At 49.5% G+C, this 51,378-nt stretch carries 47 protein-coding genes and 1 tRNA gene; 20 read left to right on the forward strand and 28 right to left on the reverse strand.

Features of this window, described 5'->3' with window-relative positions; all coding sequences use genetic code 11:
- Nucleotides 1–350: 350 nt before the first annotated feature.
- Nucleotides 351–435 (reverse strand) — tRNA-Ser (locus ACYVEA_RS32960).
- 177 nt (nt 436–612) lie between these two features.
- On the opposite strand from ACYVEA_RS32960, the gene purL reads away from it, so the two are divergent.
- The 3 genes from purL (at nt 613) to msrA (ending at nt 4,750) form a co-directional block, all read left to right on the forward strand.
- On the forward strand, nt 613–2,871 hold the full coding sequence (gene purL, locus ACYVEA_RS32965) for a phosphoribosylformylglycinamidine synthase subunit PurL (protein ID WP_461117633.1): 2,259 nt from the start codon (nt 613–615) through the stop codon (nt 2,869–2,871).
- Nucleotides 2,872–3,089: 218 nt separating this feature from the next.
- Nucleotides 3,090–4,133 (forward strand): Atu2307/SP_0267 family LLM class monooxygenase, encoded by a 1,044-nt coding sequence (locus ACYVEA_RS32970; protein WP_461117634.1) that lies wholly within the window; start codon nt 3,090–3,092, stop codon nt 4,131–4,133.
- 110 nt (nt 4,134–4,243) lie between these two features.
- Nucleotides 4,244–4,750 (forward strand): peptide-methionine (S)-S-oxide reductase MsrA, encoded by a 507-nt coding sequence (gene msrA / locus ACYVEA_RS32975; RefSeq protein ID WP_461117635.1) that lies wholly within the window; start codon nt 4,244–4,246, stop codon nt 4,748–4,750.
- Nucleotides 4,751–4,853: 103 nt separating this feature from the next.
- Here msrA and ACYVEA_RS32980 read toward each other — a convergent pair whose 3' ends face one another.
- Nucleotides 4,854–5,324, reverse strand: a complete 471-nt coding sequence (locus ACYVEA_RS32980; RefSeq protein ID WP_461117636.1) for an FKBP-type peptidyl-prolyl cis-trans isomerase — start codon at nt 5,322–5,324, stop codon at nt 4,854–4,856.
- 144 nt (nt 5,325–5,468) lie between these two features.
- On the opposite strand from ACYVEA_RS32980, the gene ACYVEA_RS32985 reads away from it, so the two are divergent.
- The 5 genes from ACYVEA_RS32985 (at nt 5,469) to ACYVEA_RS33005 (ending at nt 14,488) form a co-directional block, all read left to right on the forward strand.
- Nucleotides 5,469–6,200 carry a 3-keto-disaccharide hydrolase gene (locus tag ACYVEA_RS32985; protein ID WP_461117637.1) on the forward strand — a complete coding sequence of 244 codons (732 nt, stop codon included), beginning with the start codon at nt 5,469–5,471 and terminating at the stop codon, nt 6,198–6,200.
- 203 nt (nt 6,201–6,403) lie between these two features.
- Entirely contained in the window at nt 6,404–7,288 is an 885-nt protein-coding gene (locus ACYVEA_RS32990; RefSeq protein WP_461117638.1) for an ABC transporter ATP-binding protein, read from the forward strand.
- Nucleotides 7,289–7,332: 44 nt separating this feature from the next.
- Nucleotides 7,333–10,956: an ABC transporter permease/M1 family aminopeptidase gene (locus tag ACYVEA_RS32995; RefSeq protein ID WP_461117639.1), complete on the forward strand. Its 3,624-nt coding sequence runs from the start codon at nt 7,333–7,335 to the stop codon at nt 10,954–10,956.
- A gap of 106 nt (nt 10,957–11,062) precedes the next feature.
- A complete protein-coding gene (locus ACYVEA_RS33000; RefSeq protein WP_461117640.1) occupies nt 11,063–11,863 on the forward strand; it encodes an inositol monophosphatase family protein in 801 nt (266 codons plus the stop codon).
- Between the two features lie 282 nt (nt 11,864–12,145).
- A complete protein-coding gene (locus ACYVEA_RS33005) occupies nt 12,146–14,488 on the forward strand; it encodes a mechanosensitive ion channel family protein (protein ID WP_461117641.1) in 2,343 nt (780 codons plus the stop codon).
- A gap of 92 nt (nt 14,489–14,580) precedes the next feature.
- On the opposite strand, the gene ACYVEA_RS33010 is transcribed toward ACYVEA_RS33005, so the two are convergent.
- A complete protein-coding gene (locus ACYVEA_RS33010) occupies nt 14,581–16,746 on the reverse strand; it encodes a plastocyanin/azurin family copper-binding protein (protein ID WP_461117642.1) in 2,166 nt (721 codons plus the stop codon).
- A 25-nt stretch (nt 16,747–16,771) separates the two neighbouring features.
- A complete protein-coding gene (locus ACYVEA_RS33015; RefSeq protein WP_461117643.1) occupies nt 16,772–18,658 on the reverse strand; it encodes a family 16 glycoside hydrolase in 1,887 nt (628 codons plus the stop codon).
- Between the two features lie 147 nt (nt 18,659–18,805).
- Here ACYVEA_RS33015 and ACYVEA_RS33020 point away from each other — a divergent pair, with 147 nt between their 5' ends.
- Entirely contained in the window at nt 18,806–19,318 is a 513-nt protein-coding gene (locus ACYVEA_RS33020; protein WP_461117644.1) for a YybH family protein, read from the forward strand.
- 280 nt (nt 19,319–19,598) lie between these two features.
- On the opposite strand, the gene ACYVEA_RS33025 is transcribed toward ACYVEA_RS33020, so the two are convergent.
- The 4 genes from ACYVEA_RS33025 to ACYVEA_RS33040 all read right to left on the reverse strand — a co-directional run bounded on the left by ACYVEA_RS33025 (nt 19,599) and on the right by ACYVEA_RS33040 (nt 22,552).
- Nucleotides 19,599–20,009 (reverse strand): putative toxin-antitoxin system toxin component, PIN family, encoded by a 411-nt coding sequence (locus tag ACYVEA_RS33025; RefSeq protein WP_461117645.1) that lies wholly within the window; start codon nt 20,007–20,009, stop codon nt 19,599–19,601.
- Entirely contained in the window at nt 20,009–20,215 is a 207-nt protein-coding gene (locus tag ACYVEA_RS33030; RefSeq protein WP_461117646.1) for a hypothetical protein, read from the reverse strand. Before ACYVEA_RS33030 ends, ACYVEA_RS33025 begins: the two co-directional genes overlap by 1 nt.
- A gap of 316 nt (nt 20,216–20,531) precedes the next feature.
- Nucleotides 20,532–20,747: a DUF4926 domain-containing protein gene (locus ACYVEA_RS33035; protein WP_461117647.1), complete on the reverse strand. Its 216-nt coding sequence runs from the start codon at nt 20,745–20,747 to the stop codon at nt 20,532–20,534.
- Between the two features lie 92 nt (nt 20,748–20,839).
- Nucleotides 20,840–22,552 (reverse strand): glutamine--tRNA ligase/YqeY domain fusion protein, encoded by a 1,713-nt coding sequence (locus ACYVEA_RS33040; RefSeq protein WP_461117648.1) that lies wholly within the window; start codon nt 22,550–22,552, stop codon nt 20,840–20,842.
- A 390-nt stretch (nt 22,553–22,942) separates the two neighbouring features.
- On the opposite strand from ACYVEA_RS33040, the gene ACYVEA_RS33045 reads away from it, so the two are divergent.
- The 3 genes from ACYVEA_RS33045 to ACYVEA_RS33055 all read left to right on the forward strand — a co-directional run bounded on the left by ACYVEA_RS33045 (nt 22,943) and on the right by ACYVEA_RS33055 (nt 28,891).
- Nucleotides 22,943–24,283, forward strand: a complete 1,341-nt coding sequence (locus ACYVEA_RS33045; RefSeq protein ID WP_461117649.1) for a TolC family protein — start codon at nt 22,943–22,945, stop codon at nt 24,281–24,283.
- Nucleotides 24,284–24,370: 87 nt separating this feature from the next.
- A complete protein-coding gene (locus ACYVEA_RS33050; protein ID WP_461117650.1) occupies nt 24,371–25,534 on the forward strand; it encodes an efflux RND transporter periplasmic adaptor subunit in 1,164 nt (387 codons plus the stop codon).
- 108 nt (nt 25,535–25,642) lie between these two features.
- The gene (locus ACYVEA_RS33055; protein WP_461117651.1) at nt 25,643–28,891 is read left to right on the forward strand and encodes an efflux RND transporter permease subunit; all 3,249 of its coding nucleotides are present in this window, start codon (nt 25,643–25,645) and stop codon (nt 28,889–28,891) included.
- A 76-nt stretch (nt 28,892–28,967) separates the two neighbouring features.
- Here ACYVEA_RS33055 and ACYVEA_RS33060 read toward each other — a convergent pair whose 3' ends face one another.
- The 4 genes from ACYVEA_RS33060 to ACYVEA_RS33075 all read right to left on the reverse strand — a co-directional run bounded on the left by ACYVEA_RS33060 (nt 28,968) and on the right by ACYVEA_RS33075 (nt 35,038).
- On the reverse strand, nt 28,968–32,081 hold the full coding sequence (locus ACYVEA_RS33060; protein ID WP_461117652.1) for an efflux RND transporter permease subunit: 3,114 nt from the start codon (nt 32,079–32,081) through the stop codon (nt 28,968–28,970).
- Between the two features lie 9 nt (nt 32,082–32,090).
- Complete coding sequence (locus tag ACYVEA_RS33065; protein ID WP_461117653.1) at nt 32,091–33,176, reverse strand: efflux RND transporter periplasmic adaptor subunit; 1,086 nt, start codon at nt 33,174–33,176, stop codon at nt 32,091–32,093.
- An 8-nt stretch (nt 33,177–33,184) separates the two neighbouring features.
- Nucleotides 33,185–34,435, reverse strand: a complete 1,251-nt coding sequence (locus ACYVEA_RS33070; RefSeq protein ID WP_461117654.1) for a TolC family protein — start codon at nt 34,433–34,435, stop codon at nt 33,185–33,187.
- A 201-nt stretch (nt 34,436–34,636) separates the two neighbouring features.
- A complete protein-coding gene (locus ACYVEA_RS33075) occupies nt 34,637–35,038 on the reverse strand; it encodes a hypothetical protein (protein WP_461117655.1) in 402 nt (133 codons plus the stop codon).
- 252 nt (nt 35,039–35,290) lie between these two features.
- Between ACYVEA_RS33075 and ACYVEA_RS33080 the strand changes: the two genes are divergently transcribed.
- Nucleotides 35,291–36,322, forward strand: coding sequence for a cupin domain-containing protein (locus ACYVEA_RS33080; RefSeq protein WP_461117656.1), 1,032 nt, complete (start codon nt 35,291–35,293; stop codon nt 36,320–36,322).
- A gap of 137 nt (nt 36,323–36,459) precedes the next feature.
- Nucleotides 36,460–36,933 (forward strand): Dps family protein, encoded by a 474-nt coding sequence (locus tag ACYVEA_RS33085; protein ID WP_093829412.1) that lies wholly within the window; start codon nt 36,460–36,462, stop codon nt 36,931–36,933.
- A gap of 50 nt (nt 36,934–36,983) precedes the next feature.
- On the opposite strand, the gene ACYVEA_RS33090 is transcribed toward ACYVEA_RS33085, so the two are convergent.
- The 5 genes from ACYVEA_RS33090 to ACYVEA_RS33110 form a co-directional block, all read right to left on the reverse strand.
- On the reverse strand, nt 36,984–37,961 hold the full coding sequence (locus tag ACYVEA_RS33090) for a S41 family peptidase (protein WP_461117657.1): 978 nt from the start codon (nt 37,959–37,961) through the stop codon (nt 36,984–36,986).
- 408 nt (nt 37,962–38,369) lie between these two features.
- A complete protein-coding gene (locus ACYVEA_RS33095) occupies nt 38,370–39,302 on the reverse strand; it encodes a sugar phosphate isomerase/epimerase family protein (RefSeq protein ID WP_461117658.1) in 933 nt (310 codons plus the stop codon).
- Between the two features lie 69 nt (nt 39,303–39,371).
- On the reverse strand, nt 39,372–39,551 hold the full coding sequence (locus ACYVEA_RS33100) for an SDR family oxidoreductase (protein ID WP_461117659.1): 180 nt from the start codon (nt 39,549–39,551) through the stop codon (nt 39,372–39,374).
- A 101-nt stretch (nt 39,552–39,652) separates the two neighbouring features.
- Nucleotides 39,653–39,814 (reverse strand): hypothetical protein, encoded by a 162-nt coding sequence (locus ACYVEA_RS33105; protein WP_461117660.1) that lies wholly within the window; start codon nt 39,812–39,814, stop codon nt 39,653–39,655.
- A 2-nt stretch (nt 39,815–39,816) separates the two neighbouring features.
- Nucleotides 39,817–40,218, reverse strand: coding sequence for an NADPH-dependent FMN reductase (locus tag ACYVEA_RS33110; protein ID WP_461117661.1), 402 nt, complete (start codon nt 40,216–40,218; stop codon nt 39,817–39,819).
- A 200-nt stretch (nt 40,219–40,418) separates the two neighbouring features.
- Between ACYVEA_RS33110 and ACYVEA_RS33115 the strand changes: the two genes are divergently transcribed.
- Together ACYVEA_RS33115 and ACYVEA_RS33120 are read left to right on the forward strand one after the other, a co-directional pair.
- Nucleotides 40,419–40,622: a hypothetical protein gene (locus tag ACYVEA_RS33115; RefSeq protein WP_461117662.1), complete on the forward strand. Its 204-nt coding sequence runs from the start codon at nt 40,419–40,421 to the stop codon at nt 40,620–40,622.
- A gap of 394 nt (nt 40,623–41,016) precedes the next feature.
- A complete protein-coding gene (locus ACYVEA_RS33120) occupies nt 41,017–41,280 on the forward strand; it encodes a hypothetical protein (RefSeq protein ID WP_461117663.1) in 264 nt (87 codons plus the stop codon).
- Nucleotides 41,281–41,379: 99 nt separating this feature from the next.
- On the opposite strand, the gene ACYVEA_RS33125 is transcribed toward ACYVEA_RS33120, so the two are convergent.
- The 3 genes from ACYVEA_RS33125 to ACYVEA_RS33135 all read right to left on the reverse strand — a co-directional run bounded on the left by ACYVEA_RS33125 (nt 41,380) and on the right by ACYVEA_RS33135 (nt 43,324).
- On the reverse strand, nt 41,380–41,505 hold the full coding sequence (locus tag ACYVEA_RS33125) for a hypothetical protein (protein ID WP_461117664.1): 126 nt from the start codon (nt 41,503–41,505) through the stop codon (nt 41,380–41,382).
- Nucleotides 41,506–41,510: 5 nt separating this feature from the next.
- Nucleotides 41,511–41,681: a hypothetical protein gene (locus tag ACYVEA_RS33130; RefSeq protein WP_461117665.1), complete on the reverse strand. Its 171-nt coding sequence runs from the start codon at nt 41,679–41,681 to the stop codon at nt 41,511–41,513.
- A 383-nt stretch (nt 41,682–42,064) separates the two neighbouring features.
- Entirely contained in the window at nt 42,065–43,324 is a 1,260-nt protein-coding gene (locus ACYVEA_RS33135; RefSeq protein ID WP_461117666.1) for an ATP-binding protein, read from the reverse strand.
- A gap of 105 nt (nt 43,325–43,429) precedes the next feature.
- Between ACYVEA_RS33135 and ACYVEA_RS33140 the strand changes: the two genes are divergently transcribed.
- Nucleotides 43,430–43,777: a hypothetical protein gene (locus ACYVEA_RS33140; protein ID WP_461117667.1), complete on the forward strand. Its 348-nt coding sequence runs from the start codon at nt 43,430–43,432 to the stop codon at nt 43,775–43,777.
- Nucleotides 43,778–44,243: 466 nt separating this feature from the next.
- On the opposite strand, the gene ACYVEA_RS33145 is transcribed toward ACYVEA_RS33140, so the two are convergent.
- The 6 genes from ACYVEA_RS33145 to ACYVEA_RS33170 all read right to left on the reverse strand — a co-directional run bounded on the left by ACYVEA_RS33145 (nt 44,244) and on the right by ACYVEA_RS33170 (nt 46,752).
- A complete protein-coding gene (locus tag ACYVEA_RS33145) occupies nt 44,244–44,360 on the reverse strand; it encodes a hypothetical protein (protein WP_461117668.1) in 117 nt (38 codons plus the stop codon).
- Nucleotides 44,357–44,737 carry a DDE-type integrase/transposase/recombinase gene (locus ACYVEA_RS33150; protein WP_461117669.1) on the reverse strand — a complete coding sequence of 127 codons (381 nt, stop codon included), beginning with the start codon at nt 44,735–44,737 and terminating at the stop codon, nt 44,357–44,359. Before ACYVEA_RS33150 ends, ACYVEA_RS33145 begins: the two co-directional genes overlap by 4 nt.
- Nucleotides 44,738–44,787: 50 nt before the next feature.
- Nucleotides 44,788–45,126 (reverse strand): helix-turn-helix domain-containing protein, encoded by a 339-nt coding sequence (locus ACYVEA_RS33155; RefSeq protein WP_461117670.1) that lies wholly within the window; start codon nt 45,124–45,126, stop codon nt 44,788–44,790.
- A 72-nt stretch (nt 45,127–45,198) separates the two neighbouring features.
- Nucleotides 45,199–45,648 carry a hypothetical protein gene (locus ACYVEA_RS33160; protein WP_461117671.1) on the reverse strand — a complete coding sequence of 150 codons (450 nt, stop codon included), beginning with the start codon at nt 45,646–45,648 and terminating at the stop codon, nt 45,199–45,201.
- Between the two features lie 216 nt (nt 45,649–45,864).
- Nucleotides 45,865–46,317: an RES family NAD+ phosphorylase gene (locus ACYVEA_RS33165; RefSeq protein WP_461117672.1), complete on the reverse strand. Its 453-nt coding sequence runs from the start codon at nt 46,315–46,317 to the stop codon at nt 45,865–45,867.
- A 3-nt stretch (nt 46,318–46,320) separates the two neighbouring features.
- Nucleotides 46,321–46,752, reverse strand: coding sequence for an antitoxin Xre/MbcA/ParS toxin-binding domain-containing protein (locus tag ACYVEA_RS33170; protein ID WP_461117673.1), 432 nt, complete (start codon nt 46,750–46,752; stop codon nt 46,321–46,323).
- A 517-nt stretch (nt 46,753–47,269) separates the two neighbouring features.
- Here ACYVEA_RS33170 and ACYVEA_RS33175 point away from each other — a divergent pair.
- Complete coding sequence (locus ACYVEA_RS33175) at nt 47,270–48,991, forward strand: T9SS type A sorting domain-containing protein (protein WP_461117674.1); 1,722 nt, start codon at nt 47,270–47,272, stop codon at nt 48,989–48,991.
- Here the strand turns inward: ACYVEA_RS33175 and ACYVEA_RS33180 are convergent.
- Together ACYVEA_RS33180 and ACYVEA_RS33185 are read right to left on the reverse strand one after the other, a co-directional pair.
- The gene (locus ACYVEA_RS33180) at nt 48,955–49,302 is read right to left on the reverse strand and encodes a hypothetical protein (RefSeq protein ID WP_461117675.1); all 348 of its coding nucleotides are present in this window, start codon (nt 49,300–49,302) and stop codon (nt 48,955–48,957) included. The genes ACYVEA_RS33175 and ACYVEA_RS33180 overlap by 37 nt on opposite strands.
- A gap of 55 nt (nt 49,303–49,357) precedes the next feature.
- On the reverse strand, nt 49,358–50,134 hold the full coding sequence (locus ACYVEA_RS33185; protein ID WP_461117676.1) for a recombinase family protein: 777 nt from the start codon (nt 50,132–50,134) through the stop codon (nt 49,358–49,360).
- 103 nt (nt 50,135–50,237) lie between these two features.
- Here ACYVEA_RS33185 and ACYVEA_RS33190 point away from each other — a divergent pair, with 103 nt between their 5' ends.
- Complete coding sequence (locus ACYVEA_RS33190; RefSeq protein ID WP_100989569.1) at nt 50,238–50,648, forward strand: antitoxin Xre/MbcA/ParS toxin-binding domain-containing protein; 411 nt, start codon at nt 50,238–50,240, stop codon at nt 50,646–50,648.
- A 29-nt stretch (nt 50,649–50,677) separates the two neighbouring features.
- On the forward strand, nt 50,678–51,151 hold the full coding sequence (locus tag ACYVEA_RS33195) for an RES family NAD+ phosphorylase (protein ID WP_461117677.1): 474 nt from the start codon (nt 50,678–50,680) through the stop codon (nt 51,149–51,151).
- Nucleotides 51,152–51,378 lie beyond the last annotated feature (227 nt).

Consider the following 51,378-nt stretch of genomic DNA (forward strand, 5'->3'; position numbering starts at 1 on the left):
GTATCTTCTTCGGCCAGTTGGCTATATCTGGCTAATAGCCAGATTATGTTACAACGCATTGAGACTTATTACCAAATGTGATTTCCCAACATGCTCTAAAAGTATCTAGGGTATTTTCGACTATACTATGATATTGCGGATTTTGAATTAAAATCTTTTCTATTTTATGTGGTAATTGTATTATTCCCATAATTATTATATGATGCAATTAAATATTAACTTTTAAAATCTTATTTAACTGTCTGATAATTAAATGATTATGATAATGTTAGGAATCATAAATTTCATCAAAAGTTTAATATAAAAAAAGCACTCAAATCGCTGATTATGAGTGCTTTAATTTTTTGATGCAGAGAGAGAGGGATTCGAACCCCCGGACCTGTTACAGTCTTCGGTTTTCAAGACCGACGCAATCGACCACTCTGCCATCTCTCTTTCTGGGTGCAAATATACGAACGTTCGGAGATTTGTCAACCCATGACCGCCCTCTTTCCCGCAAAAAGCCTAATTTTGTCCTATTCAATGAGTAATGAGCAAAGCGCAAACGTAGTGCCTGAGACTAGTCTCAGCTAGTCACTGCGTCTGCCACTCGCTCATTCACAATTAGATAACATGGACGCTACCGAATCGCTACCCTCGCTTGAAACCGCCCAAAAGCTGGGCCTGTTACCCGAAGAATTTGACCGCATTGCCGAAATTTTAGGCCGTCGCCCGAATTTTACTGAACTCAGTATCTTCTCGGTGATGTGGTCGGAACACTGTTCCTATAAAAATTCCATCGTCTGGCTCAAAACCCTGCCCCGCGACTCCGATCGGATGCTGGCCAAAGCTGGGGAAGAAAACGCGGGCCTGGTTGACATTGGGGATGGGTTGGCCTGCTCATTCAAGATCGAGTCGCACAACCATCCCTCGGCATTGGAACCTTATCAGGGCGCGGCAACGGGCGTCGGAGGAATCAACCGCGATATTTTTACGATGGGCGCCCGGCCCATTGCACAACTGAACTCACTACGTTTCGGCAACCTCGAACTGGCGAAAACCAAGCGGTTGTTGCGGGGCGTCGTGAAAGGCATCGGCGATTATGGCAATGCGTTTGGCATCCCGACGGTGGGCGGTGAGCTGTTTTTCGATGAGAGTTACAACACCAATCCACTCGTCAACGCGTTCTCGGCGGGTATTGTTGAAGTAGGTAAATCAGCAAAAGCGACCAGTTTTGGCGTCGGGAACCCGGTGTTTATTGTTGGCTCGGCAACGGGGAAAGACGGTATCCACGGTGCTACGTTCGCGTCGGAAGATATATCGGCCGCTTCGACCGACAAGCTGCCCGCCGTGCAGGTGGGTGATCCATTCATGGAAAAACTCCTGCTCGAAGCGACGCTGGAAATCATTGAAACGGGCTATGTGATTGGTATTCAGGATATGGGTGCCGCCGGGATCATCTGTTCAACCTCCGAGATGAGCGCGAAAGGCGAGCACGGCATGATTATCGACCTCGACAAAGTACCCACGCGTCAGCCAAATATGGCCCCGTTCGAGATTCTTCTTTCTGAGTCGCAGGAGCGGATGCTGGTTGTCATTGAAAAAGGAAAAGAGCACATCATTCAGGGCATTTTCGATAAATGGGATTTGAACTGCGCCCAGATTGGCGAGGTGACAGCTCCCGGCGAAAACGACCTGGGCCGGATTCACTTCTACCGTTACGGGGAACTCGTGGCCGACGTACCGGCCTATGACCTGGTGCTGGGTGGCGGTGCACCCCAGTACAACCGCGATTACAAAGAACCTGCCTATATTAAGGAATACGCCAAATTCGATCCATCGGATGTGGACGATCTCGAAGCTGATGAGATTCGGGACGTAGCGGAACACCTGCTGGCGCACCCGAATATCTGTTCCCGCAAGTGGGTCTATGAACAATACGATTCGATGGTGGGCACGGCGAACCGGAGCACCAACGCGCCGTCGGACGCGGCTGTTGTACGGGTGAAAGGTCCCGGCTTACCCGCCACCGAAAAATCAATTGTGATCACGGTTGACTGCAACAGCCGCTATGTGAACGCGAACCCGCGTCAGGGTGCCATGATCGCCGTGGCCGAAGCCTGCCGCAACATTGTTTGCTCTGGTGGTGAACCCCTGGCCGTGACCAATAACCTGAACTTCGGAAATCCCTACGTACCGGAAGTTTACTGGCAGTTTGTGGAGGCCGTGCAGGGCATGGGCGAAGCCTGTCGTCGGTTTAGCACACCCGTGACGGGCGGGAATGTGAGTTTCTACAACCAGAGCTCCGACGATGGTCCGGTGTTCCCTACGCCCACTATCGGCATGCTGGGGTTAATGGAAAATCCGGCGCACCGCATGACGCTCAATTTCAAAAATGAAGGTGATTTGATCTTCCTGGTCGGTGCTTCCACGAATGATATTGCATCGTCGGAGTACCTGTATTCGTATCGGAAGGTGACGGCATCACCAGCCCCATTTTTCGATTTTGAGGATGAATGGCGGGTTCAGGAAGGTATTAAAACCCTGATTCGGAATGGCTGGATTCAGTCAGCACACGATGTGTCGGATGGGGGCTTGTTTACTACGTTAGCGGAATCGGCGATGGCGGGAAATGTTGGCTTTCAGGTTGTAACGGATGATCGGCATCGGCTCGATGCGTTCCTGTTTGGCGAAAGTCAGAGCCGGGTTGTCATTTCTGTGTCGCCCGATCAGCGCCAGCACGTAGAAGGTTATCTGGACGATACCGTTCTTCCGTTCAAGTATCTGGGCACCGTTACGACGGGCGACTTCGTCATCGATGGAGCCAAGATTCTAACCGTTGCCGGGGCAAAAGATCTGTACGACAACGCGTTGGGAAATATAATGAAGTAAAAAAACGCTCCATAAGTGACCCGGCCGATGGTCCGCCAAATGCAAATGCATTGGTGGATCATCGGCCGGGTTGTTTAGTTGTCCTTAGCAGGACAAAAATGACTCCGTTATAGTCTGAAATTCGAAATTGGACTTTACTACTGCATTTTCGACCTTTTCGAATTCTTCTTGTCCGGCTTGAGTTAATCAGGAAAGTCCCATCTTTTTTGCAGACGAACATGGAATTAGGTATCAGTAGCTTTGGCGAGATAAGCCCCGACAACGTAGCGGGAAAAGCGGTCAACGCGCATCGGCGGATGCAGCAATTGCTGGAAGAAATAAAATTGGCCGATGAAGTAGGATTAGACGTGTTTGCCCTGGGCGAACACCATCGACCCGATTTTGTGGTATCGGCACCCGAAGTGATTTTAGCCGCAGCCGCGACCATCACCAAAAATATAAAATTGTCCAGTTCCGTAACGGTGCTGAGTTCGGCCGATCCGGTACGGGTGTTTCAGAATTTCGCCACGCTGGATCTCATCTCGAATGGCCGGGCGGAGATTATGGCGGGCCGTGGGTCATTTATTGAATCGTTCCCCTTATTTGGTTACGACCTGTCCGACTACGACGACCTGTTTACGGAGAAGCTGGACTTGCTGGTGAAAATTAATCAACAGGAATTTGTCAGCTGGAAAGGAAAACACCGGGCGAGTATCAACAAGCTGGGTGTCTATCCCCGGCCATATCAGGAAGCTCTTCCCATCTGGCTGGCGGTTGGAGGAACACCGGCTTCGGCGGTTCGGGCGGGAAAAATGAACCTGCCGATGACACTCGCTATGCTGGGCGGTTCGCCCGACCGGTTTGTGCCATTTGTCAATCTGTTCCGGCAATCGGCCAAAGAAGCTGGTCACGATGTAAGTCAGTTACCGCTGGCCATCAATTCCCATTTCTACGCAGCTGACTCGGCGCAACAGGCGTCTGATGAGTTATTTCCAACGTATCAGGACATGATGAACCGGATCGGGCGGGAGCGGGGCTGGGCACCGCTGGGACGAGATCAGTTTGAGTCAATGCGAAACTACGGCCCGCTGGCGGTGGGTAGCCCGCAGCAGATCATCGACAAGATTTTGCATTTCCATGAGCTGTTCAAAAATACCCGTTATCTGGCTCAGCTGATTGGCGGCCAGCAGTTTCCGCACAAGCAGACGCTCCATGCCATTGAATTGTTTGGTACTAAAGTAGCGCCGGTAATTCGGAAAGAGCTGGCGCTTGTCACTAAGTAGCACGAAGAAAGAATGGCACGGGGTTTGTAGAAGGTTTAGCGAACTTCGGGGTGAACTGATTGTTCCGGTATTAGTTAATAATTCACTGGGTTTACTAAATAAAGAAGTATATGAATATTGAAACTGCAATTCTGGCTGGAGGTTGTTTTTGGGGAGTAGAAGAACTTTTCCGCAGTTATCCGGGTGTAACGTCGACACGGGTTGGTTATACAGGTGGCGATGTCCGCAATGCTACGTATCGTAATCACGGTAGCCATGCCGAAGGGATCAAAATCACGTTTGACGCCGACCAATTGTCGTACCGTAAGTTGCTGGAATTTTTCTTTCAGATCCATAATCCGACAACGCGCAACCGGCAGGGCAACGATATTGGTACGTCATACCGTTCCGCGATTTTTTATCTGGATGAAAACCAGAAAACAACCGCCGAAGAATTGATCTCGGAAATGGAAGCTTCGGGCATCTGGCCGGGGCCGATCGTAACCGAAGTTGTGCCCGCGTCGGATTTCTGGGATGCTGAGGAAGAACATCAGGATTATCTGCAGAAGCATCCGTATGGCTATACCTGCCACTACATCAGGCCAGAATGGCAACTGGCTGAACACGCCAATCAGTAGGCGCTACTTAGATTGCCAATTTACAGAAACTGATGCCCGTACGCCCAAACTTACTTAACCGTTCGTTTGGGCGTATGCTTTCCAGACCTATCAGCTCCTGGCGCTAGTTAATACCGACCAGGTCAATTGTGAAAATCAGTATGGAGTTGGCCGGAATTTCGTTCTGCTCCTGCGAACCGTAGGCCAGACTAGGCGGAAGGTATAGCGTAATGCTACCACCGGGTGCCACAAGCGGGATACCTTCCTGCCAGCCCACAATCAGTTGATTCAGGCCAAAGCTTATCCCCGAAGCACTATCAAAGACTTTTCCGTTGGTCAGTTTTCCGCTGTAGTTGACCGTTACGTTATCGCAGGCGGTTGGTTTCGCGCCTTTCCCCGGTGATTGGATAACGTAGTAAAACCCCCGTTTGTCGGCTTTAGCCGGAATGTGGTTTGCCTCAATATACTGTTTTAACGTAGTGACCTCACTTTCGGGCGCGGCCGTGGTGACGGTGGTCTGGGTGCAGGGGGCATCCTGCCCACAACCGCCCACTATCAGCGCACAGAACAGAAGCGCAAATGGAAATTTTTTCATCATCAGTAGCTTACCTGGCGAAGCTACTTATTTTTATTGAATACGACTTTGCTACGTTACAGATCGGCTTCAATCAGGCATCGTCACTGCCTTACAAGTTGACCGCCTGGAAAACGCTAATTGCCACTTCTTTAATCACTTACCATGAAACACCTACTCGCCAGAAACTGGCTGGCAATCCTCAGCTTCTTTTTTATCATTGGCAATGGTCAGGCCAGCCCCCTGGCCGCTTTGGCTGCATCTTCAGGTATAGCTCAGCAACCGAAAAGCAGCGATAACACAGGTTGGCGACAACTTTTTAATGGAAAGGATCTGAATGGCTGGAAGCATGTGGGTAAAGGAAGTATGTCGATAGAAAAGGGCCTGATTCGTGGGCACGGTGGTCTGGGGCTGCTGTACTGGACAAAGGAAAAGTTTGGCAACTGCACCATTCGGGTAGTGTATCGAATGCAGAAAGAAAATAGCAATTCAGGCGTCTTCATTCGGGTACCCATCGAGCCGTTTGAGCAGTGGATGCCGGTTTATTATGGCTATGAAGTGCAGATTGACAACCATCCCGAAACGTCCAAAGAGGATGACTATCACATAACGGGTACGCTGTATTCATTGACCAAACCGCTGGCAAAGCCCGGCAAGCCCGGTCCGCAATGGAACACGATGGAGATTACGCTGGATGGCCCCCGTACCATTGTTTACGTCAATGGGGTGAAAGTGACAGATTACACAGAAGGCGACCCGGTCGCTCCGCGTAAATTTGATTTTGAGCCTTATCACGGTCTACGACCTAATTCTGGCTATATTGGGCTACAAAATCACGGCGATCACGATGTGGTTTATTTTAAAGAAGTTGCTGTAAAGCCGCTTTCTAAAAAATAGATTTTAAACACAGAGCCACAGAGAACACAGAGTTTTAAAACCTAATAGTAGCAATTTAAAACTCTGTGTTCTCTGTGGCTCTGTGTTTAAAATTGTGTTTCCTAAAAGTTCTTAATGCCCTATTTCCTTACAACCAAAGACCCTGAGAAGTCATCGGTTAAGTAATCTGCCAAATTTATCTCCAACCACCTAATCAATTCACAATGCAACTGAGTATCCAGCACTTATCAAAAACGTATCCCAACGGCGTCAAAGCCCTAGATGACGTATCACTCACCATCCCAATGGGCATGTATGGGCTGTTAGGCCAGAATGGGGCGGGTAAATCGACGCTCATGCGCACACTCGCTACGTTACAGGACGCCGACCGGGGCCATGTGATGCTGGACGATCTCGACGTACTGAATCAGAAAGATGCCGTTCGGCGGGTGCTGGGTTACCTGCCGCAGGAATTTGGGGTCTATCCCAAGGTGTCGGCAACCGATCTGCTCGATCACTTTGCCATCCTGAAAGGCATAACAAATGGCCGCGAGCGTAAGGAATTAGTCGAAGCGCTGCTGCATCGGGTTAATCTCCACGATGTCCGCAAAAAAGCCGTCAGTAGTTATTCCGGTGGTATGAAACAGCGATTTGGCATTGCACAGGCCCTTATCGGCAACCCCAAACTTATTATTGTGGATGAGCCGACGGCGGGTCTCGATCCCGGCGAACGCAACCGATTTTATAACCTGTTGTCGGAAATTGGCGAGAATGTCATCGTCATTCTGTCTACGCACATTGTTCAGGACGTAATGGAGCTGTGCAACAACATGGCGATTATTCACAAAGGGCAGGTGCTGTATAGTGGCTCACCGCAGGCTTCTGTGACAAAACTCGAAGGTAAAATCTGGGAAAAATCGATTCCCAAAAGTGAACTGGCAACGTATCAGCAACGCTACAATGTGATTTCCAACAAACTTGTGGCGGGAAAACCACTCGTTCACATTCTGAGTGAACTCGATCCCGGAGAAGGGTTCCAGCCCGCGCGTGCTGACCTGGAGGACGTTTTCTTTTCCACGATTGAGGCCGGAACCGTGGTGAGTAAGTAACGGATAAGCGGCTCTAAAATCATTCACTCCTAGCCACAATCACTATGTTTCGACACATATTTACCTTTGAAATTCGCTATTGGTTACGGCAACCGATGGTGTACGTTTTTCTGCTGGTTAACGTCCTGCTGTTCACCTGGGCATCCGCATCCGACGACCTCACTATTGGCGGTACGTTCGGAAATATTTACAAGAATGCGCCCTATGTTATTCAGAATCAATACGCTATCTGGTGCGTTTTTGCGCTGCTGATGACCACCGCTTTTGTGCAAAGCGCGGCCATTCGCGACTTTACGTACAAGACGAACCAAATAGTTTTTGCCTCGCCGATCCGCAAAATTGACTACCTGGCCGGGCGATTTTTCGGCTCTTTTCTGGTGTCCCTTATTCCCTTTCTAGGTATTTCGATTGGCATCATTTTTGGCTCCTGGTTCGGGCAGATAACGGGCGCTACTGATGCCGATCGCTATGGCCCGATCGACTGGCTGGCACACCTGAACAGCTTTCTGATTTTCGCCATTCCAAATACGTTTCTTTCGGGCGCTTTCATTTTTATGCTGGCTGCTCTGACGCGTTCCTCTATCACGGCCTTTCTTGGGGCGATCGTCCTGCTGGTCGCGCAGCTCATTGCCGGAACGTTTCTGAGCGATGTTGAGAATGAACACCTTGCCGTCTACTTTGACGCCCTGGGTGTGGGGCCCTTTCAACTGATTACCAAATACTGGACGGTCAGTGAAAAAAATACCCGCTCGGTGAGCCTGGCTGATGGGCTGGAGCTGTTAAATCGGGCTATCTGGGTGGGAGTTGGGTTGCTGGTGCTGGTTGTTACGTATGTTCGGTTTTCGTTTGAAGAGAAGGTCAGAAAACTGCGAAAACGGCGGGATAACGCCGTCGATGATGCCGCCGGAAAAGCCGTATTTGTGCCGCTGCAAACGTTGCCCCGCGTACAGATAAACCACGGGTTGTCGGCACAGTGGACACAGATGTTCCGGGTTTTCAGGACCGATTTCTGGGGCACTGTCAAGGGGACGGCTTTCATTGTGATTCTGTTCGCGGGGTTGCTCAATATGGGTTTTTCGCTGCAATACGCCGGGAGGTTTTACGGACTAAGTTCGTATCCCGTTACGTATCAGGTTATTCAGCTCATTCACGGGACGATTTCGCTGTTTCTGTTCGCTATTATTATTTTCTACTCCGGTGCGCTGATCTGGAAAGAACGTGATGCCGACCTGGACCAGATTTACGATGCGATGCCGCACCGGAACTGGAGCGTTTTCGTCGGGAAGTTCATTGCCATGATGGGCATTGTGGCCATTATTCAGGTTATGTGTATGGTGGCAGGTTTGACAACGCAGGCGCTGATGGGCTTTACTGACGTTGGCATAGGGCAGTATGTGATGGAGTTTCTGGTGATCGACCTGCTACGTTACGCGCCCATTATTGTCCTGTCGATGCTGGTCCATACGCTGGTTAACAATAAGTACGTGGCGTTTTTCGCGGTCGTGGCCCTTCTGATTGCGAATGCCTACGTCTGGACGCCCCTGGATGTGCAGAGTAATCTGGTGCAATTCAACGCGTCGCCTAATTACCAATACTCCGATATGAATGAATGGGGACCGTATGTGGCCTCAATAACGTGGTTTCGCGTGTACTGGTCATTGTGGGCGATAACGCTGGGTCTGGTGGCAGTTTTGTTCTGGGTACGGGGAAAAGATACCGCATGGCCCAACCGGCTTCGGTCGGCGGGGCAGGCGCTGCAGGGACAGCGCCTGATGGTTGGGGGGCTGGCCGTGGCACTGGTGCTGGTGGGTGGATTTATTTTCTACAATACGAAAGTCCTCAATCACTACGAAACGACCAAGGTTAAGGAAAAGCAACAGGTAGCTTACGAACAGAAATACAAACGCTACCAACATCGGGAACAACCACGGGTCGCCAATGTAAAATACAACATTGAGGTCTATCCCGAAGAACGAAATCTGGTGGTGAATGGCGATTATGTATTGGTGAATAAGGCCACAAAACCAATTGATTCCGTGCATATTGTGCTGCCGAACCGTCTTGATTTTACACTTAAACTAGATCGGGCTACGTTGGCGACGAACGATTCGCTGCTGCAATACCGAATCTACAAAGTAAGCCCCGCGCTGGCTCCCGGCGATTCACTGCATCTGCATTTCACAACCAAAAAACAGACCCGCGGCTTTGAGAATGAGGTCCAGTATACCAAACAGGCCAATCAGAACGGCTCCTTCTTCGACAACTTCGACATCGCTCCACAAATTGGCTACCAGGAGCAGGGCGAACTCAGCGACAAGAACGACCGCAAGAAATATGGTTTGCCCGAAAAAGCCCGGATGCCAAAACTTGAACGCAACTGCACCGGCGACTGCATGGATACGTACCTCAGCAACAACTCCGACTGGGTGTCGGTCGAAACGATTATCAGCACTTCACCCGACCAGATTGCCGTGGCCCCGGGTTCGTTGCTGAAAGAGTGGCGGCAGGATGGACCGGACAAGCAGCCCCGGCGGTATTTTCATTACAAGCTTGATCATCAATCGCTTAACTTTTACTCATTTATTTCGGCGAAATATGAAGTGGCCCGCGAAAAGTGGAACGGCATTGATGTAGAGGTGTATTACGATAAAAAGCACCCTTACAACGTCCGCGATATGCTTGAGTCGGTCAAAGGATCATTGGCCTATTATACCGAGCACTTTGGGCCATACTACCACAAGCAGGCCCGAATTATTGAGTTTCCACGTTACGCCAGTTTTGCCCAGGCATTTCCGGGTACGATGCCCTATTCGGAGAGTATTGGGTTCATTTCCCGAATCGACCCCGAGGAAGATATCGACATGGTCAAGTACGTGGTCGCCCACGAGATGGGTCACCAGTGGTGGGCGCACCAGGTCGTTGGCGCGTATATGCAGGGAGCTACCATGTTGTCGGAAACGCAGGCGCAGTATTCAGCCCTGATGGTAATGGAAAAAGCGTATGACAAAAGCCGCATGAAGCGCTTCCTGAAGTTTGAAATGGATCGATACCTGTCGGCGCGGGGGACCGAGTCGCTCAAAGAAGTTCCGCTCGAACGGGTTGAGAATCAGGGCTATATCCACTACAACAAGGGAAGTGCGGTAATGTATTATTTGAAAGAACTGATTGGCGAAGCGGCTGTCAACAAGGCACTGCAAACAATGGTTAGCCAGTACGCCTACCAACAACCACCGTACCCGGTTTCCTACACTATGGTGGACTTGTTCCGTCAGCAGACACCCGATTCGTTGCAGTCGGTCATCACTGATCAATTTGAGCGGATCACGATCTTTAATAACCGTGCTACGTCGGCGTCGGCGAAAAAACGAGCCGATGGGCAATATGACGTAACGGTGGAGGTGCAGGCCGAGAAGTTCTATGCAGACTCGCTCGGCCGCGAAACGCCAACGAAACTCAACGATCTGATCGACGTAGGGGTATATGGCAAACCAGCGGAAGGCAAAAAGCAGGGTAAGCTTCTCGCGGTTCGGCGCGAGCGAATGCGGCAGAAGAACGGTAAATATACGTTTGTGGTGAAGCAGGAACCCTTTGAGGCCGGTATTGACCCTATCAATTTCCTTGTAGATCGGGTGCCGGATGATAACCTTAAGCGGATAAGTAATTTGTAATGTCTGGCGGGGGCGTCCAAGCGGTTCAAACCCCTGCCAGAAATTAAGTTTTTCGGAACAAAATGAGTCTTTACCCGATTGTTTAAGGGTAAACGAAACGAGCAGTATGACAAAGGATTTAGCCGCCCTCACGCGCGAGATTGCTACGATTGCCACCGATGCCGGGGCGTTTTTACTTCAGGAACGTAGCCGGTTTCAGCGCGATGCAATTGAATACAAGGGCCTCAATAATCTGGTGTCCTACGTAGATAAAGAAACGGAGAAGCAACTGGTGGAGAAGCTCAGCAAGCTGCTTACCGAAGCCGGTTTCATTACCGAAGAGGGGACAACCGGGCAGGAAGCTGACCAAAATGCCCTGAACTGGATCATTGATCCGCTCGATGGGACAACAAATTTCATTCACGGCTTACCGGTATTTTCAGTTAGTATTGGCCTGGTGGAGGGCAAAACGCCAATTGCTGGTGTGATTTACGACCCCAACCGAGACGAATGTTTTTCCGCCTGGCAGGGTGGGGGCGCCCATTGCAATGAGACGGCCATTCACGCATCGACCGCAACGCAGCTCGGTGAAAGCCTGATTTCTACGGGATTCCCGTATTATAGCTTTGACAAAATGCCATCCTACCTGCACATTCTGGAGTCCTTGATGAAGGAGACACACGGATTGCGCCGGATGGGGTCGGCCGCGATTGATCTGTCCTACGTAGCCTGCGGGCGATTTGAAGCTTTTTATGAATATAACCTCAACTCCTGGGACATGGCCGCAGGTGTATTGCTTGTTCGCGAAGCCGGAGGTATTGTAACCGACTTCGAAGGGGGCGATGAATTTCTCTTTCGGGGCGACGTAGTAGCCGCCTGCGGTATCCACCCCGAACTGATAAAAGTCATTCAGGAATATTGGAAATAGTTATAGCTCGGAGGATCAGGGAGTTAAAAGGAGATAGACGGAGAAATAATAAAAACTCTGTGTATCTCCTTTTTTTCTCCATGCATCCCTTTCGACGGCCTGGTCTGTGTTAAAAACAACTCCCGCTTGTCCAGTTTCTGGAGACGTAAACTAACAATCGCGCTACGTGGCGGTTGACCTATTATTCATTTGGTACGGATTGCCTTACTAAAAGGCACATGACTTTCGGGTATTTACACCTGAAAAGTCATGTTATGTGTGAATAAAATCGTTTACGTCTTCATGTTTGTTAAAGCCAGCGTTAATGCCCTACTGATTAGCTTTCTCTTTTTTACGGCTCTGTTGCCGTCAATGGCGCAGGATACCACCCGAACGACGGATAAGTCGGCAGCCCAGACCATTCCGGATACCTTATTATTCAAAATACAAAAAGCACAGTCGGTTATCACCCAGATCAAGTCGGATGATAAGAAAAGGTATGGTCTTGCCCGCATACGGGCTGGTTTGTCGGAGGTGAAAACCAACGTAGCACCCGTTTCCGCGGATTTGCGCGCACACGGAAAATCGGTTGAACCAAAGAGCTTATCCAACTATAACCTGATTCTGAATGATGCCCTGAAAAAACTGGCCGACTGGCGAACGATACTTTCCAGAACGAACAACGATCTGCAAACTAATCTGGATCAGGTACTTGCGCTAAGTACGGACTCATTACTGACCGTCGCGGGGAATGATACGACCGAAAAGAAACTCTACTCCGATCAGTTAGTTGGGCTGAAATTTCAACTACAGGATGCGGGTACCCGCACCAGTGCCCGGCTGGATACGGTAAGCCGATTGCTGGCCGATGTATCCGGTACGTATTTAACCGTCAGTAACCTGCAGACGACGCTTAATGAGCGGCTACAGAAGTCAACGGAAAATGCCCTGCAGAAAGAATCACCTTATTTATGGGAAGCGCCCATGGCGGTTTCGGCCGACAATCTGGGGCTACTTCTCAAATCGAGTTATCAGGGGCAGGATAAAATCCTTAAATACTTTTTTGCCTCTACCTGGGACAATCGGTTTCTGTTAGTCATGCTGGCGGTCCTCTATTTTGTCTGGGTATTTACTAACTACAAAAAAGCGCGAGACCCTGACCTACAGCAAAAAATAGCCCCGTTCCGGCTCGAAAACCTACGGCCCGTACCGATCGTGGCTACGCTGATTGTGCTGCTCAACCTGACACCCCTGTTTGAGCCCCAATCGCCCTCCATATACATCGAAATTACCCAGTCTTTGCTATTTCTGGTGCTCACCCTTCACCTGTGGCCGAAGTTCTCTACGCAGGACAGACGCATGTGGGTACTTACCGGAACGATGTACGTACTACTCATTTTAACCAACGCTATTGTTGGCGATTCTGCCCTTATGCGGCTGGGGCTAATCGCCTTGAATGCCGGCTTTTTGTACATCGGCCTTGTCTTTACTGACCGATTGCCACGGCAGCACATCAGCACGCGTATTGTTCGGGCAGTACGTGTGCTTTACCTTTTATTGATGGGGCTGGCCATTGTCTTAAATATTTTTGGGCGAATCAGCTTAGCCAAAACTGTGAGTATCACGGCCGTTATCGGATTGATTCAACTGACAGGCTTAAGCCTATTTATGGTGGTCGTGCTGGAAGCTTTGGAACTTCAGATAAAAATAAGCGCTGGCACAACCGGGTTCTTTTCCCGCCTGAATGTCAGTCATATACGGTCCTCCTTCAAAAAGGGGCTCAGCGTCGTCGCCGTTGGCTTATGGCTGCTGGTGTTTTTTATAAATGTGGGAATCGTCGATGTTGTCTTTAACATAGTGATTCATATCCTCACCAAGCCTCGTTCGTTCGGTAGTCTTGCTTTCACGCTGGGCAACGTAGTGTCGTTTTCGGTGATTATTTATCTGTCAAGCCTGTTGCAAAAAAACATAGGGCTATTCTTTGGCGAGAGCCAGCTTCCAACGGCGAGCGGATCGACTGAACAGGTAAGCTCAATCCTGGCGTTAGTACGACTGGTTATTGTTATCGCCGGGGTTCTGCTGGCCGTTGCCGCTTCGGGTATTTCCATCGATAAGTTTACGGTGGTACTGGGCGCGCTGAGCGTCGGTATAGGCTTAGGGATGCAGAACATTGTCAGCAATTTTGTATCGGGAATCATTCTGATTTTTGAACGACCGTTCCAGATTGGCGACTACGTGGAACTGGCCGACAAAAAAGGCCGTATCCGCGACATTGGTATTCGGGCCAGTCGCATGATAACCTCCCAGGGTTCGGAAGTCATTATTCCGAACGGTGATTTACTGTCGAATCGATTAGTGAACTGGACATCCAGTGACTCGTACCTGAAAACGGAACTGACCCTGAAAGTGAGCGCTGAAACAGACCTTCAGACAATCCAGGCTATTATAATCCGTGAAGTAGATCAACTGGACGGAGCCTTAAAAAACAGACCGCCGGAAATTGTCGTCACTGCTATTGGCGCTGATGCTGTCGAACTGAAAGTAGTGGTATGGATAAGCAATATTTATACCGAAGTCAGTCTCAAGAGTCAACTGCTCCAGCGATTATTAGCGGCTTTCAAAGCGGCATCCATTAAACTGGTTTAGCGTTTCTGCTGGCTGCCGTATAAAAGATAAAAAATATATCAAAACAAACGATCCCGACTGCACTGCCGGTGCAGTCGGGATGACAAAATATATTACTTCACCACCTTCATTGTGCCTTGCATGATGTAGAAGTGGCCCGGTACCGAGCATTCGTACATGTAGTCGCCGGGTGTTGACGGGGCAATGAAATAGATGGTTTCGTTGGTGTTCGGCTGAAGCAGATTGGTGTGGTGCAGCACCTTGTCTGACTGCGGAATATAGTTTTTCTCCTGTCCTTCAAGGCCTAATTTCATGGCCAGCTCGCCAACCTGAATGGCGGAACCGGGCGCTACAACAACGAAGTTATGCAGCATATCATCCTCATTATTGAAGACAACCCGCACCTTGCTGCCCGCTTTTACCTGAAACTGCTCGGGTGTGAACTTTAGCCCCGGCTTGGTTCCTAACGTAATGGTATAATCGGGTTCGCCCCAGGAAGCGGGCATTTCTGTCACCCGTTTCATGGTACTGCTCACCGTCGCTTTTGTAGCAGCCGGTTTTGTTGTCTTTCCTTTGGTTGCCGTTGTTTTTGTAGGTACGGGCGGTGCCGTCGATGTCGACGCCATGACCATTGCCGAGTGATCGTGTTTTGGGGCTACGTCAGCAATGGCTAATTTTTCGCCATCAGGAATATTGTTCAGCGTATAGTAGCCAACATTATGGAGTAAAGCTCTTCCATTAGCCGACTTCACGCCATTCGTCGTGATTTCATGAATATAACCCAGTCGCAGGCTGTCAACTACCAACCGTGCTTTCATGCCATCTTTCGACACAACGACACCACGGATTGGGCAGCCACCCCGATTAATAACCGGGCTGCCATAGGTCGCGTGGTATTTGTAATTGAAGCCCGTTACTTTATAAGATGCAGGATCGGCGGCCAGTTCCTGATCGACGGGAGCTGTAAATTCGATTTCAAAACCATCCGGCATCGCGTGGATCGTCTTCATCTCGAACGGCGTCTTTCCCGTCCAGACAAGACGTTGCAAACTAAACAATTCTTTACCCGTCGACGACCAGCCCCGGCTGGTCATACCTACGAACATGGAGGCATCATGCCCCCAAACCATACGGAGCACGCCCGACGAAAAACCTTCCCGAAACGGGAATACTACGCCCTGATATTTGCCCTTGACCTTCTCCAGATCAACGCGCGAGAGGATACTTTGGCCCTGATCTCCAATAAACATCTGATTAGCAAACGGGCCGAATTTTCCGGCGGTATTATCGGTCAATAAGCCCGATGTCGAGATACCCAGAATACCGTGTGGCAACCAGACGGCGGGTGCTTTCAGTGCCGTAAACCGCTTTGCTACGTCGTAGAGCGGTTCGCCCGTATTGGGTACGTCCTGCGGTTTGATGGTTAATGGCGAGCCGGGCATACCCGTCCAGCGAAGACTTTCGGCGTTTCCGAGAAAATCACCTTTTTCTACCTGCGAAATACGGCCCGAGCCAACCCAGTCGCCCTGGTTTTCGGTGTAGAAGTAATCGCCGGCTGCGTTGAAACCGTAGCCAGCGGGCGAGCGCATGCCAGCCGCGAACGGCGTCATTTTGCCATCGGGTGTTAATTCCAGCGTCCAGCCGCGCCAGGGCACCAGACTCACGCCATGGCCCAGGCTATTGCTCCAGCCCACGTTCAGGGTAACCAGCATATTGCCGTTTGGCAAGAACGTTGGGCCATAGGAATACTCATGATAATTGCCCGATAGCGGCCAGGAGTATACTTTGTCGTACGAGTCCGCTTTTTGATCGCCGTCGGTATCGCGCAGTCGTGTTACTTCACTACGTTGGGTGACATAAATATCGCCGTCTTTATAAGTCAACCCGAGAGGCTCATGCAAGCCAGACGCAAATCGTTTGTAAACCGGTCTTTCCGTGCCGCTTATCGACGGATTCGATACCAGCCATACTTCGCCCCGGCGCGTACAAACGGCCAGGCTACCATCGGGCAACGTAGCCATACCCCCCACTTCCAGAATGATGTCTTCGGGAACGGGCAGCGAAATCAGCTTATAGAAGTCCTCTTCTTTTTCAGGATCAACTTCTGGTTTGGCTAGTCCTTTTGGAGCCGGGGCTAGCTGTTTGCTGCTGGAACTAACTGGCTTTCCGTCTTTCGACTGGATTTGCGCAAACGTGGGCAACGTACTAAAACAGGTCAGACTGGTAGCGACGAGAGCCGCTATAGCCAGCCGATTTATTGATTGATGAGATACGTTCATGAGGGTATTTTTCAAAAATTGAGCCTTACCAGACAATTGAGTAAGAAATGACGCCAACCTTATTCGTCGCTTTCACCGGCAGCAACATCTCCTTCATATTTTGCGCCGTGTTGCGGATAACGGGTTTCGCAGTGCCCGGCAACTCAATAAAATACTGCTTGTCGTTAATCGCATATAAACCATTTGGCAACACCGTGATGTCCTTGCCTTCAGCAACCCGGCACCAGATTTCTTTTGTCTCTGAACCCGGAGAGACCGTGAACGTATGCGCTAATTTCTTGCCATCGTCCGTTGACGCCAGCGACTCACGCACGCTTGCCCCACCCAGCGTATACTTGAAAACCGGTCGACCGGCTTTGTCAACGTCGTAGCCCAGGTTGTTATACGTAGCGTTGGAGTCGGGCCAGGCCGCATTTTGATCGGCCAGAAACGTAAGCGATGGCTTGCCTGGCAACTCGATCACGCTGCCCAGCGGAACGGATAACTGCGTTTCACCCCGACCGTGCCACATGGGTGTCGTATCCAGAAAATCACCCCGCCAGATTTGCAGAAATTCACCTTTGCGCAGGTCGACCGTGTAGTTTGCGTCGTTGGGTTCGCCAACCGAAATGGTATGCGTATGCTTTATGCCGTGGTGATTCACAAATCCCCGTTGCATAACCGGCTCACTGGTCGCTATTTCCGTGATTGGGCTAACGGCCTCTTCGATACGTATCACCGGATTCAGCGCAGTATATTGAACGCCGGGACCTTCAATCGTTAGCAGGATGTCATTACTGCGGGCGTACCAGAACCCGAAATTTTTATAATAGGCCAGCTCAAATGGAAAATCGCCCGCGTCCAGATTCGTAGTAATCGTCGCGAAATTGTTGTCCTTGCCGGTGATGGTCAATAATTTTTTACCCGCAATGGACAACTCGCCTGCACCATTCGGATTGGTTGGCAGCGTCTCATTTGGAATAAAGCGAAGCGTTAGGTTCAGCAGGTATTGCCCGGCGCGGGGAATATGAATCGTGCCGGTAATTTTTCCGCCGAAATTATCCCGGCTGCCTGGCACCTGATGGGCCAGAATCTCAATCGGCATTTCCCGTTTCGGGGTAAGCGCGTTGAAATCGTCCACCGATTTGAATTTGCCGTCATAGGCTTTCAGTGTCAGTTTGGTTAAGGTAACCGGCTCAATACCATAGGATTTATACTTAATGTTTCGAATCGCTACCGGACCATGATCGCCCTGAATCATGAGCGGCCCAGTAGGTTTTTCATCCTGAAATGCAGCCGCCCGCGTTGGTCCCGTTACTTCAATGTTCTCGTGGATGGTAACGCCGTTCTGAATCACCTTGATGAATTTGGCATTGGCGATTTTCTCCCCTTTTTCGTTGAAGCGCGGTGCCCGGAATACAATTTTAAAGTGCTGCCAAAGACCCGGTGCTTTGCTGACATTCTGCGCGGGCGGATGACCTTCATAACCTTTGCGGCCTTCGGGACGGCTTTCGTCCCAGCGTTCATAAATGGACCCACAATCCACGGACTTTGGATCTTTTACGCCCCAGCTATCAAAGAGTTGGATTTCATAACGGCTTTGCAGATAAATGCCTGAGTTGGAGCCTTTCTCCATCATGAAATCCAGTTCGAGTTCCATATCACCGTGTTCCATTTTGGTGAACAACTGATCTTTGCTCTTTCCCGAAAGATCGTTTACCAGAATGCCGGTTCCTGGTTTGGTACTTGCTTTGCCATCTTTGTTAATGTCGTAGAAGACATCGCCAACGATTTTCCAATTGCCCCCAGTAGGCTTAAAGTCGTTGAGATTCTGAAGGTTGAGCGTTGCGTAGGGTAATTCATTGGTTTGTGCCGATACACTAAATGCATAGAGTAGCAGGCACAAAAGAGACCAACAGACAGGACGTTGCATAAACAGTAAATAAAAAGGATTTTTCTACCTCAAAGTTAAGTTTTACTACGTTACCTACCCAAAAAGAAACTGAAGAGCGCGTGAAAATATGGGTGTGGAATACTTTCTGTTTTTGCCATACTATAAAACCTGCGCTATCTTCCGCCAATGAAGAAATCACTACGTACTGATTTAGTTGTTGTCCTATTTGCGGTGCTGATGCCGCTGGTCTCCCAGGCTCAGAAACTACCCAGGCAGCAAGGCTCAGGAACAACAGACGAGATGGCTATTCGAACCTTGCGGGCGCAGTCGAATCAGGCTATTCAGGCCCATGATCTCACTGCCTTTGGACAGACCATGCTGCCTGATATTGAGGTAACGCGGGGAAGTGGTTCACACGTATCGAGTCGGGATTCGGTGCTGGCATCTGTGGCCCCCCAATTCAAAGACGCTACGTTTCTCGGGTACGTCCGCACGACAGATAGCATCCAGATCAGTACGTCGAGTCCCCTGGCGGCCGAGCATGGACACTGGGCTGGCCGTTTCCAGCGTCCCGACGGCATTCAAACCATAACCGGTACGTATCTATCCATGTGGCGCAAAACCGACGTGGGCTGGAAAATCCGTTCCGAACTATTCGTGAGTTTAGCCTGTACAGGAAGCGCGGCTTGCGGGAAGTGAGCGTAGAAATCTATACGTTTGGAATACGCCCTATTTTCTGACTCCGCTCGATCGGCGTGCTTGATTTAAGTACTTGTCCTCCATTGCCGAGCGATGGGTTTTCGGGATTTGAGTAATAAATCGCTTTAGCCCGGTGAATAAGTTTCAGCGCAGCTACCAACCGTTCCTGTGGTGTTTTGGCCTACCAATATTCTTTATCGTATGCCGGAATATCGTCGAAGTGGCTGGATTTGTAGATGGGAGGCATGGGTGAATCAGCGTATAACAAGGAATCTTTAAGCTATAAAGTTAATCCGAGAAAGTCATTTGGCGTAATAATTGGAATGGACCTATACGGATGTAAAATACGTAAGTCCAGGTCACCACTTATCAGGTAAGACGCTTCACCATAAACCGCAACTTCCAGAAATTTATTATCCTTTACGTCCCGACAGTCGGTTATACGCAGTGTTATTGGGACAATATGTGCCACTAGTGCGTAGCGATTGATGAATAAACTGGCCTCGAATGGGGTAATATACTTAGCGAACTTTGGCCTGTGTAATACGTCGCTTAATTCATCTAAACAGGCCGTAGATGTTAGAAGTCGACATTGCTGGTACGCTTTATCAAAGGCCAGCCTGCTTACTGACCGCGCTAGTAAAGCCGCACTTACCAACCCGTTTGTATCGAAGACTATAGCGGGTGACATCAATCAACTAACAACTCATTAAGAATATCTGGCGTCAGGCCGCGTTTAGCCGCTTTAAAGCTTATGTAATCCATTACGTCTAACACATCAGTTGTTTCAGTAAGACTATCAGCAATAAGAATAGCAAGTACATTCTTCTGCTCGGCAGACAGCTTCTGGTACTGTTGGGCGGTTGAGTCCGGTACAGGAATTTGTAATGTTGTCATAGCTTTTATAAAGATAACAAAGATTTGCTGGATGTGAAGTCCCAAATCAACTTCACCGCAGCCGCCAGGATATCTTATCGTGTCTTAGCCCACCAATATTCTTTACCGTATGCGGAATGTTGTTGATATACTGAATTTATGGAGAAAGGTTATGCGAGTAATGATTTCTTAAAGACTTCCCCAAAAACTTTTACAAACCAGTCGTAACAATTACTAAAGCTAAAAACAATTACGTCTGAATCTACCTGAATATAAGTAAAGGTTGAGAGCTCAGATAAATTCAGACGTTTTTTCTTTGGATTCAGCTTTTTTAAATTTACTCAACCATATCAGCCTGCAAATAAACCTTCATCAATTGAGCCGCCGAAACAGTGGGTGTAGCATAGGGTGCTCCGTCTTTGCCGATAAATTCAAGTAGATAGTTTTCGTTCGGACCAATGTCAACAATTACCCCTATTTCTCCTCGACGTAGATTGTAATTCGGCAATGGGGTTGTAAGAGCTGCTAAATCGTGCAGATGAAGTTTGTCCATAATCCGCGATATAAACTAAAACCGTTTGTCCTTCCGACGCAGGAAAAATCTTCGGACTCTTCCTGCGTCGGAAGGACAACAACTACGTATCATCACCCCTTCTTCACTTCCTTCGCAAACGAATCTTTCAATGTAACGGTCCGGTTGAAAACGGGCTTGTCAGCCGTAGAATCTTGGTCGAGGATGAAGTAGCCTTTGCGCATGAACTGGAAGTTGCTTTGCGCACCAGACCGGGCCGCTTCTACCAGCGCCGGTTCGACAAAGGCACGTACTACGCTCAGCGAATTGGGGTTAAGCAACTCTTTGAAATCGCGCTCGTCGGCGGCCGGGTTCTCGACGGAGAACAGTCGGTCGTAAAGACGGACTTCAGCTTCTACCGCGTGCGGGACGGATACCCAGTGAATCGTGCCTTTCACGCTCATACCCGACGTATCGGAGCCGCTCCTGGTTTCAGGGAGGTAAGTACAGCGTAACTCGATAATCTCACCCGCGTTGTCTTTCACGACTTCGTCACACTTGATAATGTACGCACCTTTCAGCCGTACCATGCCACCCGGAAACAACCGGAAGAATTTCTTCGGTGGGTTTTCCAGGAAGTCGTCACGCTCGATGTATACCTCGCGGCTGAACGGTACGTCGCGTTCTCCTGCTGTTGGGTCTTCGGGACTGTTTTCAATCCGCATGATTTCCTCACGGCCCACTTCGTAGTTCGTGATGACGAGTTTAAGTGGCTTTTCGTCCAGAACGGCCATCACGCGGTGGGTCGTTCTGTTCAGCTCTTCGCGGATGCAAAACTCCAGCAAACCCACGTCGATCAGGTTATCGCGCTTAGCGATCCCAATGCGGTCGGCAAATTCGCGGATGCTGGCGGGTGTGTAGCCGCGCCGACGGATACCGGCAATGGTTGGCATCCGGGGATCGTCCCAACCGCTCACATGCCCTTCTTCCACCAGCTGCTTGAGTTTCCGCTTGCTCATGACCGTATACGTCAGGTTGAGCCGCGCAAATTCAATCTGGCGGGAAGGGAAAATGTTCAGCTTGTCGATAAACCACTCATACAGCGGACGGTGTACTTCAAATTCCAGCGTACAGAGCGAGTGCGTAATGTGCTCAATGGCGTCCGACTGCCCATGCGCGAAATCGTACATCGGGTAGATGCACCATGTATCCCCGGTGCGGTGGTGATGCGCGTGCTTGATGCGGTAGATGATCGGATCGCGAAGTTGCATGTTCGGGGACGCCATATCGACTTTGGCACGTAGCACTTTGGCGCCGTCGGGATAGTCGCCCGCTTTCATGCGCCGGAACAGATCGAGGTTTTCGTCTACGCTCCGGTCGCGGTATTGACTCATCCGGCCGGGTTCGGTTGGCGTGCCTTTTTGAGCTGCTATCTCTTCCGAAGTTGAATCATCCACATACGCCAGCCCTTTCGAAATCAGGGTTTCGGCGAACTGGTAAATCTGGTCGAAATAATCGGATGCATAAAACTCATTCTCCCAGTCGAAGCCGAGCCAGTGAACGTCATTCTTGATGGAATCTACGTATTCGGTATCTTCCGTAACCGGATTTGTATCGTCGAACCGTAGATTGGTTTGTCCGCCGTATTTATCGGCGAGTCCAAAATTGAGGCAAATCGATTTGGCGTGGCCAATGTGCAGATAACCGTTCGGCTCGGGTGGAAAACGCGTATGAATTCGCCCACCGTTTTTGCCGGATTCAATATCCTCTTCTACAATTTGTTCAATGAAGTTGAGAGACTTTTCGCCTGATGTACGTTCGTCGGAGTCTTTGGGTGCTTCGGTCATGTCGCTTAATCGCTACTGATAAAGCCCCGAAATTACGGCCTTTGAGTGGGTTTGACAAACCGGAGAGCGAGTTGTTCTGAAATGAAAGGGTAGCTGAGGAATTCCTGTTGATAAGCTACGTTTTACCGCTTCCACTACTTACTTATAACAAATGTAGTGCGTTCGCTGTTACGATTCGATTAACTGACATTTCGTGTAAATTGCCTGTGTATCAAGTGGTTTCCTTTAGTTAATTTATGCTTAGAACCTCCGGATTATTACTTAGGCAACTGATGGATGGCCGTTAAATTATTGGTTGTAAACGAACAAAACGCTAATCGGAAATAGTTGTTAGATAGTACACGTTGTTGACTAATGTTGTCGCCGTGTATTATTGCACCTCACTGTCTTATGAAGAAGAGTTGGTTTACATTACTTGTTGGGTTTTTTAGCGTGTTTGGGCATTTGGGGTTTGCGCAAAAGACGTCTGATTCACTGGCAAAACAGGCATACCTGACGGATTGCGTTCAGTATGCACTAAGTCATCAACCCGTTATCCGTCAATCCCTTATTGATCAAGAAGTTGCCGAACGTACGGTTCAAAGTTCGCTGGCGGCCTGGTATCCGCAACTGTCGGCTGGGTATAATCTTATCCATAACCTTAAATTGCCTACTACGATTTTCCCCGATCCAACGACCGGTGAAAGCGTTCCCCGGACAATCGGTGCCAAAAACACCTCGACAGCGTCCCTTTCATTAACCCAAAGCATTTTTAGCCGGGACCTGTTGCTGGCGAGCCGAACGGCTGATGCGTATCGGGCGCAGGCGACTCAAGTGACGGTACGTAATAAGATCGACGTAGTGGTCAATGTCAGCAAAGCCTTTTACGACGTCATTCTAACCCAGCGGCAGGTTGACATCCTGAGTGAAGACATTACCCGCTTGCAGCGTAGCTTACAGGACGCCACGAACCAGTATCAGGGAGGGATTGTCGATAAAACGGACCCGCAACGAGCCAAAATTGCGCTTAATAATTCCCGTGCCCAGCAGAAGCAATTTCGCGATCAGGTAGGTGCCAAAGTTCAGACGCTTAAGCAGTTGATGGGGTATCCGCCAAACATGGTGCTCAACGTGAGTTATGATACGCTTCAATTATTTAACGAAGTTTCTCTGGACACGACCTTGCTGGTGAATCCACAACGCCGTATCGAATATCAGCTTTTGCAAACGCAGGGCCAGTTACTGGCGGCCAACGTGCGTTACCAGCGATGGGCTTATCTGCCAACGGTAGGGGCCTTTGCCAATTACAACCTGCTCTTTCAGAACAACGCTTTCGGACAATTGTACAGCCAGAGCTTTCCTAATTCGTTGATGGGGCTGTCGTTAGCTCTGCCCATTTTTCAGGGTGGGCGACGCATTCAGCAGACGAAAATTGCCGAATTACAGGTTCAGCGATTGAACTGGGATTTGAGTGCGTTGACCAGTGCCGTCGATGCTGAATATGCGCAGGCACTTTCCAACTACAAAGGTAATTTGGCTAATTATCTGGCCTTGCGCGAAAATCAGTTATTGGCTGAAGACGTTTATCGGGTTATCAACCTGCAATACCGATCCGGTATAAAAACCTATCTGGACGTTACCATTGCCGAAGCCGACCTGCGAACGGCTCGCCTGAACGTATTCAATGCGTTGTATCAGGTGTTGATCAGCAAATTGGATGTTCAGCGTGCATTAGGTGAAATTCGTTTTTGACGAATCGTCGGGTTTTAGCCCCGAATGAGTTTATAAGAAATATACACGAGTTGCCTCGGTCTGGGGTTTGATTGAATACAACACACAATGAAAAAATACATCGGTATCGTTTTCGTAACGGCCAACTTATTTCTCGCTGCCTGTGGCGGCAAAAAGGATGACCAGCAACAAGCACCACCGCCACCAACAGCCGTTTCGGCAGTGAAGGCGGAGAAGGGAAGTGCAGTTTACTATGATCAATTCCCAGCTACGGTAACGGCTTTGCTTGAAGTGGAGATTCAACCGCAGGTAGCTGGAAATATTACGGGTATCTTTTTTCAGGATGGTCAGCGGGTTAGCAAAGGGCAGAAGCTGTACACGATTGATCCACAGCAATACCGCGCCGGGTACGATCAGGCCGTAGCGAATCTGAACGTGCAGAAAGCAAACCTGAACCGCGCTCAGAAAGACGCTAATCGTTACAATACCCTGGCGGAACAGGACGCTGTTGCCAAGCAATTGGTCGACAATGCCAATGCTACGTTGGAAGCGGCAAAAATGCAGGTAGAAGCCTCTCAGGCGACGATTCAGCAGGTGGCAACGAACCTGAAATACACGACAATTTATGCACCACTGGACGGTACGATCGGTATTTCGCAGGTGCGGCTAGGGGCGGCTGTAGCGCCGGGGTCAACGCCCCTCAATACCATCTCGTCGGACAATCCAATTGCGGCCGATCTTCAGGTTGACGAAACGGAGATTCCGCGTTTTCTGAAATTGCAGAACCAGAAAAATGTGGGTCGAGATTCGGTATTAGTATTGATTCAACCCGATGGGAGTCAGTATAAATATCCTGGTACAGTACGTATCATTGACCGCGCCGTCGATCCACAAACCGGTACGTTACGCGTCCGGGTCGCTTTCCCCAATCCGGATAAGCAACTGAAGCCTGGTCTAAACGGGAATGTTCGTGTGAAAAATACCACGGGCCAGCCGCAGTTGTTGATTCCGTATCAGGCGGTGACTGAGCAGATGAGCGAGTATTTTGTATTTGTCGTTGGCGATAGCAGCAAGGTATCTCAGAAGAAGGTGACACTGGGCGCACGAATCAACGATAAAGTTATCGTAAAAGAGGGTATCAAAGAAGGTGATATGGTTGTGACAGAAGGCACTCAGAAAATTCGTGAAGGCGCTAAAGTTCGCGTTAGCCAACCCGGCCAATCGGGCGGCCCAAGACCCGATTCCAGTAACAAGCAAACGGCAGCAAAATAGGTTACAGTTTATGGTATCTGGTTTACGGTTGGCTGACGCGTAAGCTATTTGTGAGCTGGTCAACCGTAAACCAGATACCGTAAACTGTAACCGTCAAACTCAACAAGTATGTTCGCAGAAATATTTATAAATCGGCCGGTTACTGCCATCGTCGCATCCATCGTGATTGTCGTGTTGGGTGTGCTGGCTTTGCTCAGTTTACCCGTCAGCCAGTATCCTGACATTACGCCCCCGGTTGTGCAGGTGACGGGTACGTATACCGGTGCCGATGCCCAAACGGTGGAGCAGACGGTGGCGACGCCCATTGAAACCCAGGTGAACGGAACGCCGGGTATGGACTATGTTCAGACCAATGCGACCAACGATGGTCGGATGACCATGAACGTTACGTTCAAAGTCGGTACCGACGTAAACATTGCCGCGCTGGACGTGCAGAACCGGGTCGGTATCGCGCAGCCGCAGTTACCGCAGGAGGTTACGCGCCTTGGCGTTGTGGTTAGGAAGCGGAATCCGTCGTTGTTTATGCTCGTGGCCATTTATTCGCCGAATGGCACGCACAACGTGTCGTTCATGGATAACTACACCAACATTTATATCCGCGACGCGCTGTTGCGGGTGCCGGGCGTAGGCGATATTTTCAGCCGCGCCGATGATTTCAGTATGCGGATCTGGCTCAAACCCGACCGGCTGGCGCAACTGGGCATGACACCAACAGACGTAGTAAACGCCCTTCAGGAGCAGAATTTACAAGTCGCTGGTGGGTCGGTAGGGGCAGCACCACAACCGGCCTCACAGGCATTCGAGTATTCAGTCTTTACTAACAGCCGACTCAGCAAGGAAGACGATTTCAGAAAGATCATCGTCCGCAGTGATCCCAGCAAGGGGTCGCTGGTCTATCTGGCCGACGTAGCCCGGGTGCAGCTGGGTAAGTTCTCCTACGCCAGCAACTCGTTTGTCGATGGTAAACGGGCATCCTATCTGCTTGTGTATCAGTTGCCGGGCAGTAACGCCCTTGCAACGGCCAAAGGCGTGTATGATGCGATGGATAAGCTGAAAAAGACCTTCCCGAAAGACATTGAATACGTAGTGCCGTTCGAGTCGGTTTCGGTTATCCAGGTGTCAATTTCCGAAGTAGTCGAAACGCTGCTCGAAGCGCTGGTGCTGGTTATCCTGGTTGTGTTTTTATTCCTGCAAAGCTGGCGGGCTACCCTCATCACGTTGCTGGCTATTCCGGTGTCTATCGTTGGTACGTTCGCGCTGTTTGTGCCGCTTGGCTTTACGATTAACACCCTGACACTTTTTGCGTTCGTTCTTGCCATCGGTATTGTGGTCGATGATGCGATTGTGGTGGTAGAGGCTGTGCAGGTGAATATCGACAAAGGACTATCACCCAAAGAGGCTACGAAAGAGGCCATGCGGGAGATTTCGGCGCCGGTTATCGCCATTGCCCTGATTCTTGCCGCTGTGTTCGTGCCGGTTGGTTTTATTCCGGGGATTGTCGGTCGATTGTACCAGCAGTTTGCCATCACCATTGCTGTTTCGGTACTGATTTCCGCGTTTGTCGCCTTGTCACTGACGCCCGCGCTGTGTACACTGCTGCTACGTCCGATGCACATCGACGAAAATGCGAAGGGATTAAATAAGTTCTTCTATAAGTTTAATCAGTGGTTCGAGAAGGTTACGAACGCTTATTCAAATGGCGTGCAGCGGCTCATAAAAGCCACTCCGCTCGTGATTGTCGGGCTGGTTGTTGTCTACATCGGAACCGGGTTATTATTCCGGGCTAAACCAACGGGATTCATCCCAACCGAAGACGAAGGGCGGCTGATCGTTACCTACGAAATTCCCGAAGCGGCTTCTACGGCACGTAGTCTTGTTGTTCTGAACAAGATGATGGAGATTCTTAAAGCGCAACCGTATGTTAACCACTTTGCTGCCTTAGGCGGGTTGAACGCCATTACGTTCGCATCGAAATCAAACAGCGGTACAATATTCATGTCGCTCAAACCCTGGGATGAGCGAAAGGAACGTAACATGCAGGCCGACTCGCTGGTCGTCAAGATACAAAAGGCGCTGGCGGGCCTGAACGATGCACGCCCTCAGGTATTGCAACCCCCGGCAATTCCGGGGCTGGGTCAGTCGTCGGGTTTTACGTTTGAGATTCAGCAACGCGAAACCAACGATGATGTAGCAGCCTTCGATAACGTAGTACAAAACTTTCTGGCCGAAGCCAACAAACGTCCAGAAATAGGTAGAGCCTTTACGTATTTTACCGCAAAATCACCCGCATACCGGGTTGATGTAGACCGTGATAAATGTAAAAAACTGGGTATATCCGTTAGTGATGTTTACACCACCATGCAGACATTGCTGGGTAGTCAGTACGTCAACGACTTCATCATTTACGGCCGTAAATTCCGGGTGGTGGCCCAGGCCGATACCATGTACCGGACTGATATTAAAGCGCTAAATCAATATTACGTGCGCAACGGAGCAGGCCAACTGGTGCCAATTAGTACGGTTATCAAAACCAGTGTCATTGAAAACGCACCGCTGATTTCCCACTTTAACCTGTTCCGCTCCGTTGAGTTGAACGGCAGCACGAAGCCGGGTTACAGTAGCAGTCAGGCCAATGAAGCGTTGCAGGAAGTAGCCGCTAAAGTGCTGCCGGCAGGGTATGCCTACGATTTTGGGGGCTTGAGTCGCGAGGAAATCAACGCGGGTGGTACGTCGATTTACATTTTTATGCTGTCGATCGGCTTTGTATTTCTGTTCCTGGCGGCCTTGTATGAAAGCTGGTCGGTACCGTTCTCGGTCTTGTTATCGGTACCGATTGGTGCGTTGGGCGCTATTACGGCCCTGATCATATTCCCGTATCTGACCAATAATGTATATGCCCAGATCGGTTTAATTACGCTGATCGGTCTGGCGGCCAAGAACGCCATTCTGATCGTTGAATTTGCGAAAGAACGCGTCGACAAAGGCGAAGATTTGCTTGAATCGACGATTGAAGCGGTAAGTCTGCGACTTCGCCCGATTCTGATGACCTCGCTGGCGTTTATTCTGGGCGTGTTCCCGCTGGCACTCGCGAGTGGGGCCGGGGGCGTTGCCCGAGCAACCATCGGACGGACGGTGCTTGGTGGTATGCTGGCCGCTACGTCGCTGGCGATTTTCGTAGTGCCTGTATTGTACGTAGGCATTACCCGACTGGCCTATGGTAAGAAAGGATTGGAAGAGCTGAAGAAGAATGCGAAGAAGGACGAAAAACCGGAAGAGCATCCGAAACTTGAACACCAGCCTGCTTTGGCCAATGGCCAGAATGGCGATGGACGTAGCGCACAGGTCAAAAACGCGTAACAAAAAAATCCCGCCAACATACTGAATGTTGGCGGGATTTTTCTTTTCATTGCCCGTGTGGAGCAAAATCTATCCATTACGCATCCAAATCACTGAGTCGGTGGGTTGTGTGCCGGTAGAAAAAACGATAGATGATCGGAAAGATCAGTAGCGTTAATATCGTAGCCGTTACCAGGCCACCAATCACGACGATAGCCAGCGGTTTTTGCGTTTCGGAGCCGATGCCCGTTGAAATGGCGGCCGGTAATAAGCCAATCGCGGCCATGAGCGCCGTCATCACCACGGGTCTGGTGCGCGACTGAACACCTTCCCGAACGGCTTCATCGAGCAACATTCGATTGCTCAGGTTCTTGTTGAAAACCGAGATCAGAATAACGCCATTCTGCACGCAAATACCCAGCAGTGCGATAAATCCAACACCCGCCGAAATGCCAAAAATGGTGCCGGTCAGGTGTAGCGCTAAAATGCCGCCAATCAGCGCGAACGGCACGTTGAGCAACACAAGTCCTGCATCTTTCGCGTTGCCGAACGTAATGAACAACAGCACAAACACGGCCAGCAGGCAAATCGGAACCACCTGACTCAACTGTTTTGTTGCCCGAATCTGGTTTTCAAATTCGCCGGTCCACTCAATTTCATAGCCACGCTCCAGGTTCACGACTTCATTCACGCGGGCTTGCGCTTCGGCAATGGTACTGCCCAAATCGCGCTCCCGAACGGAGAATTTCACCCCAATAAACCGCTTGTTTTTATCGCGATACACGAAAGCCGGACCCGTTACGGTTTCGATGGACGCGATTTCTTTGAGTGGAATTTTATTGCCCCGAATCGTGGGCACCATGAGCAGTTTAATGTCCTCCTCGTTTTTGCGGTACTCAGGCTGGTAACGTACCCGAATGTCGAACTTGCGCTCTCCTTCATACAACTGGGACGCCGTTTTGCCGCCGATGGCCATTTCGATAACCGCCTGGGCTTCGCCAACCGTAACGCCATACAACGCCATCCGCTGCTTGTCGACCCGGATACTCATCTCGGGCTGGCCGATGTTTCGTAGAATACCCACATCTTTCACGCCAGGTACGTCGCGAATGGCGCTAATAATAGCATCGGCGTATTTGTCCAGTTCGCTCAGATCACTCCCGAAAATCTTGACCGCATTACTGGCATTCATGCCTGCCACGGCCTCCGCCACGTTGTCGATAATGGGTTGCGAATAGTTGTAATTGATGCCCTGGAAATTCTTTAGTTTGGTGTCCATTTCCTCGATAAGCTCGTCGACGGAAATCTTGCGCGTCCACTCGCTTTTGGGTTTGAGATTCACCTGCATCTGAACGTAGTAGAAGCCCGACGGATCGGTGCCGTCGTTGGATCGGCCCGTTTGGGAGAGTACGCCGTTCACTTCAGGAAATGTTCGGAGTTTATCCCGTAAGGTGCTGACCATCTTCACGGTTTCGTTCAGCGAACTGCTCATGGGCAATTTGGCTTCTACCCACAACGCGCCTTCGTTTAATTGGGGTAAAAATTCGGTGCCGAGCAACGTAGCGGAAGCAAACGTAGCACCCATGAACAGGACCGATGCCAGCAGGCTAATACGCTGGTGTTTATACGTCCAGGCAAACCCCCGGCTCACGGCCTTATCGAAGAAATTGACAACCGGATTCTTTTTCTCCCGCACGTTCTTGTTCAGCAGAATCGCACACATTACGGGTACCAGCGTCAGCGTAAACAGCAACGCACCCAGCAGCGCAAAGCCCAGTGTCCAGGCCAGTGGAGCGAACATTTTGCCTTCTACTTTCTGGAAGGAGAAAATAGGAATCAGGGCGGTGATGATGATCAGCTTGGAGAAAAAGACCGCTTTGCCCATTTCGGTGCCGGTTTTTCGAATCAATCCCAGCTTCGAGAGCTTGTTGAACTTTTCCATCCCGACTTTGTGGGCTTTGTGGTCGAGGGCAACAAAAATACCTTCCACCATCACTACTGCGCCGTCGATGATGATCCCGAAATCAACAGCGCCCATCGAAAGCAGATTGGCCGACATACCACGCAAGCGCAGACACAAAAAAGCAAACAGCAGCGCTAATGGAATAATGATGGAAACGATCAACGTAGTACGCCAATCGGCCATGAACAGGAAAACGATGATCGTGACCAGCAAAATTCCTTCAGCCAGGTTGTGCAATACCGTATCGGTACAGTATTTCATCAGATTGTCGCGGTCGTAAAAGGTAACCATCTTTACATCGGGCGGCAGTACTTTTTCGTTCAGCTCCGCAATTTTAGCTTTCACACGAGCGAGTACTTCGCTGGGGTTTTCGTTTTTCCGCATCACGATAATCCCTTCCACTACGTCATCGCTCTTGTCCAGACCAACCTGACCTACGCGCGGCAACTGCGATTCTATCACCTGGGCTACGTTCTTTACGAGTACCGGAACCCCGTTGTTATCCTCAATGATCACACTTTCGATGTCGGCAATACTGGTCACCAGCCCGATGCCCCGCACGACGTAGGACTGGCCGTTTTTCTCGATCACATCGCCCCCAACATTCAGGTTATTCTCCGTAATGGCTTTGAAAACTTCCAGTGGCGTAATGTCGTATTTCTGCAACTGAACCGGATTGACGCTCACTTCGTACATCTTCTCCCGGCCACCAAATGCCACAATATCAGCCACCCCCGGTACCGTCCGCAACTGCCGGTCAATCACCCAGTTCTGGAGGGTGAGCAATTCGCGGGTGTCGCGGTCGGGGCTTTGCAGGGTGTAACGAAAAATCTCACCCGTAGGGCCGTAAGGCGGCTGAATATCCGGTTCGACGCCATCCGGCAACGTAACGGTACGCAACTGGTTATTCACCTGCTGCCGGGCAAAAAAATCATCGACATTGTCTTCAAAAATGATCTTCATCACCGACAAACCGAACATCGTAATGGAACGCACATTGGTTTTGCGTTGTACCGAGTTCATGGCCACTTCAATTGGAACGGTCACAAACCGCTCAATTTCTTCGGCACTCCGGCCATTCCACTCTGTTACTACGATAATCTGGGTATTCGTTACGTCGGGAAAGGCCTCAATGGGCGTGTTGAGGTAGCTGATAAATCCAGCGATGGCGAGGATAGCTACCAGGAAAAATGTAAAGAAGCGATTCTTGAGTGAAAAGGTCAGAATCGCTTTTATGAAACTGTTCATACGGTTGAGTTAGTCATTGAGGGCGTCATACACCAGTAACTGATTCTGCGTGATTACCTGCTCGCCTGGTTTTATACCTCGGCTTATGTACGCTACGTCACCCAGCGAGCGATATACCTGCACTTCGCGGGTATCGATATGCTTCCGATCGTGGAAAACCATCACGTAACTTTTGCTCTTGTCGAAAATGATCGCACCCGCCGGAATCGTTGCCATCTGACCGCCTTCCTCGAAATTGAGCATCACCGTAGCGTGCATTTCGGGCTTGAGTTTCAGCTTTTTATTCGGTAGTTTGATACGTACCGTCATGGCTTTGGTGCTGGCGTCGATTACGTTATAAATCTTATCGACTTTGCCCCGAAACAGCTCATCCGGGTACGTCAGCGTCTGAATGGTTGCATCCATACCCAAGCGTACCCGATTGATGTCGCTCTCGTTTACGCTGGCCAGTACCAGTACATCGCTGATTTGCCCGATGGTGAAGAGGTTATTGGCGTTGTCGGAACGGAGTTGGGTATTGCGGTTGATTTTCTTCTCGATTACAAACCCGGCAATGGGCGCTTTGACGGTGTAGCTGGCTGATTTGCCCACGCCGTAAATCCGATAAACGGCCTCCACACGACCCAGTTCAGCCTCGGCCTGCTCCACCTGTTTCTGCGCCTGGATCACATCCCGCTGCGAATTAAGTTTGCTCTGATTCATTTCCTCAGCCACACGCAGGTTCTTCTGCGCCAGCAATAAATCAGCCTTCGCTTCAATCATCTGCCGTTCGTAGTCCGCTATTTCACCCGAACGGATTACGGCCAGTCTCTGGCCCTGCTGAACGTAATCGCCCAATTCGACGAACACGTCTTCGACATTGCCCCCGACCAGCGGAAAGACCTCGATAACTTTGTTTTCGTCGGCGGCCACTTTCCCTACCAATCGCAGTTGATTCCGTACGGACTGTGTCTGAACGGGTTCCAGGCGAATCCGGCTCATCATGGTGTCTGTGAGGGTAAAAGCTTGCTTCTGAGGAGGCTCTTTTTTCTTTTCGCAGGAGAGCGTTATAGTCAGGCCAATCAGCAGCGCGATGGGCCAATATGTGGTTTTCATGGATATAATTAGTTAAAGAGGCTGGTGCCTGTTACGTAGTCGAATTCTTCGTAGGCGCCGACCCGATCGGCTTTCAGCCGGTTTAATTCGCGGACATTCTCGTTGTAGGTTTCGAAGAGGTCAATAAATTCCAGTAACGAAATATTGCGCTTCTGGAAATTGTCGATCAGGCCCCGGTTGAGCTGTTCAAACTCCTCCGTAAATCGACCGCCTACCGATTGATAGAGCTGCTCCACATCGCGTACTTTTTGCAACGTCGCTATGATTTCATTGGTGATTTGCAGCGTTTTCTGTCGTTCCAACTGCTGTTGGTAGCTGATCTGGCTGCGGGCGGCCCGAATGGCTCCCTGGTTGCGATTGAATACCGGAAGGTCGGCCGCCACCGATAGCCCAACGTAATTTGGAATGTAGCTGGCCGCCTGATCGTAGGAGCCACCCACACGCAAATCGGGCTTGGCCAAGGCTTTTTGTAAATTATAATTCAATTCAGCCTGTTTCGTAAGCGATTCCGCAACCCGGACATCACTCCGGTTTCGGAGCGCTATGTCACGCAGCGAATCGACCGACAATGTGGGGAGCCGGTATCGATCCAGTTCGGCTTCGTTGGCCAGCGGTCGAAGGGGCTGATTGGTCGACAGCAACGTGCGAAGTATTTGCCGTTCGTCGGCCAGCTGCCGCCGAATTTCGACCCGGTCATTGCTGAGCTGAAACAGCAGAGACCGTAGCCGTAGCAGTTCCCGGAGTGATACGTTATTGCGCTCGTATTCGCGCTCAAAGGCCGAAACGGTCGTTTGCAACGTAGCAATTTGCTGATCATACCGCCGAACGGTATTCGACTGAAAATACACGTCATAGAATCGGCTGTGTAGTTCAAAGCGCAGTCCCCGCAGCAAATCCCGAAACTCAAATTCCGTCAGTCGACTGGCTTCCTGCGCCAGCGCAACACGTTTGTTACGTTTCCCGGCCGTGTAAATCAGTTGTTGAATGGACAGGAATTTTTGCCCCTGTCCGCCAACGTCCAGTACACGCTTCGCTTCCGAATTATAGGCACTGACCTCGAACGTAACGGTTGGATTATCGAAAAGCCCGGCCTGGATCACCTGAGCCTGAGCGGCTTCGATCTGGAACCGCCCGGCTAATGCCAGCAGGTTCCGTTGCAGAAATAAACTATCCGCCTGCCGCAAGGTCAGCGTTAGGGTATCTTGGGCCCCAGCCATCTTGCTGATAAGCAAAATAACCAGAGTCAGGTATGTTTTCATGATACGAAATTCACAGGATACAACGGCCTGACCAAGGCTGTATAACAGCCTGAATCGAATCAGGACGTAGTGTTAAGATAAATGCCGGAGAAACTGACTAGTTCAAACAGAATAAGCCCTACAAGCCAAAGCGTTTGGAGACGACACAGGCCCCTGCTCTGAAGCAGAGTGGTTTCAAAGGTCTTTTATGTTTGCAACGGCTTAACTAAGCCAGGGCGGGGGGGATATTACTTCGGGATAACACGTAGAGAAAGTCAGGGAACAAATACTATAGGTCGCTGAATCGACAGTATAGGCCACTGGAAGCATCAGAAACACAACGGAATTGTTGGAGGAAACCCAATAGAAGAACGATTTGGTTACTTTTCCAAATTCGTCAGACTCATCATGTTCAGGAACGGCATTGGTAACGCCGAGGATGTGCTCAAGAATCCATTCGCCAACGCTTTCCATTTCGTTGACACTCAAGTTCTCTTCTTCCTGACCATATACGGTTGTACGCACATGACCATCAGGCGGATCGACACTGAAGTTGAGGACATACAACGCCATCAACAAGCAGAACAATCGGCTGTAGAAAGAAGAGGGACTCGTTTTTTTCATACTAATTACCTGTAAGTATAGCTGAATTCGGCTGCTTAGGCAAGTGATTTCTTTGCTAGTCCCTGGTTTTAATCAATTTTTAAGGCGTCAAAAGTGCAAAATTATATATTTTTTTTGTTTGTAGCAGGCTCTCATCTGTCACGCAAGCTGGTGAAGGGCAAACGATCAACCGGTGGGATTACTTGTTTTTCTTTCGTATATAGGCACCCGAACGTGATTTTTCCGAAAAAAGCGAATGTTACCCCTTTTTATATGGCAGAAGAATCCTTACGATTTCGGTATCAGTTAGAGAAAAAAGAACCCCGGTTAGGGCCGGGAGGTATCACCCGTGGGGCATCGGTACGCGATTTTCCGGCATCTGTTGGCCTTGCGGGCGTTTCGATGCGGCTGGCACCGGGTGGGATGCGGGAATTACACTGGCATGCCAATGCCGCTGAGTGGGCCTACGTACTGGCTGGTCATTGCCGAACGACAATTATTCACCCAGATGGAACAACGTATATCGACACATTTGGCCCGGGCGATACGTGGTATTTCCCCAAAGGGTATGGACACTCAATCCAGGGAATCGGGCCGGGCGAATGTCATTTTATCCTCATTTTTGATAATGGGGATTTCTCCGAAGATCACACCTTCAGCGTCACTGATTTTATCGCCAGTGTTCCAGCCGAGATTGTTGCGCAAAACCTGGGTATTTCCCTGGAGGAGGTTGACAGGCTGCCTAAAAAAGAAGCTTATTTCGTTTTAGGGGACGTACCCGACGACCACTCGGCCATTTCGGCGACAAGGACGTATCCGGAATTGACCAGTATGCATCGCTATCCACTGGCTGCCCAGCAACCCAGACGGGCACCCGGCGGAGGAACGCAGCGTATCGTTACAGCTACCGAATTTCCCATTAGTACAACCATGACCGGCTCGATTCTTGAGCTACAGCCCGGTGCATTGCGTGAAATGCACTGGCACCCAAACGCCGACGAATGGCAGTATTACCTAGCGGGAACGGCAGAGATGACCGTTTTTCTGGCCGAAGGGGAAGCCGTAACGGAACAATTTGAAGCTGGGGACGTGGGCTATGCCCCCATGGGCGCCGGGCATTACATTAAAAACACCGGCACTGACGTATGCCGGATCCTCATTGGGTTTAATAGTGGCCATTATCAGGCAATTGATTTAAGCGAATGGCTGGCGGGAAATCCAGCAGCACTTCTAAAGAGTAATTTTTCAGTTTCGGATGATCTGGTCGGGAAGTTACCTTCCAGAAAACTGTTTGTCGTGCCCTAAAGACGGTTTTCTACTTTCGCCCGAAGGGGAATTTTAGCGACGAACTTTGGGGTTTATTTCGGTACGCCAGGCTCTGAATTAGTGGAGAAACTGCTGCATTTATAATCAATACATTTCACCTTTTAAAAAGACCATTCATGAAAACGCTCATTGGCATTTCTGCCGAAAACCGGGAAGTAGTTGCGCATCAACTGGCTAAATTATTAGCCGATGAATTTGTGCTTTACACCAAAACGCTCAATGCTCACTGGAATCTGGAAGGCAAGGACTTTCACTCGGTGCACCTTTATTTTGAAGAATTATACAACCAATCAGCTGAGATTGTGGATAGTGTCGCCGAGCGTATCCGTCAACTGGATCATTACGCACCTGCTACGCTGAAAAACTTCCTGCAACTGACGCACCTGACCGAACAGGACGAAGATGGAAATGACAGCCTTAGCCTGATCAAAAAACTCCTGAGTGATCACGAAAGCATCATTGAATTTATCCGCGGAAATATCGACGAGTTTGCCGATGCACACAAGGATGCAGGTACGAGCGATTTCATTACCGGCCTGATGGAAACGCACGAAAAAATTGCCTGGATGCTACGGGCGCATACCAAATAAAAAGTAAGCAACACCGGGTTAAAACCCGGTGTTGCTTACTACCCTGATAATTACTGAAGAAGCCAGCTCATCGCTTTATCCACGGCTGCGGCACCGACTAAAACCTCATCGGGTTGAACGGATGTAATATATAACCGTTTGCTACGATCGGCCATTGTGGATTGTGTTAGCGTTAACCGGGCACCGTCGCTGAGCAAAGTATCGATATTGGCCGTGGCCACGCCACAGGTATTGACGCCAAAACTGCGGGTAGCGGGTCGGCCTTTAAAGGCGATGGCGATGGCTTCTCCTGAGCTGGCTGTGGCCCGATCCGTTAACACGGCGACCCTGGGCGAAACCGTGTGAAGGGTATAAGGATTGTCGATCTTTACCCGGTCTGTCTGATCCAGTTTGGCTACGCCTTTCTGGTAAGACCAGGAAGACGTAGCGCCTTCTGGATCAATAAAATAACCCACCACGCCTTCGCCTAAAATGGGTCCAATACCCGCCAGCATGGGCCACATGTTGCCCCCCGAATTGCCCCGTAAATCAACGATCCAGCCGCGAATAAAATCGGAATCCCTTTGTTTGATGCTACTCTGAATCGATTGGGCAAAGGTGGTCGCTTCAGCATCAGATCCCGTAAAGCCAGTGATTTTAACATATCCGATAGCGGGGTGTGTTGTAACATCTGTTGGGGGGCTATCGGTGCAGGTTAACGAAGTAACTCCTTTAATAATGGTACCGTCTGACGTAATATAAGTGCTATAGTTATCGCCTAGCAAGGTCAGTGCCATCTTAATGGCTGGGTACGTATCGGCAATGCTTCGGGCACCCTGGGCTTTTGACGTTACCTGCTGTTTGAATGTCGTCCAGTTAAGGTTTTTCCGATTGATTGAATGGCTTTGCATGTAATTGACCACCTCCTGAACATACAGCTGCGCTTCTGAGGATGTGGCCGATGGTCCATCCGTTGGATTACAACTGATCAGGTAACTTAGCAGGAGCAGTGCAACTAAAGAAAGCGTCTTCGTTCTGAAAATAGCCATTGGTCAGGTTCTCGATTAAGCTGTCGCTTGTGGGTAGCGCTATACGTAACTGAAAAACAGACAGTGAGTTAAAAGTACCTAATTAAATGTGGGTTTAATTAGGTAACTGCGCGGCTCTGGTAATTTCTGGCCGTTTGACTCGCTTTCAGTAACGCCTTCCCCAGCTTCAAAACCGCGTGTGTCTTAACAAAACGTAAACGTACCTGAGCAACTTATTTTCTAAGTATAAATTACTCAGGTAAGTATTATAAGTCAATAATGATTAATCGTCAGGTCAGTTTATACCCTCGTAATTGAGCAGGGGCGTTCTGGCCTGCAACGTAGTGGAGTACTGCTTGGGGCAATAACCCAGAGGTTTTAATCTGGTCGTGCGTTAGGTACAACTGAATATACCCTTGTTAACTTTCCTTAATCAGTAGCCTGCAGCGCTTTTTTTACTTTTTCATAAAAGGCAGGCACTTTCACCTTTGGGTCACCTTTGCCCAGGGTTTCAATGGGTAGATAGCCCCGGTAGCCCGATTCGCGGACAATTTGCATGACTTTAGTCAAATCGGTGGGCACTTCCTGTCCGTTGACAAACAGATTTTCTTTGATTTGCCAGGTAGCTGCGTGGGGGGCTACGGTGGAAATCTGTGGGTACGGATCGCCCCGTTTGAAGCTCCCAATATCAAGGTTGACCGCCAGCCAGTCCGAATTTACCCGACGCACGATTTCCAGAACATGATCGGCCGTTTGAATGAAATCGGCATGGTTCTGCACCACAATCATAACTCCCCGTTTCGCTGCGTATTCTGTACAGTCACGGATCGCATCAACCACCCATGTAGTGACTTCCTCCCGGTTATAACCGGCTGCCAATTCTTTACCGGTACCGGCGAAGACCCGAATAACGGGTGCGCCCAAACGGGCAGCCACATCTGTCCAGGTTTTAACTAACTCAACTTCGGCTTTTCGGCGGGCGGAGTCGGGAAGGGTAAAGTCGTTACGTACGCCCGTGCCACTAATATCGAGGCCAAGCCGAAACGCTTTCCGCTTAATTTGATAGAGGTAACTATCGTCGGGCACGGCCGGGTATTTGGGGAAGTAATAAGCCGTTGGGTCGACGGCGTCGAAGCCAAGTTCTGCACAAAAGGTCAATACCTGTTCAAGGGTCATCTGGCCGTTCATGAGGGGTTCATTGAACGAATAGAGGTTACAGCTCAACCGGAGATGGCTTGCCTGACTTTTTGCCGGACTAGTCACTACTTGCTGGATAGCGGGTGTTTCGCCAATTGCCGCCAGGGGTAGACTGGCTAGCGTCGTTTTGAGAAAGGTTCTTCGGTCTGGCGGTGAAGTATCCATAGCGTACAAACGTCACGTAGTATACAGCTTAGCTGACTTTTGTAGTAAGCGCCTAATCGCTAGAAAATACTATATATATGAACGCGCCATCGGTCTCATGTTCTCAAACCTCTTACCATCATCCGTAATCAGTTCGGCACCAACAATGAATGATGAATCGTCGGAAGCAAAGAACAGCACGACTTTGGCAATTTCTTCAGGTTGGTCAAAGTGATGGATGGGGATTTTCCCGGTAATCCCCTGATTCACGTCTTCTACTTCCTCCGATAATGAAGGTTATTTTATCCTGAAGACGATTCATGTTTGCCTTTTTGGGCGTTCAATCTATGGCGGTAGCGGCTTTCTATCAATCAGTTACCTCTCAATGGCTTTAGGGCGGCTGTCCAGCGTATCAGTTCATGTAACATGATGTCAGCCGCTTTTCCGGACGCTTCACTGGCGTTGAAAATGCCTTCATCATCAATGTATTGCTCAAAGAAAGCCAACGTAACAGACTCCGTCAGCGGCACCATTTTCAACGTAGTAAGACTTGTTTCAGCATCTGAACGCCCCGTGTGCCGCCCGAAACACCCCCATAACTGACGATGCCAACGGGTTTATACGCCCATTCCTGAAATAAGTAGTCCAGCGCGTTTTTGAGTGGCGCCGGCATCCCAAAGTTGTATTCGGCCGTTACAATGACAAAGGCGTCAGCTTCGTCGATGGTAGCGCTCCATTTCCGGGTATGTTCGTGCTGGTATTTGCGGAGCCGGGGATGAAGGGGTTCATCCATCATGGGTAAATTGATTTCGCCCAGGTCCAGTAGCTCGACCTCGAAGTCAGGATACTTTTTGGCAACGGCGGTTATCCAGGCCGCAACAAGAGGGCCTTTCCGTCCGGGCCGGGTTGTTGCACTGATAATTTTTAGGGTAAACATTCAGGTATCTTTTTTTGGTGCAAACTAGCGATTAAAAGGAGATTGTCCAGGATCTGTAGCAACACTTATCCAATGAACTGTCGCTAATTCGTCCAATAGGTTAATCAGCCTACGTATCACTGGACTGGGCTGACAAAGCGTTTTTTAACACTTCATCATCAAACCATGTTATTCCCTTTTTACGCCAATTTACAAATCCGATGGAAACAACTAACAATGAGTCAACGGGCGGATCTACGTATGAACCAGCCGTTGAATTTGCCCTTGTCAAACTTAAGGCGCATGAGGATCCGAATAGCATTCGGGCGGTCATAATGGATCGATTTAATCTGGGGGATGCTGAAATTGATGAGGTCATGAATCTGGCCACCAGTCAATACGAGCACAAAGAAAAAAAGGTCTGATTGCCCAAAAATGCCCGGCCCTAAAGGGCCGGGCATTAATAAAAAAAACAGCCGCTACCCAAGCGAGCAGCGGCTGTAACGCATTCTTATTTATTATCTTTTTCTGTGTTCTTAACATCCGGTAAGTAGCTATGGCTGATTAAGTGAGGGAGTGGTGTACATACGTTCGATAGGCCCATAAAACAAAAATCCCTATCTCTCTAAGCGGGTAGTAAACTTTTTGTTTAGGATTGATTGTAAGTAAAGTTTCCATGTAAAAGCCTGCCGCTAAGCCGCACAATCTAAACATACAGGACTAGTATGAAGTATATAAAAACGAGTGTAATGACCGCTCTCGAATAGTATAGCGTGATAAATCGCTTATGTAAACTGATTTACCAACCCCCACACGATTATGGAACCACACAATTCAGAAAAAGATCAATTCCAACCCGATGATCAACAAAATGCCTTGGTACCCAAGGGTATCGAGATCTACAAAAAAGTACAGACCGAATTAGGAGAAACAGCTACTAGTGAAGATGTTCGATTAGCCGCTACCAATGAATTAATGACCTGGTATCATCAGGAAGTCAAAGGTCCTTTTACCGATGGAGATTTAAATACAGTCATGAATACGGTCATTGCCGCAGTGACCATGAATATTGAGAACGAGTAATATACGTGCTAAACGCTAATCGCCAGCTCACGTCCGACTAACGTTTTGGCGGGATTATTCGTGGAATTAAACCAGTTGGTCGGACGATCGGCTGGTTTTTTATAATGTTCCTTTATACACTAACATGCCATACACCAGCGCGGCCAGGGCAACCCCAAAGCCAATGATGCGCAGGATCACCTTCACTAGTGTGTCTTCACTGGGTTCCTTTTCCTGATCCTCCATCGTTTTTACTTCATGTCCTGCTTTCTTACTTCTCCGTATTGAACCCACAGTAGCGCTACACATAAAGCGATCCCAGCCGCATAATAGTGTATGTACCGAGTGTGGGCGGCCAGCTCCTCGGGACTATAGCCGCTCAACTCACCTTTGGTGATCCAGTTTGATAAAAAGTCAAACATACCAGTATATTTTTTGGCCTGCCCTTACTTTATTGACAGTAAGTTAATAAAGTCAACATAATCAACTCTATACTCCAACGCCTTTGCGAAATGAGTAGCGGCAATGAATGAACACAAAAATACGTGAGTCATTACGATTTTTTGCGCCAAAGGATACAATAATGCCGTTGATGTAGCAACGAGAGCAAAAGATCGTACAGAAGGTCACAGTAGTCAGCAGATTCCAGCTAAGTACTCAGGAGAGCTTGATCAAAAGTGTAGCTGAGTCTGCGTGTGATTTGCCGCCAGGGTTCTGGCTGCTGGTTTTCATTAGTCGTTTGCTCTATTATACATACGATCAAAACCGTTGGGTAATCACGCTTGTCGACAGCTCGGTAGCGATTTTACTGAGATTGATCGATCAGGAACCGGATTCGAATCAGCGTTCCCTGGCCTGCGGCCGTTTCAATATCCATGCTGGCCTTCAAAAGCTCACAAAAGCGCTTGACAATAAATAAGCCCAGGCCTTCGCCCGCTTTTGTCGTCTTAGTAACAGGCACTTGCTTACTAGGATACTCAGGTGGCCCTTCGGGTTGATGGGCACTGGTTAGTTGGGCTAAAGGCCGTAACTGGTTGGCTAGCAAAGCGGCAGGGCCCTGGGTTAACCCAGGGCCCGAATCCTGAACACTCAGGATCCAACGGGTATCGTTCTCCTGAGCCCAGGATACGTAGATCGCACCCTCAGTTGTATAGGTGAGGGCGTTGACCAATAGGTTCTGCACAATCCGCTGAATCTTGACCCGATCACTTTTAATGACTAACGGGTTAGGCCCTTCGGCTTTCAGCTCCACGTGCTGAGCTTGTGCCACGGGTTGGGCCTGGGCTACCAGATCCGCTAATACAACCGACACGTCAAACGCCTTGACGTCGACTTGTTCATAACCGGCCTCCATTCGGGCAAAGTCAGTCAATTGCATCAGCATATCCCGGGTGGAGAGCAGGTTACGATTGAGCATATCCAGAAAGGTAGCCTGTTCTGCTTTCGTATGAGGTAGCTGAAGCGACTGGGTAGCCCCCACCAGCGCGCTAAAATTCGCCTGTAGGTCATGAGAGGTCATCTGCAACTGCTTGCTACGTTGCTCTCCCAGTTCATTGAGGCTATCCAGGGCCTGTTGCAGGTTATTAGCCTGTTCGGCCGCGTTGGTTTGTCGTAAGTCATCGTAGTACATCACACTGCCGATATAGGTGTCACGGCTAATCTGGTAGAGTTGGCGGTGTATTTCAGCCACGGCATCGGGTAACGTAGCCGGGTGCAGCTCGATATAGACCTGGAACTCCTCTAGCAGGACCTTGTAGAGCAGGTCCAGTTCTGTCAAAAGTTCGCGCAGGGAATAGCCTCGTTGCCAGCGGTGCAAGCCATGTTGACCCGCCTGTTGAACAGGATCACTTTCGATCTTTTTTCGCTCCAGGCGTTGGGCCAGGATATTGAGGATAACCGGTATCTGATCATGGAATTCCTCCCGGGAAAAACTGGTCCGGGTGCTTAGTAAGGGGTCTGCGGCACATAAGGTTCGCCAGTGATTAAGAATAGATTCCCGCCGTAGGTAAAGGTGAGCAACCAACTGGTCAATTTGGTCTTGAAAGGTGGGGGTTTCCTGGATCATTCGCTCAGCCTGGCTAGGCTCATATAAAAACGTACTAACTTCTGTGGTCAAACGTACTTAATTACTGGCTGGATTACTAATGCTGACCGAGGTAGGTATCCATTCTTGGGAATTACATCTATCTCGCTCAATTTTCAATGCCAGGGACAGAAATTATTGTGCTGGAATGGGGCGGTAAATGGCATTCCGCAGGCGACCAACGCGCAGGGAAACCGCCGATTGACCTGGAGCGGAACAAACAACCTGGTCGATGCGGAATGCCGACGTTTTGAAGCCTTTAAAGGCAGTACGTTTTCGGTAACCAAAATTGTCTATCTGTCAGCCTTTGACCTGGCTTTATTCTCCTTCTGGGTGCACATAAAAGGAGTGAATTACCTGGTTGGCTCGATGAAAGCGGCTTCAGGCGTCAATCAGAAGACCACGCCAACCGAGGTTGTGTTATGGCGAGTGTAATTTGTTATTATGGAAAAGTCCAATGAATGAGACTATTTCAATGGGCCTATTCATTGGACTTTTTTGTGAAGTGTTTGATATCTATTGTGGCTGTTGCAAAAGTAGATCAATACAAAATAAAATTGATCAGGTATTGGCAGGGCGATTACCATTCCGCTTTGTTCAACAGGGGTAAAGCGTAGATACTTCCTCAAATTATAAGCCATGGCCGCCACATACATCACTTTAGCCGCTGCTTCTCGGCTTCTGGTGTTGATTTGACGCAACCCATAGTGTATATCGTCAACCGAAAGTGGACAGATTCGGGTGAAAACAGAAGAGAGGCTTTTAAGCGCTTTGTAATTTCTGATAAATATAATTTTTTCGTCGTTGAGCCATCGTGAACTGCTTGGTTTTTCGCCGTTCGGCTAAGATATATTCGTAACGCCCCCAGTACATATCAGCCGGTGTCACATTTTCCAAGGATTCATGATAGCGCTGATGCGGGGCCGCCCGCGCGGTTGTAATAATCTACCCACTCGGCTACTCGTTGACGCAGTTCATCCGGACTATAATAATGCTCCAGTAACAACACGTTTTTCATTGACCGATGATATCGCTCAATTTTCCCTGCGTCATCGGGTGAAACGGCGCACTACGAATGTGCTCAATGTTTTCGCCTTTCAGGTACTCCTTTAAGTACCGAGATACATAAGCCGAACCATTATCTGATAACATACGTGGGCGCTGACCAGCCGTTAAACTACTAGCTTGCAGAGCAGCCTGTACGGTTCGTTCTACATCTGCAGCTTGCATACCCGGACACAATTCCCAAGCTAAAATATACCGTGAGTAATCATCTAGCACCGTTGAAAGGTAATACCATCCCCATTGCTTGACCTTAAAGTAGCGGGGCCGCCCGTGCGGTAAAGTCGGTTTGCCAAAGTTGATTGGTAGCAGTCGTAGGATTATAGGACTCATCAGCCGCTTCCATCAATCGAAAAGCCGGTGTAGTCACCAAGCCTTGCTTCTTAAGGATGCGGTAAACGCTCGATTCCGACACAAACCGCACGGGCGGCCCCGCAGCCTTTATAATCAACAATATAGCAAGCCAACTCTCGACATGATAAATCTGGTCGTTCCAGCGCCAGTTCAACCACTTGGCTTCGTTGAGTCGGTGGCAGTTGATTCCAGCCACTATGGCGTCGGTGTGGTTGGTCAGCCAAGCCATCATAGCCATCCGTCAGGTAGCGCTTGTACCACTGGTAAAAAGTGGATCGATTGATCGATAGCTCCCGTAAAGTGGCCTTTACACTTAGTGGCGATTGCTCGACGAGCGTGATAATCTGCATTTTCTCAGACTGGGTCATACGATGATAGGGATCAGTCGTCGGCTTTAAGACTTTTTTTTAATAGCCGATTCTCCAGACTCAGCTCAGCCACTAGCTGTTTAAGGGCATCATTCTCGGATTTGATCGATTGCACTTCTGGTGCCGTAGCTTCTCGGATGGTGTCACCTGCCAACCTTCTCTTTCCTGCTTCAAGAAATTCTTTGCTCCAACGGTAGTAGATATTGGTGTTGAGGCCTTCTCGCCGACAGTTTGAAGACCAGAAATGAATAACGTATCGCTCTGAATGTCCATGCTGACTACCGAGTAATACTGGCCTCGGTACGTAAAACCATCCGACGTAGTGTGGGGAATTGACTTGGCATCCGGTTTGTCTTTAAGTGGTATCTGAAATTCAACAATACTATCAACCGAGCGGTATACCTGCAGCCGTTGCGACAGATCGTGTTCAGCTTGCCACCATGTTCCTACACACACTAGCACATAGGCTAGAATGTGCCACAGAAGCAAGCCAAGTAGACCAATCGATAGCGCTTTCTTCACGCGAATGTTGTAGGAAAATTTTTTCCAATAATAATACTAAAATCTACACAAAGAAAGGCTTTTGTAGATCACGATCCTTTTATCAATAATAAATCCATGTAGAACATGTCTAATTTATCATTTCAAAATACGCCCCATTTCTGAAGCATATATCAAACTTGCTTTTGCTCTTCGTACAGGATTCTAGAATATGATTTGATTTACCTTCATTAGCGACTAGAGAAGCCTGGAATCCCAAAAATAGTCCTCGGTTCTTACCAGCTGAACATGCTGACTGAAGTCTGGATGTTCGGTATTGATGATGTAATTATACTCGTAGATAATGATCGCTGAAGGAACCTTCAGGAGTAGACTTTCCTGGCTGGTGTACCAGTCGGACCCAATGGTTTGTAAGCCAGAATAACCCGCTAAGGTTCGCCAGTTGGCAGGAAGTTCTTTAAGCTGAACCGTTCGCATTAAGTAATCATCATCCGCAACGGAGATAACCATCACCTTATAGGAAGAGGTGGGCTGAATGACGCCCCGGTGAACTACTAGTTCTAGAGAGGATAATGAACGCGATGCGCCGGTGTAAATAACTTGCTGGCCTTTGATATTCCACCGATTGGCACTGCCTGATGAACGTAAGCTATGTGCATGAACGTCTTTACTAATTCGAAATACTTCCATCCCTTAAACATTGTCTCCGTATTCCATGGCCGTCAACCGATCATCGACAAATCTTAGCCCGGTGACCGTATTTAAATAGGCATTGGGGCTCTTGTTGTCAAAATAAAAGTTGGACCGGTTCAGCCATTGGTCGAATTCTTTCACCGAGCCAAATACAGCAATGCCGTGCTTGATAAGGGCTAACAGGAGTAAAACCTGCTCTTTGACGTTTTCCTTAAAGGTCGTTGGCGGCTTTTTGTATTCGCGGAATGTTTTAACGCTCACATTAAGCCAGTCCGAAATGATAGTATCGTTAAACTCGGTCAACGTCTTAATGGCATTGACATGCTGCCAATTGACCTCTCTGGTGTAGAGAAAGGAAAGGATTTCACTATCATTGATGTGTTCAGGCACATCTCTGAGCAGAAGATTTTCGGGTGAGGCAACTCGTTTCATTCGGTGTTTCCTTTCAGTGTTGATACAAATTTAGGCAATTTTACCTTTATCCAGAGGAACAATTTCACTTCACAAATAATTCAGTGAATCGAAAGGCACATGTTACGAGTTGAGTTAGATAGACAATAAAACTAATTTCTGCATTAAACCTCATCTGTCTCAAGTGGGAGCGTTTTATGGGACTGCTGTATAGGCCGGCCACATGCTTGTATACTACGTCTAACTACCTGGAAACAGAAATTCACCCTAGTTAGTAAAAGTGGCTTTGGTAATTAAAACTAAGCATGGCTCGTAATGGCACCAAAAGCAACAACAGAAAGCAGACCTAGTCTATAAACATCGAATAGGCGGATAATCTTTTTTATTCAGCTTTATAACCAATTAGCATACAGTAGTATACGAATGTAGGTAGTTTGATAGATAATTTACCGTTGGTACAAAAGGAAATAGATTCATCGCCTGGAGTTCATTAGTATTACTAGCTTCTCGAATCATTTTCATACTAAACACATCGGTTATGAATAAGACGCCTACGATTCGTTCACTTGGTTGGTTAATCGGGTTGATGCTGTTCTTCTCTTGGAACCTACAGGCGGAGGGCATCCTACCTCGCCATTCTGTTCAATTCACGAAGTCCTTCAATGGATCGATTCCTCCCATCAGCCTGACGGCCACCGCTGGAGTGCCCTTTAAGTACGAGATACCGGTACTCCTGGGTGAAAATAATGCGGGCTACACCTCGCCCCAGCTACCGGGCAATGGATTGAACTTGTCTTATGATACGTATCCGCCTTCCATTAGCGGCACGCCCACCGCGACGGGCGTGATGAACCTGACCATCAACGCGTCGAACATGTCGAATGGGCAGGCGCATAGGGCCTGGGTGCCCATCCGCATCACCGTTATGGCTCCCACCCCCATCAGCCTAACCGCCACGGCGGGGGTGCCGTTTACATACCACATACCCGTCCTGTTGAGTCCTAACAACACGTTCTACACCTCGCCCCAGCTACCAGCGAATGGATTGAGTACATCCTATTCGACCTATCCACCTTCCATCGTCGGCACGCCCCTCGCCAGTGGGGTGATGAACCTGACCATTACCGCATCGAATGGTAGGCCCGAATCGGCCTGGGTGCCCATTATCCTGACCGTTAACCCCAGCCCAGGGAGTGCCCTAACGCTGCTAGCCCCAACCTATAACTGCGCCACGGGCGCCTTTCACTTCAACACCAGCGGAGGGGATGGCAGCCCCATTACCTTCCTGGCCTTTGGCATCACTGGCCCGACGACCAATCCGGATCAGTTCGTCGACACCGAGCTGCGCACGGTTGCCGACGCTCAGCCCATACACCTACAGGCCACTCAAAGTGGAGTAACGGTGAGCTATGTCTGGGACATCCGCGCGCAGTGCCCCGTCAGTCCCCCTCCGTCGGGGAGTACCCTGACGCTGCTAGCCCCTACCTATAACTGTGTAACAGGGGCCTTTCACTTCAACACCAGTGGGGGAAATGGTTCACCCATCGAGTTTTTTGCCATTGGGGTTACCGGCTGGACGACGAATCCAAACCAGTTTGTCGATACCGCCCTACGGACCGCGGCTGATGCCCAACCTCTGACTTTACTCGCTCGTCAGAACGGCGTGACAGTGAGCTACGTTTGGGACATCCGGGCTCAGTGCCCCGTCAGTCCCCCTCCCTCCGGAAGCGCTCTGACGCTGCTAGCCCCGACCTATAACTGCGCCACGGGCGCCTTTCACTTCAACACCAGCGGAGGGGATGGCAGCCCCATTACCTTCCTGGCCTTTGGCATCACCGGCCCAACGAGGAATCCAGACCAGTTTGTCGATACCGAACTGCGCACCGTTAACGATGTACAACCGTTTCTGCTCCAGGCCACCCAGAACGGTACGACGGTGACCTACCTATGGAACCTAAAGGCGGCCTGTGGGCGGGCGCGACTTGCCGTAGCTGAGCCAGCCCCTGGATTGACTGTGTTGGTATTGGGTAATCCCGTGGTGGGTGAGATGGTACCCCTCGAAGTGAGTGGAGCTGAGGGCCAGCCGCTACGAGTAGGGGTGATCAACCCACAGGGTCGGCTGGTGAGCGAGGAACGTATTGGGCGGGCGTCTGCCCTCGAGCGACTTAGTATAAAACTGAGCCCTTTACCCAGTGTCTATCTGTTACGGGTGAGTATTCCTGGTCAAACGAAGGTGGTGCGGGTGCTAAAGGCTGAGTAATTTACCCCGTCTAGTTTAGGCGAAAATGCGAAAGCCCGGATCGTTCTGATTCGGGCTTTTTGGTAGAGACCCAGCATAGGGTAGGTGTAACTTCCCGTTTCGACTGGCGTTTTGTGGGTTATTTTGGGACAATAGACTACCGCTGGGGCTAGCCCGCCTGTTTTTCGTTTCCTGATGATCTGGCGTTGGCTAAGTGTGGTTGCTCGCGCGGTCGGGATGTGGTCAACTGGCAAGGGACTTGACGCCCCCCCGTGGTGATCTATAGCCGCACAATCTTCCGTCAATCGTATCATGCCTATAAGTCGCTTCATGAATGAGAAGCACTGGTCTACCGTTCCATTAAACGCCCATTTTATGAAGCAGCCGTTACTTTACTTCTTGCCAAGCTAAGTAGCGGTAATCCGTCGCTCGGCTTAAGTGAAATAACTGGCCAAGCTCTAAAATCGTATGAGTTTTAAGAGCATGCATAGACTTAACAGCCCGTGCTTTCGCTTGGGCTTCGGGCGTAAGTCCTTTGGGTCGTCCGCCGATGCGTCCCCTGGCTCGAGCCGCAGCTAAACCTGCTTTGGTTCGTTCCCGGATCAAATCTCTTTCAAATTCAGCTAATGACGCAAACAGATTAAACACCAAGCGACCTTGGGCAGTGGTGGTATCGATGGCATCATTCAGACTGCGAAAACCGATTCCTTGGGTATGAAAGTCGTTGACTAGCGTGAAAAGTTCTTTTAATGACCTGCCCAGCCGGTCAAGCTTCCAGACAATAACCGTATCATCTTCTCGCAGAATTTCCAGTAGCTTCCGCAATTGGGGTCGTTCCTTAGCCGAGGAAACTTTCTCCTGAAAGATCTTTTGACAACCTGCTTTTTTCAGGTCATCCAGTTGCAGGGCTAAATTTTGATCTTGCCGGTCCGCCGGTGCGGTTGATACGCGTGCGTAGCCAAATAACATAAAAAAGCCGAAACCGTTTCGAAGATGTGTACTGATAAAGTTCACTTTTGTGAAGATGCATCTAATAGTCAGTTGGTTGCAGCCGTATGCTACGAGATAGGGATGAGAGATATGAATTATTAGCTTTTCAACAAATAGGGCCTTTGAGGGGATAGCGGGGTTCAATATCTGCCCAATACTATTCAACGTATGCATGCCAACTATTTTCGAATTCCCTTATCAAGGTCTCTATGCCCTCAAAAGGGAACTTGCAATTGTCAACTGATTATTGTATAATTGTCAACTGATAATTGCAACTATGAAAACTAATCAGCACTTAGCTCCCCACCTAACGGGACTGCGAGCCAAAAGACCTGTTCAAATTAAACCCAACGGACTGGATATACGGCTTAACCAGTTAGCTCAACAACTCGGCGTTACTCTCAAAGAATTAGCTCCCTTATTGCAGCTCTCAGAAAGTACCCTACACCGATTACGGCGACAAACGGCTTTGAGCGGACCCACGGCCGAACGGGTTGAGTTATTGCAGCAAGTGATCCAGCATGGCCTTCGGGTGTACGCTGACGATGAGCAGGCCTTGCAGGACTGGCTGCGCTATCCACTAGGCGAGTTAGATGGTCGTACTCCGTTGCAAACGCTAACGACCATTGCTGGTTTCACCCAAGTCAATGATGTGTTAGGCAGGATTGAACACGGCATCTTCTACTAACACGCTCCTCGAATTACCCACCTGACTACATGCTGGTTTACCGCTTACTACAGGCCGCTTATCGTCATGAGCCCCTGTCTGGACAAGGAGTTGCCTTGTACGGCGGCCGTTGGAACCCCAAGGGGCTATCGCTGCTGTATACCACTGAATCCCCAGCCTTAAGCTTGCTGGAAGTGGTGGTACATCTTAATCCTAAACACATACCTCAGTATTACTTGGTCACCATTGAGGTGCCAGACTCGATACGTTCTTTTCAAGAGCAGGACCTGCCCGCTGATTGGCGAGCCACGGGGAGTGGCCCCCTGTCCTCTCAAACCTTTCTAATGGATTGGCTTCAAAGTCCGGACCGCTTAGTTGTACAGGTGCCCAGTACGGTGGTACCCATCATGGCAAACTATTTGATCAATCCCCGTCATGAACTGTTTTCCCGTTGTCAAGTCGTCAGGTCAGCAGTATTCGAGATTGATGAGCGGCTGTATGATCCTTCGCGACGCGGACACTAGTTAGCTGAAGGCCAACTAATTAAATAGGCATGATTATGAACGTTTCTCGGTCTCAAGGGGGAGCATTTAGATGAGATAACTATATAGCTAAATCAATTTGCATGCCTCCTCTACCACGGCTTTAATAAATGCCGATGAGACGGCTTTGGGACGCTGATCGGTCGTAATTAAGTTATGGTCTACGTGCTTAATTTGCCGTATTGGACGAGCCGGATTAACCGTGTTGA

The sequence above is a fragment of the Spirosoma jeollabukense genome, assembly GCF_054777855.1.

Excerpts from the sequence above, each read along its gene's own strand:
- ACYVEA_RS33185 (WP_461117676.1), bottom strand. The coding sequence starts at position 50,134 with ATGCATACGTTGAATAGTATTGGGCAGATATTGAACCCCGCTATCCCC.
- ACYVEA_RS33030 (WP_461117646.1), bottom strand. The coding sequence starts at position 20,215 with ATGACAACATTACAAATTCCTGTACCGGACTCAACCGCCCAACAGTAC.
- ACYVEA_RS32980 (WP_461117636.1), bottom strand. The coding sequence starts at position 5,324 with ATGAAAAAATTTCCATTTGCGCTTCTGTTCTGTGCGCTGATAGTGGGC.
- ACYVEA_RS33170 (WP_461117673.1), bottom strand. The coding sequence starts at position 46,752 with ATGAAACGAGTTGCCTCACCCGAAAATCTTCTGCTCAGAGATGTGCCT.
- ACYVEA_RS33135 (WP_461117666.1), bottom strand. The coding sequence starts at position 43,324 with ATGATCCAGGAAACCCCCACCTTTCAAGACCAAATTGACCAGTTGGTT.
- ACYVEA_RS33045 (WP_461117649.1), top strand. The coding sequence starts at position 22,943 with ATGAAGAAGAGTTGGTTTACATTACTTGTTGGGTTTTTTAGCGTGTTT.
- ACYVEA_RS33065 (WP_461117653.1), bottom strand. The coding sequence starts at position 33,176 with ATGAAAACCACATATTGGCCCATCGCGCTGCTGATTGGCCTGACTATA.
- ACYVEA_RS33110 (WP_461117661.1), bottom strand. The coding sequence starts at position 40,218 with ATGTTTACCCTAAAAATTATCAGTGCAACAACCCGGCCCGGACGGAAA.
- ACYVEA_RS33015 (WP_461117643.1), bottom strand. The coding sequence starts at position 18,658 with ATGCAACGTCCTGTCTGTTGGTCTCTTTTGTGCCTGCTACTCTATGCA.
- ACYVEA_RS33055 (WP_461117651.1), top strand. The coding sequence starts at position 25,643 with ATGTTCGCAGAAATATTTATAAATCGGCCGGTTACTGCCATCGTCGCA.
- ACYVEA_RS33035 (WP_461117647.1), bottom strand. The coding sequence starts at position 20,747 with ATGGACAAACTTCATCTGCACGATTTAGCAGCTCTTACAACCCCATTG.
- ACYVEA_RS33155 (WP_461117670.1), bottom strand. The coding sequence starts at position 45,126 with ATGACCCAGTCTGAGAAAATGCAGATTATCACGCTCGTCGAGCAATCG.
- ACYVEA_RS33050 (WP_461117650.1), top strand. The coding sequence starts at position 24,371 with ATGAAAAAATACATCGGTATCGTTTTCGTAACGGCCAACTTATTTCTC.
- purL (WP_461117633.1), top strand. The coding sequence starts at position 613 with ATGGACGCTACCGAATCGCTACCCTCGCTTGAAACCGCCCAAAAGCTG.
- ACYVEA_RS32990 (WP_461117638.1), top strand. The coding sequence starts at position 6,404 with ATGCAACTGAGTATCCAGCACTTATCAAAAACGTATCCCAACGGCGTC.
- ACYVEA_RS33075 (WP_461117655.1), bottom strand. The coding sequence starts at position 35,038 with ATGAAAAAAACGAGTCCCTCTTCTTTCTACAGCCGATTGTTCTGCTTG.
- ACYVEA_RS33080 (WP_461117656.1), top strand. The coding sequence starts at position 35,291 with ATGGCAGAAGAATCCTTACGATTTCGGTATCAGTTAGAGAAAAAAGAA.
- ACYVEA_RS33175 (WP_461117674.1), top strand. The coding sequence starts at position 47,270 with ATGAATAAGACGCCTACGATTCGTTCACTTGGTTGGTTAATCGGGTTG.
- ACYVEA_RS32970 (WP_461117634.1), top strand. The coding sequence starts at position 3,090 with ATGGAATTAGGTATCAGTAGCTTTGGCGAGATAAGCCCCGACAACGTA.
- ACYVEA_RS33005 (WP_461117641.1), top strand. The coding sequence starts at position 12,146 with ATGTTTGTTAAAGCCAGCGTTAATGCCCTACTGATTAGCTTTCTCTTT.
- ACYVEA_RS33145 (WP_461117668.1), bottom strand. The coding sequence starts at position 44,360 with ATGAAAAACGTGTTGTTACTGGAGCATTATTATAGTCCGGATGAACTG.
- ACYVEA_RS33150 (WP_461117669.1), bottom strand. The coding sequence starts at position 44,737 with ATGAGTCCTATAATCCTACGACTGCTACCAATCAACTTTGGCAAACCG.
- ACYVEA_RS33060 (WP_461117652.1), bottom strand. The coding sequence starts at position 32,081 with ATGAACAGTTTCATAAAAGCGATTCTGACCTTTTCACTCAAGAATCGC.
- ACYVEA_RS33025 (WP_461117645.1), bottom strand. The coding sequence starts at position 20,009 with ATGTCACCCGCTATAGTCTTCGATACAAACGGGTTGGTAAGTGCGGCT.
- ACYVEA_RS33040 (WP_461117648.1), bottom strand. The coding sequence starts at position 22,552 with ATGACCGAAGCACCCAAAGACTCCGACGAACGTACATCAGGCGAAAAG.
- msrA (WP_461117635.1), top strand. The coding sequence starts at position 4,244 with ATGAATATTGAAACTGCAATTCTGGCTGGAGGTTGTTTTTGGGGAGTA.
- ACYVEA_RS33195 (WP_461117677.1), top strand. The coding sequence starts at position 50,678 with ATGCTGGTTTACCGCTTACTACAGGCCGCTTATCGTCATGAGCCCCTG.
- ACYVEA_RS33095 (WP_461117658.1), bottom strand. The coding sequence starts at position 39,302 with ATGGATACTTCACCGCCAGACCGAAGAACCTTTCTCAAAACGACGCTA.
- ACYVEA_RS32985 (WP_461117637.1), top strand. The coding sequence starts at position 5,469 with ATGAAACACCTACTCGCCAGAAACTGGCTGGCAATCCTCAGCTTCTTT.
- ACYVEA_RS33085 (WP_093829412.1), top strand. The coding sequence starts at position 36,460 with ATGAAAACGCTCATTGGCATTTCTGCCGAAAACCGGGAAGTAGTTGCG.
- ACYVEA_RS33125 (WP_461117664.1), bottom strand. The coding sequence starts at position 41,505 with ATGGAGGATCAGGAAAAGGAACCCAGTGAAGACACACTAGTGAAGGTG.
- ACYVEA_RS33180 (WP_461117675.1), bottom strand. The coding sequence starts at position 49,302 with ATGAAGCGACTTATAGGCATGATACGATTGACGGAAGATTGTGCGGCT.
- ACYVEA_RS33020 (WP_461117644.1), top strand. The coding sequence starts at position 18,806 with ATGAAGAAATCACTACGTACTGATTTAGTTGTTGTCCTATTTGCGGTG.
- ACYVEA_RS33120 (WP_461117663.1), top strand. The coding sequence starts at position 41,017 with ATGGAACCACACAATTCAGAAAAAGATCAATTCCAACCCGATGATCAA.
- ACYVEA_RS33190 (WP_100989569.1), top strand. The coding sequence starts at position 50,238 with ATGAAAACTAATCAGCACTTAGCTCCCCACCTAACGGGACTGCGAGCC.
- ACYVEA_RS33010 (WP_461117642.1), bottom strand. The coding sequence starts at position 16,746 with ATGAACGTATCTCATCAATCAATAAATCGGCTGGCTATAGCGGCTCTC.
- ACYVEA_RS33165 (WP_461117672.1), bottom strand. The coding sequence starts at position 46,317 with ATGGAAGTATTTCGAATTAGTAAAGACGTTCATGCACATAGCTTACGT.
- ACYVEA_RS33115 (WP_461117662.1), top strand. The coding sequence starts at position 40,419 with ATGGAAACAACTAACAATGAGTCAACGGGCGGATCTACGTATGAACCA.
- ACYVEA_RS33130 (WP_461117665.1), bottom strand. The coding sequence starts at position 41,681 with ATGTTTGACTTTTTATCAAACTGGATCACCAAAGGTGAGTTGAGCGGC.
- ACYVEA_RS33105 (WP_461117660.1), bottom strand. The coding sequence starts at position 39,814 with ATGGTGCCGCTGACGGAGTCTGTTACGTTGGCTTTCTTTGAGCAATAC.
- ACYVEA_RS32995 (WP_461117639.1), top strand. The coding sequence starts at position 7,333 with ATGTTTCGACACATATTTACCTTTGAAATTCGCTATTGGTTACGGCAA.
- ACYVEA_RS33070 (WP_461117654.1), bottom strand. The coding sequence starts at position 34,435 with ATGAAAACATACCTGACTCTGGTTATTTTGCTTATCAGCAAGATGGCT.
- ACYVEA_RS33000 (WP_461117640.1), top strand. The coding sequence starts at position 11,063 with ATGACAAAGGATTTAGCCGCCCTCACGCGCGAGATTGCTACGATTGCC.
- ACYVEA_RS33090 (WP_461117657.1), bottom strand. The coding sequence starts at position 37,961 with ATGGCTATTTTCAGAACGAAGACGCTTTCTTTAGTTGCACTGCTCCTG.